Annotated in this window: 47 protein-coding genes (2 of these 47 only partly in view); 22 read left to right on the top strand and 25 right to left on the bottom strand. The window is 64.7% G+C overall.

The genetic code is table 11. The features are described 5' to 3' along the window. On the bottom strand, nucleotides 1–712 hold the beginning of the coding sequence (gene gcl, locus AC6H34_RS10905; RefSeq protein WP_497538832.1) for a glyoxylate carboligase. The gene continues 1064 nt to the left of window position 1, outside the view; the window shows 712 of its 1776 coding nt (coding positions 1–712); its start codon is at nucleotides 710–712; its stop codon lies beyond the left edge, outside the window. A gap of 139 nt (nucleotides 713–851) precedes the next feature. Between gcl and AC6H34_RS10900 the strand changes: the two genes are divergently transcribed. Continuing rightward, a complete protein-coding gene (locus AC6H34_RS10900) occupies nucleotides 852–1745 on the top strand; it encodes a LysR substrate-binding domain-containing protein (protein ID WP_448149972.1) in 894 nt (297 codons plus the stop codon). 10 nt (nucleotides 1746–1755) lie between these two features. Here the strand turns inward: AC6H34_RS10900 and guaD are convergent, their stop codons facing one another. Then, nucleotides 1756–3087: a guanine deaminase gene (guaD, locus tag AC6H34_RS10895; protein WP_497538831.1), complete on the bottom strand. Its 1332-nt coding sequence runs from the start codon at nucleotides 3085–3087 to the stop codon at nucleotides 1756–1758. 465 nt (nucleotides 3088–3552) lie between these two features. On the opposite strand from guaD, the gene xdhA reads away from it, so the two are divergent. The 7 genes from xdhA (at nucleotide 3553) to ku (AC6H34_RS10860) (ending at nucleotide 14443) form a co-directional block, all read left to right on the top strand. Then, on the top strand, nucleotides 3553–5037 hold the full coding sequence (xdhA, locus tag AC6H34_RS10890; protein WP_497538830.1) for a xanthine dehydrogenase small subunit: 1485 nt from the start codon (nucleotides 3553–3555) through the stop codon (nucleotides 5035–5037). Continuing rightward, a complete protein-coding gene (gene xdhB, locus AC6H34_RS10885; protein WP_448149975.1) occupies nucleotides 5030–7372 on the top strand; it encodes a xanthine dehydrogenase molybdopterin binding subunit in 2343 nt (780 codons plus the stop codon). Before xdhA ends, xdhB begins: the two co-directional genes overlap by 8 nt. Nucleotides 7373–7375: 3 nt before the next feature. Then, nucleotides 7376–8269, top strand: a complete 894-nt coding sequence (gene xdhC, locus AC6H34_RS10880; RefSeq protein ID WP_497538829.1) for a xanthine dehydrogenase accessory protein XdhC — start codon at nucleotides 7376–7378, stop codon at nucleotides 8267–8269. Between the two features lie 201 nt (nucleotides 8270–8470). Further along, nucleotides 8471–10432, top strand: coding sequence for a solute carrier family 23 protein (locus AC6H34_RS10875; RefSeq protein WP_448149977.1), 1962 nt, complete (start codon nucleotides 8471–8473; stop codon nucleotides 10430–10432). Between the two features lie 167 nt (nucleotides 10433–10599). Beyond that, the gene (locus tag AC6H34_RS10870) at nucleotides 10600–10929 is read left to right on the top strand and encodes a hypothetical protein (protein ID WP_497538828.1); all 330 of its coding nucleotides are present in this window, start codon (nucleotides 10600–10602) and stop codon (nucleotides 10927–10929) included. A gap of 86 nt (nucleotides 10930–11015) precedes the next feature. After that, nucleotides 11016–13646 (top strand): DNA ligase D, encoded by a 2631-nt coding sequence (gene ligD / locus AC6H34_RS10865; RefSeq protein ID WP_497538827.1) that lies wholly within the window; start codon nucleotides 11016–11018, stop codon nucleotides 13644–13646. Between the two features lie 14 nt (nucleotides 13647–13660). Then, nucleotides 13661–14443 (top strand): non-homologous end joining protein Ku, encoded by a 783-nt coding sequence (gene ku, locus AC6H34_RS10860; protein ID WP_497538826.1) that lies wholly within the window; start codon nucleotides 13661–13663, stop codon nucleotides 14441–14443. Between the two features lie 171 nt (nucleotides 14444–14614). Here ku (AC6H34_RS10860) and AC6H34_RS10855 read toward each other — a convergent pair whose 3' ends face one another. Continuing rightward, nucleotides 14615–16285 carry an amidohydrolase gene (locus AC6H34_RS10855; protein ID WP_497538825.1) on the bottom strand — a complete coding sequence of 557 codons (1671 nt, stop codon included), beginning with the start codon at nucleotides 16283–16285 and terminating at the stop codon, nucleotides 14615–14617. Nucleotides 16286–16776: 491 nt separating this feature from the next. Here AC6H34_RS10855 and AC6H34_RS10850 point away from each other — a divergent pair, with 491 nt between their 5' ends. The 3 genes from AC6H34_RS10850 to AC6H34_RS10840 all read left to right on the top strand — a co-directional run bounded on the left by AC6H34_RS10850 (nucleotide 16777) and on the right by AC6H34_RS10840 (nucleotide 23100). Beyond that, nucleotides 16777–17511, top strand: coding sequence for a helix-turn-helix domain-containing protein (locus tag AC6H34_RS10850; RefSeq protein WP_497538824.1), 735 nt, complete (start codon nucleotides 16777–16779; stop codon nucleotides 17509–17511). A gap of 902 nt (nucleotides 17512–18413) precedes the next feature. Further along, nucleotides 18414–19550: a TIGR03032 family protein gene (locus AC6H34_RS10845; protein ID WP_497538823.1), complete on the top strand. Its 1137-nt coding sequence runs from the start codon at nucleotides 18414–18416 to the stop codon at nucleotides 19548–19550. A 145-nt stretch (nucleotides 19551–19695) separates the two neighbouring features. Continuing rightward, nucleotides 19696–23100, top strand: a complete 3405-nt coding sequence (locus AC6H34_RS10840) for an autotransporter outer membrane beta-barrel domain-containing protein (RefSeq protein WP_497538822.1) — start codon at nucleotides 19696–19698, stop codon at nucleotides 23098–23100. A gap of 84 nt (nucleotides 23101–23184) precedes the next feature. On the opposite strand, the gene ku (AC6H34_RS10835) is transcribed toward AC6H34_RS10840, so the two are convergent. Next, complete coding sequence (gene ku / locus AC6H34_RS10835) at nucleotides 23185–23994, bottom strand: non-homologous end joining protein Ku (RefSeq protein ID WP_497538821.1); 810 nt, start codon at nucleotides 23992–23994, stop codon at nucleotides 23185–23187. A gap of 147 nt (nucleotides 23995–24141) precedes the next feature. Here ku (AC6H34_RS10835) and AC6H34_RS10830 point away from each other — a divergent pair, with 147 nt between their 5' ends. Both AC6H34_RS10830 and AC6H34_RS10825 read left to right on the top strand, forming a co-directional pair. Continuing rightward, on the top strand, nucleotides 24142–25353 hold the full coding sequence (locus AC6H34_RS10830) for a putative DNA modification/repair radical SAM protein (RefSeq protein WP_497538820.1): 1212 nt from the start codon (nucleotides 24142–24144) through the stop codon (nucleotides 25351–25353). Then, nucleotides 25350–26759, top strand: a complete 1410-nt coding sequence (locus AC6H34_RS10825) for a UdgX family uracil-DNA binding protein (protein ID WP_497538819.1) — start codon at nucleotides 25350–25352, stop codon at nucleotides 26757–26759. Before AC6H34_RS10830 ends, AC6H34_RS10825 begins: the two co-directional genes overlap by 4 nt. A 73-nt stretch (nucleotides 26760–26832) precedes the next feature. Here the strand turns inward: AC6H34_RS10825 and ertE are convergent, their stop codons facing one another. The 5 genes from ertE to ertD are packed head-to-tail and all read right to left on the bottom strand — an operon-like array spanning nucleotide 26833 to nucleotide 32905. Then, nucleotides 26833–28077 (bottom strand): N-carbamyl-l-glutamate amidohydrolase ErtE, encoded by a 1245-nt coding sequence (gene ertE / locus AC6H34_RS10820; protein ID WP_497538818.1) that lies wholly within the window; start codon nucleotides 28075–28077, stop codon nucleotides 26833–26835. 3 nt (nucleotides 28078–28080) lie between these two features. Then, a complete protein-coding gene (locus AC6H34_RS10815; protein ID WP_497538817.1) occupies nucleotides 28081–28650 on the bottom strand; it encodes a UbiX family flavin prenyltransferase in 570 nt (189 codons plus the stop codon). Nucleotides 28651–28675: 25 nt separating this feature from the next. Next, entirely contained in the window at nucleotides 28676–30037 is a 1362-nt protein-coding gene (locus AC6H34_RS10810) for a UbiD family decarboxylase (protein WP_497538816.1), read from the bottom strand. Beyond that, complete coding sequence (locus tag AC6H34_RS10805) at nucleotides 30030–31538, bottom strand: aromatic amino acid lyase (protein WP_497538815.1); 1509 nt, start codon at nucleotides 31536–31538, stop codon at nucleotides 30030–30032. Before AC6H34_RS10805 ends, AC6H34_RS10810 begins: the two co-directional genes overlap by 8 nt. A gap of 2 nt (nucleotides 31539–31540) precedes the next feature. Next, on the bottom strand, nucleotides 31541–32905 hold the full coding sequence (gene ertD, locus AC6H34_RS10800) for a hydantoin-5-propionate amidohydrolase (RefSeq protein WP_497538814.1): 1365 nt from the start codon (nucleotides 32903–32905) through the stop codon (nucleotides 31541–31543). 176 nt (nucleotides 32906–33081) lie between these two features. On the opposite strand from ertD, the gene AC6H34_RS10795 reads away from it, so the two are divergent. The 7 genes from AC6H34_RS10795 (at nucleotide 33082) to AC6H34_RS10765 (ending at nucleotide 41180) form a co-directional block, all read left to right on the top strand. Then, entirely contained in the window at nucleotides 33082–34290 is a 1209-nt protein-coding gene (locus tag AC6H34_RS10795; RefSeq protein ID WP_497538813.1) for a LysR family transcriptional regulator, read from the top strand. 116 nt (nucleotides 34291–34406) lie between these two features. Beyond that, a complete protein-coding gene (speB, locus tag AC6H34_RS10790; RefSeq protein WP_448149994.1) occupies nucleotides 34407–35360 on the top strand; it encodes an agmatinase in 954 nt (317 codons plus the stop codon). Nucleotides 35361–36034: 674 nt separating this feature from the next. Continuing rightward, nucleotides 36035–37405 carry a porin gene (locus AC6H34_RS10785; RefSeq protein ID WP_497538812.1) on the top strand — a complete coding sequence of 457 codons (1371 nt, stop codon included), beginning with the start codon at nucleotides 36035–36037 and terminating at the stop codon, nucleotides 37403–37405. Nucleotides 37406–38270: 865 nt separating this feature from the next. Beyond that, nucleotides 38271–38576, top strand: coding sequence for a helix-turn-helix domain-containing protein (locus AC6H34_RS10780; protein ID WP_497538811.1), 306 nt, complete (start codon nucleotides 38271–38273; stop codon nucleotides 38574–38576). Between the two features lie 308 nt (nucleotides 38577–38884). Next, entirely contained in the window at nucleotides 38885–40147 is a 1263-nt protein-coding gene (locus tag AC6H34_RS10775; protein ID WP_497538810.1) for a CynX/NimT family MFS transporter, read from the top strand. Beyond that, on the top strand, nucleotides 40144–40560 hold the full coding sequence (locus AC6H34_RS10770; RefSeq protein ID WP_497538809.1) for an ACT domain-containing protein: 417 nt from the start codon (nucleotides 40144–40146) through the stop codon (nucleotides 40558–40560). The genes AC6H34_RS10775 and AC6H34_RS10770 overlap by 4 nt, the downstream gene beginning before the upstream one ends. Then, nucleotides 40557–41180, top strand: a complete 624-nt coding sequence (locus AC6H34_RS10765; protein ID WP_497538808.1) for a uracil-DNA glycosylase family protein — start codon at nucleotides 40557–40559, stop codon at nucleotides 41178–41180. Before AC6H34_RS10770 ends, AC6H34_RS10765 begins: the two co-directional genes overlap by 4 nt. 17 nt (nucleotides 41181–41197) lie before the next feature. Here AC6H34_RS10765 and AC6H34_RS10760 read toward each other — a convergent pair whose 3' ends face one another. The 7 genes from AC6H34_RS10760 to AC6H34_RS10730 form a co-directional block, all read right to left on the bottom strand. Continuing rightward, nucleotides 41198–41836 carry an alpha/beta hydrolase family protein gene (locus AC6H34_RS10760; RefSeq protein WP_497538807.1) on the bottom strand — a complete coding sequence of 213 codons (639 nt, stop codon included), beginning with the start codon at nucleotides 41834–41836 and terminating at the stop codon, nucleotides 41198–41200. After that, nucleotides 41833–42207, bottom strand: coding sequence for a DUF488 domain-containing protein (locus AC6H34_RS10755; RefSeq protein ID WP_497538806.1), 375 nt, complete (start codon nucleotides 42205–42207; stop codon nucleotides 41833–41835). The genes AC6H34_RS10760 and AC6H34_RS10755 overlap by 4 nt, the downstream gene beginning before the upstream one ends. Beyond that, a complete protein-coding gene (msrA, locus tag AC6H34_RS10750) occupies nucleotides 42204–42728 on the bottom strand; it encodes a peptide-methionine (S)-S-oxide reductase MsrA (protein WP_497538805.1) in 525 nt (174 codons plus the stop codon). The genes AC6H34_RS10755 and msrA overlap by 4 nt, the downstream gene beginning before the upstream one ends. A 212-nt stretch (nucleotides 42729–42940) precedes the next feature. Next, nucleotides 42941–43459, bottom strand: a complete 519-nt coding sequence (locus AC6H34_RS10745; protein ID WP_448150003.1) for a methylated-DNA--[protein]-cysteine S-methyltransferase — start codon at nucleotides 43457–43459, stop codon at nucleotides 42941–42943. Nucleotides 43460–43679: 220 nt separating this feature from the next. After that, nucleotides 43680–44864: an acetyl-CoA C-acetyltransferase gene (locus AC6H34_RS10740; protein ID WP_497538804.1), complete on the bottom strand. Its 1185-nt coding sequence runs from the start codon at nucleotides 44862–44864 to the stop codon at nucleotides 43680–43682. Between the two features lie 27 nt (nucleotides 44865–44891). Continuing rightward, nucleotides 44892–45593 (bottom strand): SDR family NAD(P)-dependent oxidoreductase, encoded by a 702-nt coding sequence (locus AC6H34_RS10735; RefSeq protein WP_497538803.1) that lies wholly within the window; start codon nucleotides 45591–45593, stop codon nucleotides 44892–44894. After that, nucleotides 45590–46210, bottom strand: coding sequence for a TetR/AcrR family transcriptional regulator (locus tag AC6H34_RS10730; protein WP_497538802.1), 621 nt, complete (start codon nucleotides 46208–46210; stop codon nucleotides 45590–45592). The genes AC6H34_RS10735 and AC6H34_RS10730 overlap by 4 nt, the downstream gene beginning before the upstream one ends. 223 nt (nucleotides 46211–46433) lie before the next feature. Between AC6H34_RS10730 and AC6H34_RS10725 the strand changes: the two genes are divergently transcribed. Continuing rightward, entirely contained in the window at nucleotides 46434–46685 is a 252-nt protein-coding gene (locus AC6H34_RS10725; protein WP_497538801.1) for a hypothetical protein, read from the top strand. Nucleotides 46686–46759: 74 nt separating this feature from the next. Here AC6H34_RS10725 and AC6H34_RS10720 read toward each other — a convergent pair whose 3' ends face one another. The 4 genes from AC6H34_RS10720 to AC6H34_RS10705 all read right to left on the bottom strand — a co-directional run bounded on the left by AC6H34_RS10720 (nucleotide 46760) and on the right by AC6H34_RS10705 (nucleotide 51082). Beyond that, the gene (locus tag AC6H34_RS10720; protein ID WP_497538800.1) at nucleotides 46760–47404 is read right to left on the bottom strand and encodes a cysteine hydrolase family protein; all 645 of its coding nucleotides are present in this window, start codon (nucleotides 47402–47404) and stop codon (nucleotides 46760–46762) included. 97 nt (nucleotides 47405–47501) lie between these two features. Beyond that, complete coding sequence (locus AC6H34_RS10715) at nucleotides 47502–49310, bottom strand: cytochrome c biogenesis protein DipZ (RefSeq protein WP_497538799.1); 1809 nt, start codon at nucleotides 49308–49310, stop codon at nucleotides 47502–47504. Between the two features lie 70 nt (nucleotides 49311–49380). Next, complete coding sequence (gene msrB / locus AC6H34_RS10710; RefSeq protein ID WP_497538798.1) at nucleotides 49381–49872, bottom strand: peptide-methionine (R)-S-oxide reductase MsrB; 492 nt, start codon at nucleotides 49870–49872, stop codon at nucleotides 49381–49383. 160 nt (nucleotides 49873–50032) lie between these two features. Next, a complete protein-coding gene (locus AC6H34_RS10705; RefSeq protein WP_497538797.1) occupies nucleotides 50033–51082 on the bottom strand; it encodes an FUSC family protein in 1050 nt (349 codons plus the stop codon). A 455-nt stretch (nucleotides 51083–51537) separates the two neighbouring features. Here AC6H34_RS10705 and AC6H34_RS10700 point away from each other — a divergent pair, with 455 nt between their 5' ends. Continuing rightward, a complete protein-coding gene (locus AC6H34_RS10700; protein WP_497538796.1) occupies nucleotides 51538–51798 on the top strand; it encodes a hypothetical protein in 261 nt (86 codons plus the stop codon). Between the two features lie 248 nt (nucleotides 51799–52046). Here the strand turns inward: AC6H34_RS10700 and AC6H34_RS10695 are convergent, their stop codons facing one another. The 5 genes from AC6H34_RS10695 to AC6H34_RS10675 all read right to left on the bottom strand — a co-directional run. Next, complete coding sequence (locus AC6H34_RS10695; protein ID WP_497538795.1) at nucleotides 52047–53666, bottom strand: GMC family oxidoreductase; 1620 nt, start codon at nucleotides 53664–53666, stop codon at nucleotides 52047–52049. Nucleotides 53667–53678: 12 nt separating this feature from the next. Next, on the bottom strand, nucleotides 53679–54548 hold the full coding sequence (locus tag AC6H34_RS10690; protein ID WP_497538794.1) for an ABC transporter permease: 870 nt from the start codon (nucleotides 54546–54548) through the stop codon (nucleotides 53679–53681). Then, nucleotides 54545–55411, bottom strand: coding sequence for an ABC transporter permease (locus tag AC6H34_RS10685; protein ID WP_497538793.1), 867 nt, complete (start codon nucleotides 55409–55411; stop codon nucleotides 54545–54547). The genes AC6H34_RS10690 and AC6H34_RS10685 overlap by 4 nt, the downstream gene beginning before the upstream one ends. A 9-nt stretch (nucleotides 55412–55420) precedes the next feature. Further along, nucleotides 55421–56521: an ABC transporter ATP-binding protein gene (locus AC6H34_RS10680; RefSeq protein WP_448150016.1), complete on the bottom strand. Its 1101-nt coding sequence runs from the start codon at nucleotides 56519–56521 to the stop codon at nucleotides 55421–55423. Nucleotides 56522–56857: 336 nt separating this feature from the next. Continuing rightward, nucleotides 56858–57671 carry the 3' portion of an extracellular solute-binding protein gene (locus AC6H34_RS10675; protein WP_497539874.1) on the bottom strand. 245 nt of this gene lie beyond the right edge of the window, so the window shows 814 of its 1059 coding nt (coding positions 246–1059); its start codon lies beyond the right edge, outside the window; it ends in the stop codon at nucleotides 56858–56860.

The following is a 57671-nucleotide window of genomic DNA, read 5'->3' as shown; positions in this document are numbered from 1 at the left end:
GCGTCGGCACCACGGGCACGCCCACGAGTTCGGCGAAGGTGACCAGCTTGGCCGAAGCGTCGGCATTGATGATGCCGCCGCCCGCCACGATCAGCGGCCTCTCGGCCTCCTGCAGGAGGCCGATGGCCTTGTCGATCTGGGCACGCGTCGCCTTGGGCTTGTGCACCGCCAGCGGCTCATAGGTCTCGGGATCGAACTCGATCTCGGCCGTCTGCACGTCGAAGGGAAGGTCGATCAGCACTGGGCCGGGGCGGCCGGAACGCATGAGGTGATAGGCCTGCTGGAAGGTGCCGGGCACCTGCGCCGGCTCCATGACGGTGACGGCCCACTTCGCCACGGGCTTGGCGATGGCCGCGATGTCGACGGCCTGGAAGTCCTCCTTGTGCATGCGGGCCCGTGGCGCCTGCCCGGTGATGCACAGGATCGGGATCGAGTCGGCCGAGGCGGAATAGAGGCCGGTGATCATGTCCGTGCCTGCCGGGCCTGACGTACCGATGCACACGCCGATATTACCCGCCTTCGCGCGGGTGAATCCTTCGGCCATGTGGGAGGCGGCCTCTACATGGCGCGCGAGCACATGCTTGATCTGGTTGCGGGGGCGCAGCGCAGCGTAGAGCGGGTTGATGGCCGCACCCGGCACGCCGAAGGCGCAGGTCGCGCCTTCCTTCTCCATGATGTGCACTGCTGCTTCGGCAGCGGTCATGCGCGCCATCGGCGTTCTCCTTGCATCTTTGTTCTGGCCGGGCGGCATGTTCCGCCCTTTTGATGCCCAAGGATTGCGCAGAGCCATCAATTAGTCCAATATATGGTTCGATATAATCAATATGTAAAAGATATCGACAGGCGCAGGCATGGAGCTCCGGCATCTACGCTATTTCATTGCACTTGCAGAGGAATTGAGCTTCACCGCCGCCGCGCAAAAGCTTCATATATCGCAACCGCCTTTGAGCCAGCAGATTCGCGATCTTGAACATGAATTGGGCACACTGCTGTTTTTAAGAACAAGCCGGAAGGTGGTGTTGACCGAGGCGGGCACGGCTTTCCTGGCTCATGCGCGCAGCATCATCGCGAGCGCCGAACTTGCCGCGACGCAGGTGCGGGCGATCGGCCAGGGCATGACGGGCGCCCTCAACGTCGCCGCGACGGGCTCGATGCTGCTCGGTCCGCTCGCCGCCCTGATGGCGGACTACCAGCGCCGCTTCCCCGCCGTCGTGGTCGGCCTGCAGGAGATGGCGCCGGACGCGCAGCTCAACGCACTCCTGACACGCGCCGTGGACGTGAGCTTCCTGCGCCTGCCGCCCGCCGATGCCGAGTTGATGCGCGAGACGGCGTGGCGGGAGCCGGTAGGCGTGTTCCTGCCCGCCGGACATCGCCTTGCCGGCCGCGGCGCCATCGCCCTGTCGGAGCTGAGCGACGACGATCATGTCTTCCTGCGCCTGCGCGATTCGACCTTCGCGGACTATCTGCGCAAGTGCTGCATCGAGGCCGGCTTCATGCCGCGCATCACCCAGCAGGTGATCGAAGCCTATTCGCTGACCAGCCTGGTCGCCGCCGGCTTCGGCGTGGCTCTCGCTCCCCGCAGCGCAAGCGCCCTGTCGCGGCCGGAAGTCGTGTATCGCGACCTCATGCCCCCTGCCCCGGCGGCGGACGTCTCCATGGTCTACCCGCGCGACCAGAGCCCGGTGCTGACACGCTTCCTCTCCTTCGCTCGCCGGTTCCTCGCGGAATGGCGGGCGAAGCAATAGCTGAACTCCCCTATGCGCGCTTGCGCGGCTTCCTGGCCTCGCCCATCACATAGGTCTCTTCCACGGCCCGGTCGTCGCCCATGGTGACCAGCACGAAAAGTTCCTCCGCGAGCGTCGTCACCGTTTCCATGCGATGGGACATGGCGGGCGTCGCGCGAGCGTCGAGCACCACGGCGTCGCATTCATGGCCCGGCTCGAAGCTGCCGATCAGATGGTCCAGGCCGATGGCGACGGCGTTGCCCCGGGTCATGGCATGGAACAGCGCGAAGGCGTCGAGGCGATTCCCGCGCAGCTGCTGTACCTTGTAGGCCTCGTTCATGGTCTGCAGCATGGAATAGGAGGTGCCGCCGCCGATATCGGTGGCGACCCCGATATGGACGGGACGCCTGGAATCGCGCGCCGCCTGCCAGTCGAACAGGCCGGAGCCCAGGAAGAGGTTCGAAGTCGGGCAGTGCACGGCCACCGCGCCAGCGTCCGAGAAGCGCTGCCGCTCGCTCTCGCTGAGGTGGATGGCATGGCCCATCAGCGACTTGCGGCCGAAGAGACCGTATTTCTCATAGATGGCGGTATAATCAGCGCAATCCGGATAGAGGCGCTTGGCGGTGGCGATCTCCTCCAGGTTCTCCGAGACATGCGTCTCGACCAGGCAGTCCGGATGCTCCCGCGAGAGCGTGCCGGCCGCCTCGAGCTGCTCGGGCGTGGAGGTGATGGCGAAGCGCGGGGCAATGGCGTAGAGCTGGCGGCCGCGGCCGTGCCAGCGCCCGATCAGCGCCTTGCTCTCGTCGTAGCCCGTGCGCGGCGTATCCGTGAGGGCGTCGGGTGCGTAACGGTCCATCATCACCTTGCCGGCGGCCATGCGGGTATTGCGGCGTTCGGATTCGGCGAAGAACGCCTCGGCCGATGTCGAATGCACCGAGCAGAAGGCCACGGCGGTGGTGGTGCCATTGGAAAGCAATTCGTCGAAGAAGAAGGCCGCCCCCCGTGCCGCGTGGGCCGGATCGGCATATTTCTGCTCCTCGACGAACGTGTAGGTGTTGAGCCAGTCGAGCAACTGTGCGGCCCAGGAGGCGACGACCTGCGTCTGCGGCAGGTGGATATGGGGATCGATGAAGCCGGGCACGATCAGCTTGCCGGCATGATCGCGCACCTTCGCGGCGGCCGGCAGCAGCGGCTGCAGGGCGTTTGTCTCACCAACCGCGATAATCCGCCCGGCCTTGAGTACGAGAAGACCATCCTCGATGTGGCGGACAGCCGCCGCGCCGTGCTCCTCGGGACTCTCGACGAACCAGAGCAAACGTCCGCGCAGGGCCGTATCCGCTCGAGAAATATCATTCACCGTCAAGATGTTACGTCCTTCTGACTGGAGCGTGGCAAGCTCGGAGAGGCGACCTTCGGGACTATCTCAGCACAAGATACCCCCTATCATGACGCGGAGCATAACCGCTTCACCGTCAGCGGATTGTCACATTTTTTTTGGAAGTCCTTCATATGGCACGCCCCTACCGGCACGGGCGGGAGGGGCAGATTATAGACCCTACAAAGAGGCCAACAACAAAGCCCAACGAGAACAACGACTTCGGGGGAACTTGCCGGCAAGGGAGACCGGGTGCCAAGCCCCCGCTTGAATTTCGATCCCTTGCGATCGGCAGGCCCGCCAAGGTCCCACCCGGCATGTCCGCGCCACGGAACATGCGGCGTTTGCGAGCAGGGCGTGCGACCGCCGCCGGCTCAACCAGTGTCCCCATCGACTACGCCTACGAGGCCCGCGCCGCGATGGCAGCGCCATGCCTTGCCCCAAACCCCATGGATGATCATGCGCCGAACCGTAAAATTCCTCCTGAACGATCGCATGCAGACGCTGGAAGGGCTCGACCCGACCCTGACCCTGCTCGACTGGCTTCGCAACGAGTGCCGGCTGACCGGCACCAAGGAAGGTTGCGCCGAGGGCGATTGCGGTGCCTGTTCCGTGCTGGTGGGACGATTGCGCAACGGCGAACTGCGCTATGAGGCGATCAATGCCTGCATCCGCTTCGTCGCCACGCTGGACGGTTGCCACGTGGTCACCGTCGAGCACCTGAAGAAGGCTGCCGGAGGGCTGCATCCGGTACAGCAGGCCATGGTGGAGCTCCACGGTTCGCAATGCGGCTTCTGCACGCCGGGGATCGTGATGTCGCTCACGGCGCTGTGGCTCGCCCACGACACGCCGCCGTCCCATGAGCGCATCGAGGAAGCCCTCGCGGGCAATCTCTGCCGCTGCACCGGCTATGGCCCGATCGTGGCCGCGCTCGACCGGGCCTACGAGATCGAGGCCTCCGGCGCCGACCGTCTCCTCGTCGAACGCGCCGATATCGTCCGCAAGCTCGGCCTTCTCGCCGACCGGCAGGTCATCGAAATCGGCGACGGCGAGCGCACCCTGTTCGCGCCGGCCACGGCGGACCAACTCGCCGACCTCGTTGCCGCCCATCCCGACGCGACGGTCGTGGCCGGCGCCACCGATGTCGGCCTGTGGATCACCAAGATGCTGATGCGCCCGGCCAAGGTCATCTCTCTCAGCCGGGTCGGTGAACTCGACCGCATCGAGGACAAGGGCGACCGCATCGTCATCGGGGCGCTCGTCTCGGTGCGCGACGCCCGGCAGTCGCTCGGCGCCCTCGATCCCCAGATCGACGAGATGCTGCGCCGCTTCGGCAGCGAGCAGGTACGTAACGCCGGCACCATCGGAGGCAACGTCGCCAATGGTTCGCCGATCGGCGATTCGCCCCCGCTCCTCATCGCGCTCGACGCGAGCGTGACGCTGCGGCGCGGCAGCGAGCGGCGCACCCTGTCGCTGGAGAAGTTCTTCATCGCCTACAAGAAGCAGGATCGTCAGCCGGGCGACTTCGTCGAGGAGATCATCGTCCCCAAGCCGAAGCCCGGTGCGCTGATCCATGTCTCGAAGATCTCGAAGCGTTTCGACGAGGACATCTCGTCGGTCTGCGGCGCGTTCCGCCTCGAACGCGATGCCGGCGGTACGGTAACGGAAGCCATCCTCGCCTTCGGCGGCATGGCGGCAACGCCCAAGCGCGCCGCCGCGGCGGAGGCGGCACTCGTCGGCAGGAGGTTCGACCGCGCCAGCGCCGAAGCCGCGGCCGAGGCGCTCGCCAGTGATTTCGCCCCCCTCGACGACTGGCGGGCCAGCGCGCGCTATCGCGCCACCGTCGCCGCCAATCTGATCCGCCGTTTCCAGGCTGAAGCCGCTGCCGGTGCCCCGCACCGAGTGGCCGGCATCCTGCGGAGTGACGTCCATGCATAAGCCCGTCTTCGCCACCAACCGCAACGTCATCACCGGCGGCGTGTACCAGTCGACCCGCCATGACTCCGGCCACAAGCACGTGGCAGGCGAGGCGCTCTATATCGACGATATGCCAGAACCCGCCGGCCTCCTGCATGCCGCGCTGGGCCTGTCGCATTGCGCCCACGGCGTGATCACCGGGATGGACCTTTCCGCCGTCCTCGCCAGCCCAGGCGTCGAAGCGGTGCTGACGGTGGACGACATTCCCGGCGTCAACGACGTCAGTCCCTCCAACCATCACGACGATCCGATCTTCGCCGAGAAGCGGGTGATGTTCTACGGCCAACCGCTGTTCGCGGTGATCGCCCGCACCCGCAACGAGGCACGCCTCGCCGCCGCCAAGGCCAAGGTGAGCTACCAGGAAGAACCGCCCGTGCTCACCATCGCCGAGGCGCGCAGGAGCGGCATGGATTATGTGGCCGAGCCGATGTCGCTCAACCGCGGCGACGTCGAGGCCGCGATGGCAGCCTCGCCCCATCGCATCAAGCGCTCGATGAACCTCGGCGGCCAGGAGCATTTCTACCTGGAAAGCCACATCGCCCTGGCCATCCCGGGCGAGGACGGCGACATCACGCTCTATTCCTCCACCCAGCACCCCAGCGAGATCCAGCATTCGGTGGCACATGTGCTGGGCGTGCCCTCCAACGCCGTCACCGTCGAGATCCGCCGCATGGGCGGCGCGTTCGGCGGCAAGGAAACCCAAGGCAACATCTTCGCTGCCATCGCCGCGCTCGGCGCCCGCAAGACCGGCCGGGCCATCAAGCTCCGGCCCGACCGTGACGAAGACATGGTCGCCACTGGCAAGCGCCATGACTTCGTGATCGATTACGAGGTCGGCTTCGACGATGAGGGCCATATCCTGGCCGTCGATGCCGTCTTCGCGGCGCGGTGCGGCTTCTCGGCCGATCTCTCGGGTCCCGTGACCGACCGTGCCCTCTTCCATGCCGACAATGCCTATTTCTACCCGGCGGTCCGGCTGAACGCGCAGCCCTGGCGCACCCATACAGTCTCCAACACCGCCTTCCGCGGCTTTGGCGGCCCGCAGGGGGTGATCGGCGCCGAGCGGATGATCGAGGAGATCGCCTACGCCCTCGGCAAGGATCCCCTGGAGATCCGCAAGCGCAACTTCTACGGCGAAAAGGGCAATGTGACGCCCTATCACCAGACGGTGGAGGCCGACCTCTCCGCCGAGATCATCGGCAAGCTCGAGGCTTCCTGCGACTACCAGGCCCGGCGCGCCGCCATCCGCGAGGAGAATGCGCGTGAGAACGCGAACGGCGGCATCTTCCGGCGCGGCATCGCGCTGACGCCGGTGAAGTTCGGCATCTCCTTCACGAACTCCTGGCAGAACCAGGCCGGCGCCCTCGTCAACGTCTACAGCGACGGCTCGGTGAGCGTGAACCACGGCGGCACCGAAATGGGCCAGGGTCTCTACATCAAGGTCGCCCAGGTGGTGGCCGAGGCCTTCCAGATCGACCTCGACATGGTGAAGATCACGCCGACCACCACGGCGAAGATCCCCAACACGTCCCCGACCGCCGCCTCCTCCGGCACCGACCTCAACGGCATGGCGGCGCTGAATGCCTGCAACAACATCAAGGAGCGCCTGATCGCCTTCGCCCGCGACAAGTTCCAGGTGCCGGAAGACCAGGTCATCTTCCTGCCGGGCCGGGTGCGGGTGGGCAATCGGGAAATCGAATGGCCGGACTTCGTGAAGGAGGCCTATGGCAACCGCATCCACCTCTCCTCGTCCGGCTTCTATCGCACGCCGGACATCTACTGGGACCGCAAGGCGGGCCGCGGGCGCGCCTTCTACTACTACTCCTACGGTGCCGCCGCCTCCGAGGTGGTGGTCGATACGTTCACCGGCGAATATCGGGTGGAACGGGTCGACATCCTGCATGACGTCGGGGCCTCGCTGAACCCCGCGATCGACATCGGCCAGATCGAAGGCGGCTTCGTGCAGGGCATGGGCTGGCTGACGACCGAGGAACTGTGGTGGGACGCCAAGGGGCGCCTGCGTACCCATGCGCCCTCCACCTACAAGATTCCGGTCGCCTCCGACCGCCCGCGCATCTTCAACATCGAACTCCTCAACAAGCCGAACCACATGCCTTCGATCCACCGCTCGAAGGCCGTGGGCGAGCCGCCGCTCGTCCTGCCGATTTCGGTCCTGCACGCCCTGTCTGATGCCGTGGCGAGCGTCGCCGACTACCGGATCTTCCCCAATCTCGATGCGCCGGCCACGCCCGAACGCGTGCTCTTCGCCATCGAGGCGTTGCGCGCGAAAGGATAGGCCATGGTCGACCTCGAGATCGGCGCCCTTCTCTCCCGGACCGAGGCGGATGGCCGCCATGCCGTCCTGGTCCAGATCACGTCGACGCTGGGCTCGACCCCGCGCGGCAGCGATGCCCTGATGCTGGTGACGGAGGCCGAGATGGCCGGCACCATCGGCGGGGGCCATCTCGAGTTCCATGCCATCGACGTGGCGCGCTCCATGCTGGTCGAAGGGCGGGAGACCAGGAGCGGGATCGTGGCCCAGAGCATGGACCTGCCGCTCGGCCCGATGATGGGGCAATGCTGCGGCGGCCATGTCACCCTGCGCTTCGAGCCGGTGACGACGCGTATCGCCGCCTGGCTCGGCGATCGTGAAGCGGCGCTCATGGAAGCGCGGCCGCCGATCCTGGTGTTCGGCCTCGGCCATACCGGCCGGGCGCTCGCCGCCATGCTCGCCATGCTGCCCTACGCAGTCACCCTGGTGGACGACCGGGCGGAGCTGCTGACGGGGTTGCCGGACAATTGCCGCGTTCGCCACCTGGAAGACCCCGCCGACGCGATCGCCGATGCCCCGGCCGGGGCCGCCTATGTGATCCTCACCCACAGCCACGCGCTCGACTACCGCCTCACGGAAGCTGCTCTCGAGCGGCGCGATGCCGCCTATGTCGGCATGATCGGCTCACGCACGAAGCGAAAGCGCTTCGAAGCGCAGTTCCTGCGCAATGCCGGCACCACGGCCATGCTGACCGAACTCACCTCCCCGATCGGCGGCTCCGATGTCGACGACAAGCGTCCGGAGATCATTGCGAGCCTCACTGCCGCCGAGTTGATCCGTTGCTTCGCCCAGCACGCCGCACGGCTGCAACGGCAGGACCAGCCGCATCTCGCCGACCCCGCCACAGCCAGAGCGGGGTGACGCACACAGCCATTCAAGACGACGGAGGAAACCCAACCGAAGCGTTCGGAGACACATGCCAGACCTCTTCCGCGGCGTCCTTGCGGAGGCATCGCGACACGTGAATCCCGCGGCTTCCAAGATCTACAGCCCATCAAACCGATCCATCAGCCCCAAGAAGAAACCGGGCGATGCGAGATCCACCGACAAGGGGGACGTTAGATGACTACGCTTGCAGATACCAACAAGGCCGCCAGTGCGGCGACGGGGCGACCAGCCAAGGTCCATCCCGTCGACGAAATCCTGCCGGTCGCCAAACTCGCAACCTACGGGTTCCAGCACGTGCTGGCGTTCTATGCCGGTGCGGTTCTGGTGCCGATCATCGTGGCGGGTGCGCTAAAGCTCTCGCCGGAGCAACTGATCCACCTGATCAACGCCGACCTGTTCACCTGCGGCATCGCCTCGATCATCCAGGCTGTGGGCTTCGGCAATGTCGGCGTGCGCCTGCCGCTGCTGCAGGGCGTCACCTTCACCGCGGTCTCGCCGATGATCGCCATCGGCCTCGCCGCCACCGGCGGCGCCGGCGGCACCCCGGGCCTGCTCGCCATCTACGGCTCGGTCATCGTGGCCGGCGTCTTCACCTTCCTCGCCGCCTCCTACTTCGCCAGGCTGACGCGCTTCTTCCCGCCCGTGGTCACCGGCTCGGTGATCCTGATCATCGGCGTGGCGCTGCTGCCGGTCGCCGCCAACGACATCGTGCTGGGCCAGAGCCCGATGGCGATCCAGAACCCGGTGATGCTCAAGAACCTGGCCTATGCCTTCGGCACGCTCGGGCTGATCGTCATGATCCAGCGCGTCTTCACCGGCTTCATGCAGACGGTGGCGGTGCTGATCGGCCTGGTCGCCGGCACCGTGGTCGCCTGGCTGCTGGGCGATGCCCATTTCGGCGAGGTCGCCACCGCAAACTGGGTGGGCTACACCTCCCCCTTCTACTTCGGCTGGCCGACCTTCTCCTTCACCGCCATCCTGTCGATGATCGTGGTGATGGTCATCACCATGGTGGAGACCACCGGCGACGTCTACGCCACCGGCGAGATCGTCAAGAAGCGCATCCGGCCCGAGGATATCGGCCGGGCCATCCGGGCCGACGGCATCGCCACCTTCATCGGCGGCGTGCTGAACTCCTTCCCCTATACCTGCTTTGCCGAGAATGTCGGGCTGGTGCGCCTCACCCAGGTCAAGAGCCGCTGGGTGATCGTGGCCGCCGGCATCATCATGATCGTCCTGGGCTCGCTGCCCAAGGCGGCGGCCATCGTCGCCGGCATTCCGCTGCCGGTCCTGGGCGGGGCGGCGCTCGCCATGTTCGCGGCGGTGGCCGTGGTCGGCATCCAGACGCTGAGCAAGGTCGACTTCAACAACCATGCCAACATCGTCATCGTCTCCACCAGCGTGGGCCTGGGCATGCTGGTGACGGCCCAGCCCTATGTCGCCAATGCCTTCCCGGACTGGGTCCAGATCATCTTCGGCTCGGGCATCACCCTGGGTGCCCTCGCCGCCATCCTCCTCAACATCCTCTTCAACCATGTCGGAACGGCACATAGCCCCGCGGTGGCCGGGAGACCCGGAGGAACCCTGGTCACACTCGCGGACGTGAACGAGATGTCGCCGGCTGAATTCGCGAAGACCTTTGGCGGCCTGGTCGAGAACACGCCCTGGGTGCTGGAGCGGGCCTATGCGCTGCGGCCCTTCGCCGACACCACCGCCCTGCGCTCGGCCTTCCACGATGCCCTGCTCACCGGCTCCGCCGAGGAGCAGCTCCAGCTCCTCAACTCCTTCGACGATCTCGGCAGCGAGAGCGGCGCGCCCAACGCCTACCTCGCCGACCACGCGAGCGCCGGCATCGACGGTCTCGACAGCGAAGATCTCGGCAAGGTTCACGAGCTGGCGGTCGCCTACCGCAAGCATTTCGGCTTCCCGCTCATCGTGTGCGCCCGTGAGGTGGAGCGTTATGAGCGGGTGCTGGCCAATGGCTGGTCGCGCATGGCCAACTCGCCGGGCGTGGAGCGTGCGTCCGGGCTGATCGAGATCGCCAAGATCGCCAATCATCGCTTCGACCGACTGGTGGCCAACGCCAACCCGATCGCTTCGGCTCAGGTGCCACAGTTCATCGAGCAGCCGGCCTGATCAGTAACGGCAAGCAAAACGTCCGGCGCATCCCCTGCGCCGGACGTTTTATGACACTTTTATGACAATCAACCGGTATCATACGTCGGATAGAGGTGTTGTTTGTGACAAAGCCATGACGCATGGTCTGCCCGATTCTTGCCAGAGCGCATATGAAGGACAGACTCGTGGGCGATACGAAGAAGAAGATTTACGAACATTTGATTGAAGGCGCCACCTCCGGGCTGACTGACGACGCCCTCTATACTTTCATCGTCAAGAAAGTTCCCAAGGCCAACAGCAAGCGTATTGTCCGTGCGGGTTTCCTTGCCCTCAGCGACCCTGCCTTGACGGACAGGAATATCCTCAACGTCATCTATGCCCTGGCCATCAAGCATCGTCTTGCGGCAGATACCCTTGAGGAAGACGCGGACGACATCGACAGCTCCACGAAAGCGGCCGACACGACTTCGAAGGCCGGCGACTCCACCCCCTCGGAGAAGAAGCGGAAGAAATAGACGACGCTCGCCGGCGCGGGTGCCGGCACTGGCCGGGAACTACCGTCTGCCGTAAAAGTTCTCCCTTTCCGGGAGGCAACAGGCCTATGGCGACTGAAACCCTGCGCAGATATCGGGAGAAACGCGATTTCTCCAAGACCCGCGAGCCATCCGGCGAAGCTGCCGTGGCAGCCTCCAACCAGCGCCGTTTCGTCATCCAGAAGCATGATGCGACACGGCTCCATTATGATCTGCGCCTGGAACTGGACGGCGTCTTCAAATCCTGGGCGGTGACAAAAGGGCCTTCACTGGATCCGGCCGACAAGCGGCTGGCGGTGGAGGTCGAGGATCACCCGCTCGACTATGGCGACTTCGAAGGAACAATCCCCAAGGGCCAATATGGCGGCGGCACGGTGCTGCTCTGGGATCGTGGCTCCTGGACGCCGGAGGGCTCAAAATCACCCGAGGAAGCATTGGCCGAGGGCGATCTCAAGTTCCGGCTGGATGGCGAGAAGCTGCACGGCAGCTGGGTTCTGGTGCGGATGAAGCACGATCGGACAGGGGGCAAGCGCACCAACTGGCTGCTGATCAAGCATCATGACGACGACGCGGTCCCCAAGCGGGGCGATGCCATCCTTGGCGAGGACCGCTCCGTCGCATCGGGCCGTACTATGGCGGCTATCGCCGCTGGCAAGGGCAAGGCGCCCACGCCGTTCATGATGCGGGGCAAGGGAACCATACCTGATGCCGTCTGGGATTCCCGAAACGGCATGGCGGCCAAGCAGAGGAAGGCGGCAGGCAGGCGCCGGACGGCGGCCACGCCCATCCAGACGATTCCCGGTTTCGTGCCGCCGCAGCTCTGCCAGGTGGTGGAACGTCCCCCCTCGGGCGAAGGGTGGGTCCATGAGATCAAGTTCGACGGCTATCGCATGCAGCTTCGCAAGGCCGGTGACGATGCCCGGCTGCGAACCCGGAAGGGGCTTGACTGGACGAAGCGCTTCATCGCCATCGCCGAAGCTGCCGACGTGTTGCCGGATTGCCTCCTCGATGGGGAGGTCGTGGCGCTCGACGCGGAGGGTGCCCCCAGCTTCGCGGCTCTCCAGGCGGCCTTGTCCGAAGGGCATAGCGAGGATCTCGTCTTCTTCGTCTTCGACCTTCTTTTCGAGGGCGGCGAGGACCTGAGGGAACTGCCGCTGGAAGAACGCAAGGACCGCCTTCGATCGCTCCTTGCCGGCAGTGAGGCAGGCTCCGTCATCCGCTTCGTGGAGCACTTCGGGACGGGCGGCGACGCTATCCTGAACTCGGCCTGCCGCCTCTCCCTCGAGGGCATCGTCTCCAAGCGCCTGGATGCGCCCTATCGCTCGGGACGCAGCGGGGATTGGACCAAGGCGAAATGCCGCGCGGGCCACGAAGTGGTGATCGGCGGCTGGTCGACCACCGAGGGCAAGTTCCGTTCGCTCCTGGTCGGCATCCACAGCGGACAGCACTTCGTCTATATCGGCCGTGTCGGTACCGGCTACGGCCGCGAGGCCGTCGCCCGGCTGATGCCGAAGCTGAAGCCCCTGGAGGCGAAGAAGTCGCCCTTCACCGGCGTGGGAGCTCCGCGTCATGCTCCGGGCGTGCACTGGACAAAACCGGAGCTGGTTGCTGAAATCGTATTCGCGGGGTGGACGGGCGATGGCATGGTACGCCAGGCGGCCTTCAAGGGACTGCGGGAGGACAAGCCCGCGGCGGAAGTAGAGGCCGAAAAGCCTGTGCCACCCAGAGAAGCGGATCTAGCCGAGGCGGATGCTGCAGTGACGTCGAAGTCAGCAGGAAGCAAGGGCAAGCCGGTGGTCGCCGGCGTGGCCATCTCGCACCCCGACAAGGCGCTCTGGCCGGACGCCGGGGACGGCAAGCCGGTCACCAAGGAGGAGCTCGCCCATTATTTCGAGGCGGTCGGCGGCTGGATGATGCCCCATCTCCAGGGCCGCCCCTGCTCGATCGTGCGGGCGCCTGACGGTATCGGCGGCGAGACGTTCTTCCAGCGCCACGCGATGCCGGGCACCTCGAACCTGCTCGAACTGGTCAAAGTGGAGGGCGACAAGAAGCCTTATCTTCAGGTTGACCGTCCCGAGGGGCTGATCGCGCTTGCCCAGATCGGCGCCCTGGAACTGCATCCCTGGAACTGCCGCCCGGGCGAACCGGACGTTCCCGGGCGATTGGTCTTCGATCTCGATCCCGGCCCCGACGTACCCTTCCCAGCCGTGGTCGATGCCGCCCGCGACCTCCGCGAGAGGCTGGAGGCACTGGGACTGGTGAGCTTCTGCAAGACGACGGGTGGAAAGGGCCTGCATGTGGTGACGCCGCTGGCGAAACCTGCCCGCGACGCGCTCGGCTGGGACGAGGCCAAGGCCTTTGCCCGGCAGGTCTGCGCCGAACTGGCCGCGGACAGCCCGGAACGCTATGTCATCAAGATGGCCAAGGACGTTCGCGGCGGCCACATCTTCCTCGACTATCTGCGTAATGACCATACAGCGACTGCGGTGGCGCCTTTGTCGCCCCGTGCCCGTCCCGGAGCCACCATATCGATGCCGCTGACGTGGAACGAAGTGCGCAGCGACCTCGATCCCAAGGCCTTCACGCTTCGCACGGTGCCGGCCCTGATCGCCAGATCCAAGGCCTGGGCCGACTATGCCGAAAGCGAGAAGCCGCTCGCGGACGCCACCAGGAAGCTGGGAACGGTCTGCGGAAAATAGCTCGGAGAACGCCGATGGCCGTGCGAACTTTCTGGAAGGGCTATCTCAAGCTTTCACTGGTGACTTGTGCGGTGGCGATGTCGCCGGCGACGTCGCAATCCGAGAAGCTGCGTTTCCATACCCTCAACCGCAAGACCGGCAACCGCGTGCAGAGCCGTTATGTCGATGCCGTCACCGGCAAACCCGTCGCCGAAGAGGATGAGGTGAAGGGCTATCCGCGCGGCGAGGACGATTATGTCTTGCTGGAGGACGAGGAGATCGAGGCGGTGGCGCTCGACTCCACCCGTACGATCGACATCGAGACCTTCGTGCCGCAGGATTCCATCGACTGGATTTGGTACGACACGCCTCACTACCTCGTTCCCGACGACGAAGTGGGCAAGGAAGCCTTCACCGTCATCCGCGAAGCCATGCGCGCATCGAAGGTCGCCGGCATTGCACGACTGGTGCTCTATCGCCGCGAGCGGGCCGTGATGCTGGTGTCGCGCGGCAAGGGCATCGTGGTCTGGACCCTCCGCTATGGCGACGAGGTCCGGCGGGAGGACGACTATTTCGCCGATATTCCCGCGGAGAAGCCCGACCCCGACGCAAGGAAACTCATCGACAAACTCATCGAAACCCGCAGCCTCGACTGGTCGCCGTCGCTGATCCGGGATCCGGTCGAGGACCGGCTGAAGGAGATCATCGCGGAGAAGAAGAAAGGCCGCAAACGTGCCAAGCCCGCACCGCCCGAGACGACGCAGGGCAACGTGATCAACCTGATGGACGCGCTGCGCAACAGCCTGAAGGCGAAGTAGGGGAATCCGGTCGCGCGGGCATCCTGCCTATGGCGGGCTCCGTGGGAAAAGCCGCAGAAAGGGAGTGTCGGGCACCGATCGACATCCCGGAAGCGATGCCCCTTGCCGGAGAGTAGAAGCGATCGGTGATCGCCCCTCCGTGTCTGGCGCGCTTATTCCCCGGCGTCTCCACTACTCCCGATGCGTGACCACCCCGTCGCAGATCGTCACCAGCGGACGCAGCGCGGCGATCTCCTCATGCGGCGTCGCCTCGACGTCGCCGGAGAGAACGACGATGTCCGCAAGGTAGCCGGCCTTCAGCACGCCCTTGCGGTCTTCCATGAACTCCACCCAGGCGCCTTCGCTCGTATAGGCGGCAAGGGTCTCCTGCAGGGTGAGCCGCTGGTCGGGCATGTCGGCCCGCCAGGGCTTTCGCGTCATCGCATCGTGGATGCAGCTCAGGGGAGAGAGCGGGGAGACGGGCCAGTCGGTGGCGAAGACGATGCGGGCGCCCGCATCCTTCAGAGTGCGCCAGGCGAAGGCATAGGGCCAGCGAGCCGGCCCGATTCGGGTGAGATAGGGCTCCCGCGGCAGGCCGGCCGAGCCGGGCGGATGGGTCGGCTGCATGGAAGCGACGGTGCCGAGCTCGACGAAGCGTCCGATATCGTCGGGATTGACCACCTCGATATGTTCGATTCGGTGGCGGCTGTCGCGCGGGCCGTTGGTTCCACGGGCCGCTTCGTAGCCGTCGAGCACCAGCCGCACCGCACCGTCGCCGATCGCATGCACGGCAACCTGCAGGCCGTGCCTGTCGGCCTCCACCGCCACGCGCGCGAAATGCTCCTGCGTGAACAGGGGCTCGCCCTTCCAGCCGGGCTGGTCGGCGTAATCGTCGACCATGACGGCGGTGCCGGATTCGGTCACCCCGTCGGCGAAGACCTTGACGAAATCGCTGCGCAGGCGATCGCCGGCAAAGCGCTCGCGCCAGGCCACGGCCTTCTCCTCGATCATGGAGAGCGGCATGAAATTCTTCATATGGAAGGGCATGCGCACGCGCACCGGCAGGCCGTGCTCGCGCTCGATCTCCTCGAGGATCTCGAGCTGGTAGAGATTGCCGTCCATCGCCTGCACGCTGGTGATGCCGAGTTCGGCGCAATAAGCGAGCCCCCTGCGGATGAGGGCGAGGTCGGATGCGCGCTCCTCGGCAGTGACATGGTCGGGGTCGCCGCCGGTGCCGATGCCGAGATGGTCGCGGCCGGCCGTGATGCCCATCTCGGCCACGGGATCGATGGCATTGGCCTCCTTGAGTTCGCCCGTCGCCAGCCCATCCTCGCCCATGACGATCTCGTTGCCGACCCCGACGTCGCGCCCCTGCAGGATTCCGGCCGCCCTCAGCGCCGCCGTATTGGCCCAGGCGGTGTGGCGGTCGGGCGAATACATCACGAAAGGCCGGTCCGGCAGGATGGCGTCGAGATGATGGCGGGTAACCTTCTCGGTCTCGGACAGGATGGTATAGTCCGCGGAGAGGCCCACCAGCAGGCTCAGATCCGGGTTCTGCGCCGCATAGGCGCCGACTGCCGATTTCAACGCCTCGAAGCCCTTGACGCCGAACAGCGAGAGCTGCGTGAGGCTGACGGAACCACCGAAGATATGCATATGCGCTTCGTTGAAGCCGGGCAGTACCGAGCATCCGCCGGCATCGACATGCCTGGTGCCGGGTCCCGCCAGCGACAGGATCTCGGCTTTGCCGCCGACCGCCACCAGCCTGTTGCCGGCCACGGCAAGCGCCTCGGCCCTGGGATGAGCCTCATCCATGGTCAGTATGCGGGCATTATGGATGATGAGATCGACGCGGTCCGACATGATGTCCCCTTCCATGGCGATGCCAGTCATAGGGCAAGAGCGCGAGGCTTCAAGCGATTCCTGCCGGGACAGACAGGGAGTTCCGATCGAGCGGGCCCCGGCCCTCGATGTCCCCGGAAAGAGCAGATTCCCCATCGTTTCGAGATCCGGCTATCGGCGGCTTGAGATGTTCCGGGGCCGCCCCAACGCGCTTCATATCGGTCACGATTCGCGATCGCCTCCTCATCCGCCGCAGGAAGGCATCTGCGCGCTCGCATTGTTGCACCGACATCGGAAATGATCGTTTCGCATAACAAATTGATCATTGCATGGGAGATAGCTCGCCAACATGCGTATATACCCTAACGTTAATCGTTGAAAATCTCGATATTTCATGCAAATAGATACGAATAGAAATATAACAGAAATATAGTTTGTGTCATATCGAAGTACTTATGAGATTTTAGTGAGAGTTAACCTGCAAGCGTTCATCGACAAGGGCAGCTTAACTCTTGAAACGCACAAACGATAAAGCCTCTCTTAGCACTCGTAGTGAAGAAAAAGTAGCCACGGCTACGCCTCACTTTGTCTCTGAGTATGGCAAATCCCTGGACGATGACACTCGAAGGAAGATTGCCAGCATCTTCGCGGGCTCCAGAAGAGCTGTCCAGAGCCTGATGATGCGCAAAGGCATCCGCGGCCGCACCGAATCCAGGCCTTTCTTTTCAGGGTCGCAGGATGAGCTCGTTGGCTTGATGGAAGGGTTGTTGCGGCTCACGGGCCCATCATCCGATCCGATGAGCGAATTCTACCTGAGAAGTCTCGCCAACTTGTATTGGCTGCTCGCCACAAGCCGGAATCCAGTCGCCGCCACATCTCAGAAGCAGGCTCGCTACGTGGGTTTGTCGGCTCCCATCCGCCAGAAAGTGGAGCGCTTCATGCGCCTCAATCTGGCAAGCCGGATCGAACTGCACGACATGGCCTCCGTCGTGAACATGTCGCAGAGCCATTTTCGGCGAGCGTTTCAAATAAGCGTAGGCATTCCCCCGCATCAGTTTCTTCTGAAGTTGCGTATTGAGGCCGCCGAGCGTCTGCTGCTCGATACCGACCTGCCGGTCGCCACGATCGCACTGAACTGCGGCTTCGCAAGTCAGAGCCACGTAACCAAGGTGATGCAGCAATTTCGAGGCGTCACGCCCGGCGCCCTTCGGAGGAGCCGGCGAGTACGTGCCGAGGCGGCGGATTGACGGCAGACGCCGAGGCTCTTCCCATGCGGCTTGCGGATCGTCCTCTGACGTCCGCATCGTCGTGTCCGCCGGACGATGGCATTTCTCCACGATCTCGCACCGAAGATTCGGACCTCCACAGGCTTCATCGTGGGCCTTCGCACAACCTGCGTATCGAGACCGGATCTGACGGGTTCTGCGATCCGGCGTCCTCGCAGGAAGCAAATAAACGCGTCTGATCTCCTAAAACCACAACCGATTGGCCGCCCTGTGCAGCCCAGGCAGCGGCATCGACGCAGCCATGAATGTCAGCGAGGCGGGGATCGGAGGAAGGACTCGGCCCGGATCGCCGGACTCCCGGGCGCAAGCAGCCCGATGCTCCCAGCAAGCCATCATGTCGTAGAGTCATTCTCAGCATACCGCCTGAGAAACTGAAATTTCCGAAACTCTAACAGTGTTGCACATCTACAATATGATCATTGTATTTATATTATTTGCTAAAATTAATGGTCACATTATTATAAAAATGGATCATTTTATATAAAATGTGGTTTGACTTGTACGTAATACGATAGCTACCCTGAGTTGTAGTCGCATGGCTTTGGATACTCCGGCATGCGCTTCGAGCATTATAGTAGAGGAAACCAGGGGCCAGGCTTAACATTCTCATATTGAGTTCTCTTCTTCACAGACCCTTACGTCATGATGTCGTGGCTACCTGACGCAGGGCCATCGGACGAACTTCACCGACGAAAAATCCGACACGTCTGCAGCAGCCGGATCTGGTGAGTTCCGGAAGGATCGGGGCGGCTGGATTAGCTGAAGCCCCTGTCAGCAGAGCTTGAGCGTCTGCGACGGGCAACGGCTCGCTTGGTCCTGGCAAGAACGAGAGCGAGCCTGGAAAACATCGAAAGCCGGAGCAAATGTCCCTTTCAGATTCCACTGCCGTCCTGGAGCAGGACACCGGCAGCGACCAGACCACGGCGAGTCCCCTGCGGCAGGCCGAGCCAGCCGCCGTGGAAGGCGTCAGCTACTCGGTCTCGCCCGGGTTCGTTGCGACCCTGGCGCGGCTGAATCTCTCGGTCGCCATCTCCTCCTACCAGTCGGGCAAGTTCTACCTGCTGGGCCGCAATCCCGCGGGCGGCCTGATGGTGGACGAGCGCCTGTTCCACAAGGCCATGGGCATCGCCGTGGAAGGCAACGCGCTCATCCTGGCCACGCTCTTCCAGATACACCGCTTCGAGAACGTGCTCGAGGAAGGCCAGTTCATCAACCACACCTTCGATGCCTGCTACGTGCCGCGCATCAGCTTCACCACCGGCGTCCTCGATGCCCATGATGTCGGGCTGACGGCCGAGGGCGAGGTCGTCTTCGTCAACACCCGCTTCAACTGCCTGGCGAGCCTCGCGCGCGCTAGGAGCTTCACGCCGATATGGAAGCCCCCCTTCATCTCGCACATCGTCGATGAAGACCGCTGCCATCTCAACGGCATGGCGATGCAGGAGGGCCGGCCGGCCTATGTCACCGCCGTGAGCCGCTCCAACACCATCGACGGCTGGCGCGACCGGCGCACCGGCGGCGGGGTCGTCATCGACGTCGCCACCGGCGATATCGTCTGCGAGGGGCTGTCCATGCCCCATTCGCCCCGCCTCCACCAGGGGCGGCTGTGGATCCTGAACTCCGGCGCCGGCGAGCTTGGCTGGGTCGACCGCGACAGCCGGACCTTCCATCCCGTCGCCTTCTGCCCCGGCTTCCTGCGCGGCCTGGCCTTCGCCGGGCGCTACGCCCTCGTCGGCCTCTCCAAGCCGCGCTACGAGCGCTTCGAGGGCCTCCCGCTCGACCGCAAGCTGAAGGACGCCGACTCCGAGCCATGGTGCGGCCTCCAGGTCATCGACCTCGACACCGGCACCTGCATCGACTGGTTCCGCATCGATGGCGCCGTCGCAGAGATCTACGACGTCGCCGCACTGCCCGGCGTCGCATGCCCGATGTCGCTCGGCTTCGCCTCAAACGAGATCCAGACCCTCATCACACATGAGGAGCTCAAATCCGGGGACTGAAAACCGCTGAACGGATAGCGGGGTCGCAAGCCAGCGAACTCAGAAGATCGGCACGAGTCGGCCCCGCAGGAACAAATAAGGGCTCTGGTATCCCGCCGATGGGAGTGTCCGGACCCAAGAAAGACGAGAGGAAGGACATCTCAAAATGGCACTCAATTCAGACTTGAAAGGCAAGCTGGCGCTGACGACCGCCGTCCTGGCCTTCTTCGCCGGCTATGGACGACGTTCATACGCTGGCAGTTGCACGCCATCGAGCGGGGCCACGATCGTATGTTCCGGTCCCGCCAACAGCGCGACCGATCTGACCCAGACAGTGACCATCACCGGCAATGGCACGCTGACGACGAACAGCGGGTTCGGCATCGATACGAGCACGCAAAGCGGAATCGCCCTTTACTCAAGGGGATCCGGCACCATAGACCTTGTCGCGTCCTCGACCATCGTCGGCAAATACAACGGCTTTTATGCCCGCAACAACGGGACTGGAGCGCTCACCATAACCGCTGCCGGAGAAGTGAAGGCAGTTGGTACCAGCGGCGTCGCCCTGATGGCCACGAATCTGGCAACTGCGACCAATCTGACTCTCACGACCGCCGTCGGCAGCACCATCACTGGAAACCTTCACGGTATCCGAGCGGCGAACTATGGTGCAGGTATTACGACGGTGACGCTCAACGGTGACGTGGCAAGCACCCAGACCAACGGAACCGCCGTTATCGTTCAAAATAGCGCGCCGTCGTCGGACATCATCATTACGACGGGTTCCGACTCCAGCATTACAGGCGTCGGTTCGGGCATCGGCGCATCGAACGGCGGTATTGGCTCGATGAGCATTACCGCCAACGGCTACGTCAAAGGCACAAACGGCAATGGTATCTCCGCTATCGGCGCTCCCACGGCAAAGGGCCTGACTGTCACGACGGGCGCCGACAGCAGTGTGACGGGCGGGCGATATGGGATCTTTCTCAAGAGCTACGGCACGGATGACGCCACTATCACCACCAATGGCGATGTGACGGGCACGGGAACGACCAGCGCAGGCATCTGGGCTGCCGTCAGTTCTTTTACTCCTGGCACTGACACGGATCTGACCATTACGACCAATGCCGGCAGCGTCGTCACCGGCGGCCGGTTCGGAATATCGGCTAACAACCTTGCGGAGGGAAGCATCGCGGTTACGGTCAATGACGATGTGAGCGCCACGGCCTCCGATGGCATCGGCATCATGGCCGGCAACGGGACGCTGGGGCGGGACATCAAGGTTACCACCAGCGCCGGCACCGCTGTCACGGGTGTCTCTCAGGGGATCTTCGCAGCAAATGCCGGTCTCGGTGCAACAGACGTCGTGGCTGACGGAGATGTCTCCGCCACCGGCGCCTATGGGATTGGCATTCGGGTTTTTGCCGGCCCGACCGCAGCGGACGTCAATGTTGCAACAGGCATCGATAGCACGGTTTCCGGCAATAACGCAGCCATTTCCACTAGCAATCTTGGCACGGGTGCGACCAACATCAATGTCGATGGCACGGTAAATAGCGCAAGAGGCGACGGAATCGTGGCGCTAAACTTGGGCTCAGGTGTCAAAGAAATCCTCATTACGACGGGCAAGGACAGCTCAGTAAACGCTAATGTAAATGGGATTCTCGCTGTTAACTACGGAACTTCCACAACGTCCATCGATGTTAGCGGTGATGTTGCCGGGATGACCGGGCACGGCATCGGTATTTCCAGCATGGGGCAGGCAGGGCCGGTGAACGTATCCGTGCAGTCCGGTGGGCTTGTCGAAGGGGGCATGGACGGCATCTATGCTTTTTCCAGCAAAGCATCGCAGACGATTTCGATCACCAATGCCGGGACCATCCGTAACGTGTCGAACGCTTCGGATGATCTTGCGATCAAGACGACGGGTGGACCGACGGATATCGCCAATTCCGGCCTCGTCACCGGCACGGTCATCCTGAGCGCTCTCGACGACTCCTTCAGCAACACGGGGACGTGGAACACGGCGAACGGGGCGAACGATTTCGGGGCCGGGACGGACCATGTCGACAATCGCGGCACGGTGATCGCGGCGGCCTCGGCGGGCACGGCGGAGACCACCTCCTTCGACGGCCTGGAGACCTTCACCAATGGCGGCCTCCTCACCATGCGCGACGGTGGCACCGGGGATGTGACGCGCACCTCGGGCGACTATGTCGGCGATGGCGGCGTGATGGCGATGGACACCTATCTCGGCACCGACGGCTCGCCCACCGACCTTTGGGTGATCAACGGCAACGCCTCGGGCTCGACCACGCTGTCGGTCGCCAATGCCGGCGGCCCCGGCGCCCTGACCACCAAGGACGGCATCAAGGTGGTGCAGGTCGACGGGAACTCCACCTCGGACGCCTTCCGCCTCGCCCGGACCCTGACGGCCGGCGCCTACGACTACAACCTGTTCTATGGCGGCGTCACCGACCCGGGCGACCAGGACTGGTACCTGCGCTCGGTCGGCGCGTCCGCCTCGACGCAGACTGCGCTGCCCTATGCGGACACGCTGGTGAACTATGCCGAGGCGACGCTGGGCACGCTGCAGCAGAGGACCGGCAACCGCGTCTGGCCGAACGGCACGCCGCCCGAGGCGATCTGGTGCAAGGACCCGTCCCGCAACTTCCGCTGCACCCCGACCGGCGAGCAGAACGCCTCCTATGCCGACGGCAAGCCGGTGCTCTACGGCCAGGGCGCCTGGGGGCGCATCGGCGGCCAGTATGCCTCCTACGATCCCAGGACAGGCTCGGCCTACACCCAGTCCCTCGGCTTCCTGCAGGCCGGCTATGAGGGCGTGGCCCATGAGAACGGCTCGGGCGAACTGACGCTCGGCGCCTTCGCCACCATCGGCACCTCGCGCGCCGAGATCGACGTCTCGCCCGACCCGGTGACCAAGGCGGCGCGCAGCGGCAAGATCACCTCGACCGGCTACGGGCTCGGCGGCAACCTGACCTGGCTCGGCCAGGACGGCTTCTATGCCGATGCGGTCGGCCAGTTCACCTGGTATGAGTCGGACCTGTCCAACAAGGCGGGCGGCGGCAATTCGGGCTGGTCCTCGGTGCTGAGCCTGGAGGCGGGCAGGCGCTTCGAGCTCGGCTCGGGCTGGGCGCTGGTGCCCCAGGCCCAGCTCGCCTGGGCCCATGTCGACTTCGACAGCTTCACCGACCTCAACGGCGCCCGCGTCGCCCTCGGCGACGGCGACAGCCTGAAGGGCCGGCTCGGCCTGCGGGTCGAGAACCTGGCCAGCTGGAAGAACCAGCAGGGCAGGACCGACCGCCTGCAGCTCTACGCCGTCGCCAATCTGAGCTACCAGTTCCTGGACGGCACCTCGGTCGAGGTGGCCGGCTCCTCCTTCACCCAGCAGAACAAGCGCCTGTGGGGCGAGGTCGGCCTGGGCGGCAGCTATGCCTGGAACGACGAGTGGAGCCTCTATGGCGAGGCCGACTATGCCGCCGCCCTCTCCTCCGGCTCCGGCGACAACTATGCCGTCAAGGGTACCGCAGGCCTCAGATACAGGTGGTGAGAACCCTGAGAGCTTCAACCTTCCGCTCGGTGCCCGCCCCCTCCGGGGCGGGCATAGCAGCGGGAGCAGGGACAGCCTGTTCTCCTACGCCCGCTTCCTTGCCGGCTTGCTCTCTCTGCCGGCCTTCGCGCTCTCTCGCAGGGCTTCCAGCAGACTCACGACCTTGGCTTCGCGCCTGTGTGGCCGGGGCTTGATCCTACGGCCCTCGATCTTCGCCTTCACCAGCTCGGCAAGCGCCGCCTCATAGCGGTCGTCGAAGCCGGAGGGATCGAAGCGGCCGCTCTTGGTCCCGATGATGTGGCCGGCGAGATCGAGCATCTCCTTGTCCAGCTTGAGCCTGGGAATATCGGCAAAAGCCTCCTCTTCGGAACGCACCTCATAGTCGAAATTGAGGGTCGTCGCGATCATTCCCTTGTCCTGGGGGCGTATCAGCACGCTGCGCAGCCGCCTGAACAGCACGGTCTGCGCCAACGCGGCCACCTTCGCGCCGCGCATGCCGTCACACAGGAGATCGAAGGCCTCTGCCGATGCATCATCGCTCGGCGCGAGATAATAGGGCCGGTCGAAATAGACGGTGTCGATGGCCTCCAGCGGCACGAAACCCTCGATCGACAGCGTCTTGTCGCTCTCGGGAACCGCCTCCGCGATCTCCTCCGGCTCCAACATGACGACCTCGCCCTGCGGCGTCTCATACCCCTTCACCTGGTCCTCGCGCTCGACGGGCTTGCCGGTCTCGGAGTCCACGAACTGCCGATGCACGCGATGGCCCGTCTTGCGATTGAGCGTATGAAAGGCGACCCGCTCTGACGTGCTTGCCGCCGTATAGAGCGCCACGCCTGCGACAAGCTCGCCAACCTTGAGAACGCCCTTCCAGTTGGCTCTCGGCCTCGCCATGACGCATCCTGCTCCGGGTAACGAGGATCAACGCTCCGGAGAATAGCTGGTTCCCGGGTGCGCGGACAGGGTGTCGCGCTCGCGGGGTTGCAAAGACGACAATAAGAACATAACATGAACATCTGCGATCTTGCCGGAGACTCCTTCATGGATGAAAAACTCGCCGCCAAGCTGCGCATCCTCGCCGATGCCGCCAAATACGATGTCTCCTGTGCCTCCGCAGGCGCGCCGAAGCGCGTGGCGGGGAAGGACGGGCTCGCCTCCAGCACGGGCGGCGGCATCTGCCACGCCTACACCCCGGATGGGCGCTGCATCTCGCTCCTGAAGATACTGCTTACCAATTACTGCCTGTTCGACTGCGCCTATTGCATCAACCGGCGCTCCTCCAACGTAGCGCGCGCCCGCTTCGGGATGGACGAGGTGGTGACGCTGACGCTCGAATTCTACAAGCGCAATTATATCGAGGGCCTGTTCCTCTCTTCCGGAATCATCCGTTCGCCCGACCACACGATGGAACTGCTGATGCTCGTGGCAAAGCGCCTGCGCCGGGACCACGGCTTCGCCGGCTATATCCATCTCAAGGCAATCCCGGAAGCGAGCCCCTGGCTGGTCGAACAGGCGGGCCTTTGGGCGGACCGCCTTTCCATCAATGTGGAACTGCCCTCACGGGCTAGCCTGAAACGGCTGGCGCCGGAGAAAGATGACGCCACCATCACTGCCGCCATGGGGCAAATGCACGAACGCATCGCCGAGGCCCGCGAGGAGAAACGCCATTTCGCCCCGGCCGGCCAGAGCACGCAGATGATCGTCGGCGCCGACGAGACGACGGACGAAGCCGTGCTGGCCACCACCGCGACGCTCTACAAACGGTATGAAATGCGCCGGGTCTACTATTCGGCCTTCAGCCCCATTTCAGAGGCAAGTTCCATTTTGCCGGCTAAGCCTCCACCTCTCCAAAGAGAGAACCGGCTTTACCAGGCCGACTGGCTGCTGCGCTTCTACGGTTTCACCGTGGAGGAGATCGCCGAAGGCGGCGAAGGAGGCATGTTGCCGCTCGACATCGATCCCAAGCTGGCCTGGGCGCTGAAGCATCGCGAACGCTTCCCGGTGGACGTCAATCTGGCCGAGCGCGAGATGCTGCTGCGCGTGCCGGGTCTGGGAGCTCAGGCCGTCGACCGCATCATCGCCGCGCGGCGCCACACCCGCCTGCGGCTCGCCGACGTCGGCCGGCTCACGGCCGGACTGAAGCGGCTGCGGCCCTTCCTGATCGCGGAAGACTACCGCCCCCTGCGGCTGGCGGACCAGCTCGACCTCCGTCCCATCGTCGCACCGCCCCGCCAGTTGAGCCTGTTCGGATGAAGGGCCGGCTCGTCGTTCTGAGGGAAGGTGCGGATCTCGACGGCTTTCGCCGCGCAGTGCGCGGTCTGGTAGCGGGCGATGTCGCGCCCCAGCAGGTGAGCTGGACCACCGGCACGGCCGGCGACCTCTTCGGAACCACCGAAAGCGCAGAGGCCCCGGCGGTCGCGCTGCCGCGGGCATTGGGCGAGTGGATCGATATGGTCCTGTGCCATCGCGATCCCGAACGCCACGCGCTGCTCTACACGCTGATCTGGCGGGTGCTGCATGGCGAGCGCATGCTCATGGACCTGCCCAGCGATCCGCTCGTCCATCGTCTCGCGCGCATGCGCAAGGCAGTGGGGCGCGACGTCCACAAGATGCACGCCTTCCTGCGCTTCCGGCGTATCGAGGAGGATGGGGCGGGTGAGCGCTTCGCCGCCTGGTTCGAGCCGGACCATTTCATTCTCGAAGCGGTGGCGGGTTTCTTCGTGGATCGCTTTCGCTCCCTGGTGTGGTCGATCCTGACGCCCGTCGGATCGCTGCACTGGAACCGGGAGATCTTGACGATCGGGCCGCCCGGCAGGCGGGAAGACGTTCCTGCCGCCGACTCCTTCGAAATGGGCTGGCGGAGCTATTACAAGAGCACCTTCAATCCGGCTCGGGTCAATCCCGGCCTGATGCGCTCGGAGATGCCGAAGAAATACTGGCACAACCTGCCGGAGACCAGCGCGATCCCGGAATTGATCCGTCTGGCCCCCACGCGCGTTAGGGAGATGCTGGAGAAGGAGGCTGCCATGCCCTTGAAGCGCAATCCGAGCAAGGCCGTCGCCGCCATGGCGGACCAGGAGCCGCATTCGCTCGAGGAGCTCAATCGCATCATCACGGCATCCGAGCCGCTCGTGCCGGGCGCGACGCAGGCCGTATTGGGCGAGGGGCCGGCCGGCGCTTCCATCGCCTTCGTCGGCGAGCAGCCGGGCGACCAGGAAGATCTGCAGGGCCGCCCCTTCGTCGGCCCGGCGGGGCAGTTGCTCGACCGTGCGCTGAAGGAAGCCGGCATCGACCGCCGGAAGACCTATCTCACCAACGCCGTGAAACATTTCAAATATGAGCTTCTCGGCAAGAAGCGCCTGCATCGATCGCCGACGACAGGCGAGATCAAGCACTATCGCTGGTGGCTCGAAAGGGAACTGGACTTCGTGCATCCGCGCCTCACCGTCGCCCTCGGCGCGACCGCCCTGCAGGCGCTGGCCGGCAAGGCAATGCCCATCGGGCGCAATCGCGGGCCTATCCAATTCGGCGAGAGGGCGGGTTTCGTCACCGTCCATCCATCCTATCTGCTGCGCCTTCCGGACGAGCAGGCACGCGAAGCAGCCTATGGCGATTTCGTCAGGGACCTGAAGGCCGTGAAGGAACTGGCGGCAGGCTAACGCGTCCGATGCTCACTCGGTTCGACCGGAATCGCAGTATTCTTTTATTTTCAATAGTTTGATCTTGAATCTGTCACCCGAAGGCCGGGTCTACGTCGATCCGCTGTACCGCCGCGCGGAGCACGCGGGCGCCCGCCGCGCATTGCGGCGGGTCGGTCCACTCCTCGGGGCAGTGGCTCTTTCCTTCCCGACTGGGCACGAAGATCATCGCCATCGGCGCGATCCGGCCCATGAAGCCGGCATCATGGCCTGCGCCGCTCGCAAGGGAGACGGTCTTCAGCGACAGGCTCGTCGCAGCTTCAGCGAGGTGCGCGCGCAGGCGCTCGCTGCAGGGCGACGGCTCGGAGCGCGAAATCCCCTTGAAGGCGGTTCGCTCCACCCTCGCCCCGGAGGCAGCGGCAAGGCTGGCCCCGGAGAGTGCGTCGAGAAAGGCGTCGAGATGCGCGGCGTGTTCGGCCCGGGCCTCCACCACGAGCCGCGCCGATCCCGGCACGACGTTGGAGGCATTGGGGTGCACCTCGATACGGCCGACCGTGGCGATGAAATAGCCGTTGCGCGTACGCGCGAACTGCTCGCCCAGCCGCCGGACCCGCATCACCAGGTCGGCCGCCGCCACCAGGGCATCACGGCGGAGGTGGAACGGCGTGGTGCCTGCGTGGTCGGCCGAGCCGGTGAACTCGATTTCCACCCGTGCAATTCCGACGATACCGGTGACGAGCCCGATATCGACACCACCCTGTTCGAGAACGAGTGCCTGCTCGATGTGAAGTTCCAGGAACGCAGCGATATCGTAGCGAAGCGGTGCCGTCAGCCGTTCGGGTCGTGCGCCCATGCGCACCATCGCCGCCGCAAGCGGTTCTCCGGAGGGATTGCGAAGCTCCAGCATGCCGGCATCGAGGAAACCGGTCATGGCGCGGCTGCCGATGCAGGAAGGCCCATAGTCGCTCGGCTCCTCCGACAGGAAGTCGATGATCTCCAGGGGATGGCGCAACGCGATTGCGTCGTCGCGCAGGAGGCGAACCACTTCCAGGCCGGCCAGAACGCCGAGCGGCCCGTCGAAGCGTCCGCCCGAAGGCACCGTATCGGAATGCGAGCCGATCACCAGCGCCTTCAGCCCGGGCTCGCGGCCTTCCAGGCGCCCGATGAGATTACCGCCCTCGTCCAGCCGCGTCGCCAGGCCCGCTTGCGTGAACCTCTGCTCCAGCCAGCGGCGGCCTTCGAGAAAGCGATCAGTGAAACAGCGCCGCGTATAAGGCCGCGCCGGATCGGTAATTTCGGCCAGGGCCATGAGGTCCTGCCAGAGGCGGTCTTCATGCATGGCTCAGCCTCCCTTCCAGCGCCCGTCCATGGGGATTTCCAGGTCGAAGAGGTCGAGCACCCTGGCGGCGGTGTGGGTCACCATCTCGTCGAGGGTTTTCGGCCTGGGGTAGAAGGCGGGCACAGGCGGCATGACGATGCCACCCATCTCGGTCAGGCGCAGCATGTTGTGGCAGTGGCCCAGATGCAGCGGGGTCTCGCGAAACAGCACCACCAGGCGGCGGCGCTCCTTCAGCACGACATCGGCGGCGCGGGCGATCAGGGTACCGCCGGTACCCATCGCGACCTCCGCGAGGCTCTTGGCCGAACAGGGCGCAATGATCATTCCACCGGTGCGGAAGGAACCGCTGGCGATGGGAGCGGCAATATCGCGGTTGTCATAGGCATGATCGGCGAGAGCCTTCATGCCGGCCAGCGTCATGTCGCTCTCATGCGTCATCGCCGTCATGGCCGCCCGCGAGACGACGAGATGCGTCTCGATGCCCTCGCCTCGCAGCATTTCGAGGATGCGCACCCCGTAGTCGAACCCCGAGGCCCCGCTGACGCCGACGATCAGGCGGTTAGGCCGGCTCATGACGCTCTCCCGGCGATGCCATCTTTCAATACTCCGCCAATGCGCCGCGCACGCGGGCCATCACATCGGCCGGCGCGCGCGCGAATTCCGAGCGGCCTTCCCGCTCGCCGTCACCGGGCCGCGTGGTGGCGATCATGCCGATCTTGGTCACGGTGAGGTTTTCATGCACGGGATCGCAGCGATCCGCCTTCATACCCGGCAGCACGACGAGATCCTCGTCGCCCCGGAACCGGGCTGCCAGCGACCACTCGACCTGTACGGGATCTTCCGGGTCCACGTCGTCCTCGACGACGGTCACCAGCTTGAAGAGGTTGATCTGCCCCATGGCGAGAATCGCCGCGCGCTTGCCCTCCCCGAGCCGCGGGCGATGCATGGCGATGACTGCATGCAGGCGTCCCATGCCGCCATCGGTGACGACGACGCGCCGTACGGCCGGAATGACCCGCTTCAGCGCCTCGCAGCATACCGCTTCGATGGCGATGGCCCCGAGCAGGCAATGCTCCGGGGCATAGCCGGGCAGGATGGCCTGGTAGATAGCATCCCGCCGATGGGTGACGCAGCCGATGCTGCCGCCGGTGCCCGGCCCATAGCCGACATAGAAGCCGTGGAACTCGGATACCGCCCCCTCGGGCACGAAGTCGCCGGCATCGATGAAGCCCTCCAGCACGATTTCGGCTCCGGCCGGCACTTCCAGCGGCACGGTGAGACAGCGCGCGAGCTGCAACGGCTCCCCCAGAAGGCCGCCCACGACATCATACTCGTCGTCGCCCAGGCCGAGATACATCTGCGAGCCGATGAGAACGGCGGGATGATTGCCGATGGCGACGGCGATCGGCAGGCGCTGGCCAAGGCTTCGGGCCTTCTCGGCCAACATGTTGAGATGATGGTTCTTGGCGATCCCCACCATCACTCGCCCGCCACCGTCAAGCCGCAACCGGGCTATCGAGACGTTCCGCCGGCCGGTCTCGGGGTCACGGGCGACGATGACGCCGGCGGTTATGTAGGGCCCGGTCTCGTGCTCGAACCATGTCGGGACCGGCAACAGCTCTCCGAGATCGAGGGGTTCGTGGCGTACGACCTCCCGCACCGGCGAATTGGTCGCCAGCACAGGCGGGATCTGCCGCTTCAGGGCGTCCAGAATGCGGCCGGGCAGGCCCTGCCGGTCCGTATCGAGGAGACGCGCGATACGCTCGCGCGAATTCATCAGGTTCCCGGCTACCTTCATGGAGTGCCCCGCCACATTGGCGAAGAGCAGGGGGCTGTCATGCCGGCGCAGGCTCATAACCGCGCCGAGTTCGAAGCGGGCATCGACCTCGCGCCCGACGGTATGCAAGTCGCCCCAGCCCGCAAGGCGCTCCAGGGTGCCGCGAAAGCTCTGGTCAGCCATGATGCTTCTCCCCGCGCGGAACGCCGGCGGCCGCCTTCACCGCCTCGACCAGAGGTCCAAGATCGAAGATCGTCTCGCCCTCCCGGCCGATGGGCAGCAGCGCCAGGATTTCACTGGCGAGCGGTTGCAAGCCCCGTCCGAGGCCACCTGTCGGCACCTCGCGGCGATGGATGGCCCAGACGGCGCAGGCGATTTCGAGGGTAACGACGTTCCAGGCCGGCACGAGGCAGCGCACCGTCTCGGCCACCGATTGCGGCGCGTTTCCCGCGACATCCTCGACGCCGTCGTCGAGCTGGCCGGAATAATTGAGCAGGGCCGGAAAGGCTGCCTGCCGCACGGCGCCGACATTCGCTCCGGCAAGATGGCCGAGGTTCAGGAACTGCACACCGCCGATGGCGCCGGGCTCGACCGCGAGACTCGTCGGCAGGCCGGTGAAGCCGGGCCACTGGATCTTGTGAATGCGCTGCCCGGAGGCCTCGATCACCTTGGCGAGACCCTGGCGCAGCGTATCCATGCCGAGGCAGCAGGCGCTGGTCTCCATGTTGCCGTGAGAAAGGAAGACGCCCGTGGCGGCCTCGATCATGGGATTGTCGCAAGCGGCCGACAACTCCGCCTCGAAAAGGCCATGGGCGAAATCAAAGGCTGCCTCCGCCGCGCCATGGATCTGCGGAACGCAGCGGAAGCTGAGGGGATCCTGGAGAAAGCGGGCCTCGCCCGCCTGCCAGAGCCTGCTTCCGGCAAGTGCATCCCGCAATGCCCGGCCGACGCGGATCTGTCCGGGCTGGCCGCGCGCGAGATCGACCTCCTCGCGCCATGAATTGAGATTGCCGCGAAATCCCTCCATCGAAAGCGCCGCGGCCAATGTCGCCGCGTCGAGGAGCGAGCGGATCTCCGCAAGTGCCAGAGCGGCCTCCGCGAGCATGAGGCTGTTGGAGTTGAGGAGGGATATGGCTTCCTTCGCCGCGAGCGCGCCGACAGGCGTCGGACCGGAGCCGCCGGGTGCGACGCCGGGCCTGCCGAGAAGGGGCACGGCGAGTTGACTCATCGCCACGATGTCGGATGCGCCGACCGATGAGCCGAGCCTTGCGGCAGGCAGGTCATCCGCCTGCAGGCGGGCAAGCAGGGCCTCGACCAGTTCGAGCCGTACGCCGGAGCGCCCCCTGGCGAAAAGCGCGAGCTGGATCGCGAGAGCTGCACGCACCACCTCGGGCGGGGCATTCGTCCCCGGCGCCAGGGTGGCGTGCGCCGTGATCATCATGTTGTTGTAGCGGGCGATGGCCTCGCGGCTCACGCCGAAGTCCTTCTGGCTGCCGACTCCGGTGGTGATGCCATAGGCTGGAATGGCCTGCTCCACGAGGCGGTCCACCACCGCGCGGGCGCGAAGGACAGCCTCGCGGCCTGCGGGCGAAAGCGCGACGCCGGCCTCGCGGCGGGCGATGGCGGCAACGTCGTCCAGGCTTAGCGGCGCCTCGCCAAGGGAAATGATGGGGCGGGAGAGCATGGTCATTCCTTGGTCTGGAGCGGACGGACGAAGCGGCCGCTGCCGGGTTCGGCCAGAACGTCGGTGCCGTCGAAGACGAGCCGGCCTCGTTGATAGGTTCCGCTGATCCGCCAGGGGAGTTCAAGGCCGTTATAGGGACTCCACCCCACGACATTATGCCCGCTTGCGGCGGCATCATAGACACGGGGCTCGGGCGTCAGGACGGTGATGTCGGCGTCGCGCCCGAGAGCCAGCGCTCCCTTCGTGGCGGCAACGCGGAAATGCCGTGCCGGGTTTTCTGCCATCAGGCGAGCGGCCGCCGTCAGCGGAATGCCCCGCTTCAGCGCGCCGGCGACGAAGAGGGGCACCATGACCTCCAGCCCCGGCACGCCCGAGGCATTGGCGAGCATGTCGGGATCGGTCTTGCGATCCTCCGACCAGCTCACATGATCGGTGGAGACCAGGGTGACATTGCCCGCTGCCACATGCCGCCAGAGCCCCTCCACTTCGGCACGCGAGCGGACAGGCGGGTTGATCTTCGCCTTGCCACCGAGGCGGCGGACGTCGTTCTCCTCATCCAGCACCAGGTAATGGATGCAGGCCTCGATGGTAGCGGCGAAGCCCTGCGCGCGGTAGGATGCGGCGATGTCGTAGCCGCGGGCGAGGGAGCAATGCACGACATGAGCCGGGCAGCCCGTCGCGACGCCGATCTCGTAGATGGCGTGCATGGCCAGGAGTTCGGCGATAGGCGGACGTGACAGGCCATGGGCGCGCCAGTCGCTGATACCGGCCGCTCTCGTGCGTGCCATATAGGTGTCGACGGTCTCATGGTCCTCATTGTGGACCCCGGCTGTAAGGCCCAGGGGTGCAATTGCGGCAAAGCAATCCATCAGCGCCGCAGGCGGGATGCGGGGAAAGCGGGTGGGGTGGGTCCCGAAGGTCGAGAACTTGAAGGCGGCGACACCGGCCTCTGCCATTTCGCCGATGCGCAGCGCGCCCTCGGCCGGATCAACGGTGCCATAAAGGGCGAAATCCACGCGCGCCGTGGCTTCGCCATGCGCCGCCTTCTCACGCACCGCCTGGCCCGACGAGACCACATGACCTTCGTCATAGGGCATGTCGACGATGGTGGTCACGCCGCCGGCGGCAGCCGAGCGCGTGGACCAGTGAAAATCCTCCTGGTCTCGCTGGGAAAGCGAGTGCACCTGCGCATCGATGGCTCCCGGCAGGATCAGCGCCTTGGGCAGGCGATGGCTCTCGCGCGCGTCAGGTGGCGAACCTTCGCCCACTGCCGCGACCTTGCCGTCCGCCACGGCGACGAAGCCGGTGTCGATGACGCGGTCCGGCAGGACCACCGTACCGGCGAGCACAAGATCGAAATCCGCCATCGACAGAACCTCCTGGCCTGATGGGTGCGGCAGCTCCAAATTCGGACAACGGCCAACGCCGATACAACCGGCTCCGGAGGCCAGTCTCCTTCTGGGAGCGTATTGCCTGCAGCCGGTCACGGGGATATGCCAAATACCGGACAATATATGCCTATTTCCAGTCGAGCCGTCTTCTCATGGATACCGCCACCCTCGTCATCGCGCTGACGGTCCTGCGGGAAGGCTCCATCAGGGGTGCCTCCCGTCTGCTCAGCCGGCCGCCCGCAAGTGTCGCCGAGGGCTTCGAGCGTTTCGAGCGCGCCCTCGCCATGCCGCTGGCCCAGCACGCCAAGGGTTCCTTCGGCGTGACCCTGGCCGGCGAAACCCTTGCGCGCAATTCGTCAGGGCTCCTCGATAGCGTCGACGCGCTGGCCACGCTCGCGCGGGTACCGCCCGAGGGGACTCGAAGCTGGGCCGCAGGACATGCCATCCCGATCGCCTCGCTTGCTCACTTCAATGTCGTCGTGAGCAGCGGCAGCATCCGCCGGGCCGCTGGGACGCTTGGCCTCGGTCAGCCGCACCTGTCCCGCCGGATGGCCCGGCTCGAAACCCAGATGGGCTGCCGCCTTCTGGAGCGGACAGGCAGCGGTTGTGAGGCAACGGCGGAAGGTCGCAGGCTCAACGAAATCGCACTCGAGCTTGTCGACGGGGTGGCCGGTCTTACGGTCCCTGCCAAGCGGCGCTTCGCCAGGACCATGCGCACCGTAAGGCTCGGCACCATCATCCCCATCGGCCACGAAAGCCGTCTCGCCAGCCGTCTCGCGCGATTGGTGGCGGAGTGGCGGCGTGAGGCAGTCGCCTACGACCTGCTCGTCAGCGCGACAACCGCCGAAGACCTCATGGCCGGACTTCGGGCCGGGCGCTTCGACATTGCCTTGATGGATACCGCCATGCGGCACCGGCGCTTCGAGAGCCGGGAACTCTTCTCCTCCGAACTCGTGCTTGCCGGCCCGAAGGCGGCATTCACCAACCCGGCGGTACTCCTGTCGCTGCTGGACCTGCACTTCATCGCCGTGCCGAGCCTGCGCAGCGGCCTGCGCCAGCGCATCCGCGAAGTGCTCGACCCCCTGCTGGCGCAGACCGGGCAAGGCGGCCGCCAGCAGGTGGAGGTCGATGCGCTGCCGATCATTCTCAACCTCGTGATGGAGCACGGCTATCTGACCGTGCTGCCGCGCGACGCGATCGCCTCGCTCGAAACTGAGCTCGGCATCCTGCCGTTGCCCGACGCACCGACATTGAGCTTTCACCTGGCCTGGCCGAAAGCCGGCGCGATGCAGCGCGTAGCCGCCCTGGTGGAGGCAGGACTGGCCATGGGGATAGCCGGATCCGCGCACCGGATCGGATGAACGCCGATCCCGCACACCCGCCTTCCTCGCTCGGGAACTTCGGCTGCAATGGTGATCCGCGATTGGACCTCGCGTCATTCCGATCTAGGCTTGCGCCGCATCAGTGGGAGAGCGACATGGCCAGGACCTTCAACCAACCGCTCGGCGGCAATGAGATGCCGCGTTTCGGCGGACCGGCGACGATGATGCGGCTGCCCACCCAAGCCAGCACGGAAGGGCTCGACGCCTGTTTCGTCGGCATTCCCATGGATATCGGCACCTCGAATCGGCCCGGAACGCGATTCGGACCGCGCCAGATCCGCACCGAATCCTGCATGATCCGCCCCTACAACATGGCGACGCGCGCCGCGCCCTTCGACAGCCTGCAGGTGGCGGATATCGGCGACATCGCCATCGACACCTTCAACCTGCCCAAATGCGTGGACATCATCACCGATGCCTATCGCCGGATCGTCGCCGACGGCTGCCGTCCGCTCACTCTCGGCGGCGACCACACACTCTCCTTCCCCATCCTGCGGGCCATGGCCGAGAAATACGGTCCCGTCGGCCTCATCCATGTCGACGCCCATGCCGACATCAACGAGCATATGTTCGGGGAACCGATCGCGCACGGCACGCCCTTTCGCCGCGCCGTGGAGGCAGGCGTGCTCGACACCCGCCGCTGCGTCCAGATCGGCCTGCGTGGCACGGGCTATGCGGCCGACGACTTCGACTGGCCACGCCGGCAAGGCTTTCGCGTCGTGCAGGCGGAGGAGTGCTGGCACAGGTCCCTGACGCCGCTGATGGAGGAGGTGCGGGCCCAGGTTGGCGGCGGCCCGGTCTACCTCTCCTATGACATCGACAGCCTCGATCCCTCGATCGCCCCGGGCACGGGCACGCCCGAGATCGGCGGCCTCACGACCATCCAGGCGCTGGAGATCATCCGGGGCTGCTGGGGCCTCGATCTGGTGGGCTGCGATCTCGTGGAGGTTTCGCCTCCCTACGACCCGGCCGGCAATACGGCCATCACCGCCGCCAACCTCCTTTTCGAGATGCTCTGCGTGCTGCCGGGCGTCCAGCGCCGCACTTGACGCGCCACGACGACATCCCCGCCAGCGCCGTAGGAGCTCTCCGGGCCTGGATACGCCTCGTCCGCGCGTCCGCACCAGGAGCCTCAGGCGCGCACGAGGCGTAACCAGGCTCGAAGCCCTCACAGTCATGCCGGCCAGGGGCGTCTCCGCGCGTGCCGCGCGGGACTTCCCGGACCAGCCGCCACCGATTCCCGTAGCCGTTGGGGGTTCGTCAATGGGATTCGCCCCTGGCGATTCCTCCATTTCCTGGCTCAGGGTCGATCCCATTGTGCCAAATCCGGTCGAAAGCTCCTCCCGGAGCGCCTCGCGCACCCGGGACAGCCGATGCTCCACATCGGCGTCCGATCAAAGCAACCGATATCGCCGCGAACGTCCTTGGATATGGCTTGACAGCATCCAATATGGGTCGCGCCGAGCTGGGTTTTTTATGGCCACTATTGACGATCATGTCTACTATTTTCCCGCATGACAGAATTTTTAAATGTATTAATTGATACAGATAAAAGTATATGTGTTTTATTAGGTACAGAATATATGAGTCACATCAAGATTTTATACGAAATTATATTTTCTACTATTTCACATATTGGGTGTGTCTTTTCGGTGACATGCCTTTTATAAAACAATTATACATACACTTGACTCATCAAAACCCTGTTGTGCAACCAGGGGGAGTGCACCAAGATCACGACAACGATCCCTTCCGGGTCGTGTCCGGATTGCAATTTTTGCGTGTGATCGGGGTCTCGCAAATCGGTCGAAGCACCACCAAGCGGCGCTCTCGATCAAAAAATAACTGTCTTGGAGGTCATCTAATGACGATGAAGTCTCTTCTTCTCGGCGCCGCTGCCGGTATCGCCGCCATCGGCGCTGCCCAGGCCGCCGATCTGCCCATGACCAAGGGTGAAGCCGTTGAGTATGTGAAGGTCTGCTCGACCTTCGGCCCCGGCTTCTTCTACATCCCCGGCAGCGATACCTGCCTCAAGATCGGTGGCGAAGTCCGTGCGAAGTACTACGCTTTCGGCGGAACGGGTTACACTCGTAATGACAACCGCTCGGCCTTCGACACCCAGGGCCGCATCTGGTTCGATGCCCGCACGCAGACCGATTACGGCCTGCTGCGCTCTTATTTCCAGATCAATGCCGACTCGAACAAGCTCAAGGGCCGCGGCGGCGGTGACGGCTCCCGGAATTCCTTCTCGATCGATAAGGCGTTCATCCAATTCGGTGGCCTGACGGCTGGTTACGCGCATTCGTTCTTCGGCTTCTACGATAACGACTACGGCGACACGCTTGAGGCTGCCTACTATGCCGAAGGCAACACCGTTAACCTGCTCGCCTACACCGCCCAGTTCGGCGGTGGCTTCAGCGCCACGCTGTCGATCGAAGACGGTCGCGATCATAGGGTCTATGACGATAGCTGGTCTCGTGCCGTTGCTCCAGGTGGCCAGCAGGTCCCCGATATCGTCGGTCAACTCCGTTATGATGCCGACTGGGGTGCGGTGGCTGTTCAAGCTGCGGGCCATCAGTTCCGCACTGGCGAAGGCTTCCTGCCGAGGAAGAATACCTATGGTTGGGCGGCCGGCGGTTCGGCTGCGATCAAGATCCCGGCAATCGACGGCTGGTTCGCTGTTGAAGGTCAGTATGCCGATGGCGCCCTGGACTATCTCGGCGCTGGCAACACCTTCATCGCGCAGAGCGATTATTTCAGCAACAATGTCAACCATATCGATGGTGGCAAGGGCTGGTCGATCGTCGGTGAATTGGGCGGGCATATCACGCCGCAGTTGCAGGCCGTGTTGGTCGGTAGCTACATCGATACCAAGTATGACGGACTCTTCGGCAATGGCGGCGATTTCGGCCTCAAGGAATACACCATCAGCGCCAACCTGACCTATACGATCGTCAAGGGCTTGAAGATCGCGGGCGAAGTTGCTTATACGCACGGAAAGCTTGATAACGGTGTCTGGTATGATGATAAGGACAAGCCTCGCGATAATTACAGCAACTGGCTTGCTGGCATGCGTATTACGCGCAGCTTCTGATCCAATCTGGAACGCCAAAGCGGTATAGCTTACGAGGGGCTCGGCGATGCCGAGCCCCTCATTTTTCTGATAGTCGCCCGTGCATTTGCTGTCGATTTGCTTCAGGAGATCGTGACGAAGAGCCCGTTCCCTCAGCAAACACCTACCTGCGCTCAGGTCATCCTAGAGGTGACCCGCAAGCGCTGGCCCTGGTTGAAGCGTCTATTTGCCCACAGCGCCTACGATAGGCCCAAGCTCATGGATAATACCGCCCATCTCGACTTCGCTCGGGATCATTTACCGTTGCGACGATCAGAAGGGCTTTCCGGTTCTGGGCCCGCCGCAAGGTCGCCTAGCGAACCCTTGGCCGGATGATGCGACGGCACAGCCCTGTACGCGACTGAGAACGGCGTATCGATACCTCACACGCCATTATCCTCGTGGCTATTGACAAGAATCTCTTGCTGCGCAGAAGCGCCCATCCACGATTCTCAAAATGGGTTCTTACACGCTTAATGCGTGTGTGCGACTTTCACACCTAAAGTCCCGCAAATTATGGCATGGGGTACCGAGGTTTCCAAGAGCAAACATATTTTTACATAAGTTAATAATATCTGTGTATATTTCAAATACACTACTCAGATATTTTTCTGTGAGCATTTTATGTAAAACAAAACATTTAATGTAAACTCTTTTCTTTCTATATATGAAATATAAATTTATTTATGTAAAAGAAAATATATATTGCAAACGTATTTCTCATTTAGGTAATGTATGAGATAGTTTTTGACGTATTTGATTCCTTTCCTAAAAATCTACCGTCAGAAATTTATTATGCTCCTATGAAATCACCATGGGGTGGTGGGTGAACGGCTCGAGCATTCCAATGAAACGCAATCTGGCGGGGCGCCGGACGCGTTCCGTGCAAAAGAACATCACTCTCATGCAGGTGCACTGGCAGGCCTTCGGCGAGGATCTGCGCGCCGAGAGGACACGGCGTGGTCTTACCTACCGTCAGTTCGCGCAGCTTACCGGCGTGAACTTCAGCACGCTGGCACGGCTGGAGAGCTTCTACACGCCCTGCAACACCGAGACATTCATGACGCTTGTCATCGAAATCGGAAAGGATCCCCGCGACTATATCTCGCGGCGCTCGGTAGGTTTCGCCGACTGGGTCAAGCAGGCCGATTGAGAGCGTCCCTGGCGATAGGACTCCGGGAGAGACCGTCTCTTCGAGGATCACATGACGTCGGACCCTCGTGCCCGTCATTCCGGCTGGAGCGTGGCGGAACACCGGAATCCACGGACACCCGCCCGCATTGAAAGGGCGACGAGCGAGCCGTACATCTTGCGAGACCGCGTTCACGGGTTCCGGCGCTTCTGCCGGAATGACGGTTGGTGGCAACGTCGCGCCAAGATCGCGGTTGAGTGGCGGGCATCGTCGGCCTATTGGATAGTGTGAATGATCGTTTTCACACCGTTCCTTTCGAAACGAAGATCTTGACCGACAAGGTTTTTGATACCGCGCCGCGTTCGCCAGCCGAAGCGCCCGCCGAGATGCCTGCCGCGCCGCTCCTGCACGGCCCGATCACGGCCGGCCGCATCCTGCTCGGCGCGAGCTTGGTCCTGATCGCCTTCAACCTGCGCGCCGTCTTCTCCAGCCTGTCGACGGTGCTGCCCGAGATCGTCCATGACACCGGCCTCGGCACCGTCTGGGCGAGCGTGCTCACCACCCTGCCTGTGGTCTGCCTCGGCATCTTCTCCTTTCCGGCGCCCGGTCTCGCCAGACGTTTCGGGGCGGAGCGCGTCATTTTCGCCTGCATGCTGCTCATCGCCTTCGGCACCGCGCTGCGCGGCCTCGGACAGCCGCCTTCGCTCTTCGCCGGCTCCTTCCTGGCCGGCGCCGGCATAGCGGTGATCAATGTTCTACTGCCGGGCCTGGTCAAGCGCGACTTCCCCAGGAGCGTCGCGCTGATGACCGGGCTTTACACGATGGCCCTGTGCGGCAGCGCGGCAGCGGCCGCTGCTTTCACGGTCCCGCTGGAAAAGGCACTGCCCGGCGGCTGGCCGGCAGCTCTTGCGGTCTGGGGCCTGCCGGCCCTGGCGGCGGCCCTGATCTGGACGCCGCAGGCCCTCGGCGGCGGGCCAGGCAAGGCGGCGGCGAGGCCAGCCGCGCGAGGCCTGTTCCGCAGCCGCCTCGCCTGGAAGGTCACGCTCTTCATGGGGCTGCAATCGGCGATGGCCTATATGGTGTTCGGCTGGATGGCACCGATGCTGCGCGACCGCGGCATGGAAAGCGCCACGGCGGGTTTCATTCTCTCGCTCTGCGTGGTCTTCCAGATGCTGGCCTGCCTTGCGGCACCGGCGCTCGCCATGCGCGGCCGCGACCAGCGCGGCGTCTGCCTCCTGATGCTCGCCCTCGGCGCGCTCGGCTTTGCGGGCTGCTACTGGCTGCCGCTATCGCTGGCCTGGATCGGCGGTGTGCTCAACGGCATCGGGCAGGGCGGCCTCATCGCCCTCGCGATGACGCTGATCATCCTGCGCTCGCCCGATGCCCATGTCGCGGCCCGTCTCTCCAGCATGGCGCAGGGCGTGGGATATATTCTCGCCGGCTTCGGCCCCCTTCTCGCCGGGGTACTCCGCGGCGCCACCGGCAGCTTCGCCGCGCCGACGCTCCTGTTCATCTGCATCGCGCTGGTCGGCTCCTGGGCCGCCCTCGAGGCCGGCCGCCGCGAGACGGTCAGGACACAGGATCCACCATGACGGGCGAGACCGATCTGGGACGCCTCCTCGCCACCATGAGGCCGGTGCTCCGGCCGGGACGCTTCGTGTTCACGACCGTGCCCGGAGACACGCCTCTTCCGGCCGGCGTCGAGCCGGTCATGTCGTTCCGGGAGACGGAAGGGCTGACGCTGATCCTGGCGGAGGAAGCGGCTGCGGCAGCGAGCCTGCGGGGTATCTATCCATGCCGCATGATCACGCTGGAGGTACATTCCTCCCTCGAGGCAGTGGGATTCCTGGCCGCGATCACAAGCCATCTCGCGCAGGCCGGCATGGGCGTGAACCCGGTATCGGCCTTCCACCACGACCACCTCTTCATCGCCGCCGCCAGGGCGGAGGAAGCCATGCACCTCCTGGCCGACCTCTCGGAGCGCCACCGGGCCGAACAGGCTTGAGCGCGGAGCTCGAAGCCCTGCTCTCGGAGTTGCGCGCATGCCGCATCTGCCGCGACAGCCCCCGATATGGGCCCGCCCTGCCGCATGAGCCGCGCCCAGTCATACAGGCCTCCACCCAAGCGCGGCTCTGCATCGTCGGCCAGGCGCCCGGTATCCGCGTCCACAATACCGGGCGTCCATTCAACGATCCCTCGGGCGTAAGGCTGCGCGGATGGCTCGGGATCGGGGAAGATCTGTTCTATGACGCCGCCAAGGTGGCGATCGTGCCCATGGGCTTCTGCTTTCCCGGCTTCGACGCCAAGGGCGGCGATCTGCCGCCACGCCGCGAATGCGCCGATGCCTGGCGAAGGCGCCTCTTCGAGCTCATGCCGAACATCGAACTGATGCTGCTGATCGGCCATCACGCGCAAAAATGGCATTTGCGATCACGGGCTCTTGCCGGCGGGATGACGGGAACCGTGGCCCGCTGGCGGACTATCCTAGGGGACGAGGCGCACCCCCGCATGCTGGTGCTTCCTCACCCTTCCTGGCGCAACTCAGGTTGGCTGAAGCGCAATGCCTGGTTCGAACAGGATCTCCTGCCGGTGCTCCGAGCGGAAGTGACGCGGTTGCTGGGGTGATCAGGGCCGTGTTGCGCTCAGGGTGCCACTCTCGCCACCCAGGCGGCGACCGCCTTCGCCATGTTCGCCATGTGATCGGCAGGGTTGAATCCCGAAACCGCCTTGCGCGGCCTGAGGTCGTGGTCGCCATCCTCCAGCCAGAGCAGTTCGATGGCGGGCGACAGCGTGTAGGCGGCAACTTCCTCGCGCGTGCCGAACGGATCGCGCGTGCCCTGCACGATCAGGGCCGGCGTCGCCAGGGCCTGGAGATGAGCGGTTCGCAATTGCTCGGGCCGCCCCGGCGGGTGGAAGGGATAGCCGAGGCAGAGCAGGCCGGCGACCCGGCCGGCAGCGTGAAGTTCGTCCGCCACCATGCTGGCGACACGCCCGCCCATCGACTTGCCGCCGATGATCAGCGGACCCGACGCGGCCAGCGCATCGACCGCCGCGCGATATTCCGGCATCACCTTCTCGGCCTTTGGCGGGGGCTTGACTCCGGCTCCGGTCCGGCGTCCCGCCATGTAGGCGAATTCGAAGCGGGCGACACGGAAACCTGCGCCCGCCAGAGCCGTCGCATTCGCGGTCATCGCCGCCGAATCCATCGGCGCACCGGCGCCATGTGCCAGGAGTATGGTGCAACGGGCGTGCTGGGGGCCGTCGAAAAGAAAGCTGGTCATTGCCCCCGCTCGTCCGCCCCGGTCTCGCGAAGATAATCGGCGAGGGCTACGGCATTGTTGTGAAGGGTATCGCTGGCACCATACAGGAGCGTCACGGGTCCTGACCCTGCAAGCCCTCGCAGCCTCGCGACGGTCTCTTCATTGCCGGCGAGTTCGATCCTGTAGCGCCGACGAAACTCGTCCCAACGGGACGCATCGTGCCCGAACCACTTGCGCAGATCGGCGCTTGGCGCAACCTCCTTGAGCCAGAGGCTCAGGGAGGCCGTGTGCTTGCTGATCCCGCGCGGCCATATCCTGTCCACGAGCACGCGTTGCCCGTCTCCGGAGGAGACGGGTTCGTAGACGCGCTTGACGCGGAATCGCCCGCTCACTCTGCCGCCGTGGCCTGGCTACGTACCGGCAATTTCCAGTTCGGGCGCACGAAATGACAGGTATAGCCGTTGGGATAGCGCAGCAGGTAATCCTGATGCTCGGGCTCCGCCTCCCAGAAGGAACCGACCGGCGCGACTTCCGTCACCACCTTGCCGGGCCACAGGCCCGAGGCGTCGACGTCCGCGATGGTATCTTCTGCGATGCGCTTCTGCTCCTCGCTCGTGTAGTAGATCGCCGAGCGATAGCTGGCGCCGATATCGTTGCCCTGCCGGTTGCGCGTCGTCGGATCGTGAATCTGGAAGAAGAATTCCAGCAAGGCGCGATAGCTGGTCTTGGCGGGATCAAAGACGATCTCGATCGCTTCCGCATGGGTGCCGTGATTTCGATAGGTCGCATTCGGCACGTCACCCCCGCTGTAGCCAACCCGGGTGGAAATCACACCGGGCTGGCGCCGCACCAGGTCCTGCACGCCCCAGAAGCATCCACCGGCCAGGACAGCCCGTTCAGTCGAGGCAGTCATAGTCAAACTCCTTTGAGCTCAATCTTGCAGAGCCGAATATAGGAAGTGTAGCGCTGGCTTGCGAGCCGCCACAACTTTTGTTGAACGAAGGGGAGCCCAGGCTCGAAAAGTCGAGATGTGCTCTCCCGGCGGGGCGCCTCCTACTCAGGGGAAGGGGGCGAGGCCGGGGTTGCGAGACCTGGATCAGCAATCCGCGACCCACACGTGCCGGCTCAGGCGGCCCGCTGCGCCACCGCCCGCCGCTCACGCTCCAGCAATGCACGCTTGCGGCGGACGCCCCACCGGTAGCCGGAAATCGAGCCATCCTTCTTGAGAACGCGGTGGCAGGGCACCAGGATCGCAATCATGTTGGCGGCTATCGCCTTCGTGACATCGCGCGCATCGCGCGTGCCGAGCTTCGCCGCCAGCGCGCCATAGGAGGTGGTCTCGCCCATCGGGGTCTCGCGCAGCAATCGCCAGACCTTCAACTCGTAGCCACTCCCGCGCGGATCGAGCGCAAGCCCCGGATCGCCCTCGGGACTTTCGACAAGGCGGGCCAGCTTCGCCACCGTGTCGGCCAGGCCGGCTTCGTCCGGCTCGATCACGGCCTGCGGCAGACGTTCACGCAGGGCGTCGAGCAGACCCTCCCACTCCGTGCCGAACTCGAAGGCCACCAGTCCCTGGTCGGAAACGGCGACCAGAAAATTGCCGAGGGAACTGCTCCCCCACGCATAGCGAATGGAATCGGACATCGCACTCTCCTCCTGGGTTATCCATCTCGGATCGTGGATAGCGCGGAGGGAAGCGGTCGGGCGACCCGGTTCCTGCTTTGCGGCAGACAGCGAGCCCACTCGAGGAGGGCACGATCACGCTGGCACTGGTCGTGACAGCGGCAATGCCGATGCGCAAACGGTTATCGCGGCGATGACCGGGCCCGGCGCCGCACGGGGACGGGCACGAAACGGGAGGGCCTCACACGATCTCCAACGCCAGGGCGATGCCCTGGCCGCCGCCGATGCACAGGCTGACGATGCCCCGCTTCAGGCCGTCGCGCCTCATGGAATGCAGCAGCCGGGTCGTCAGCACCGCGCCTGTGGCTCCGATCGGATGGCCATGGGCGATGGCACCGCCCTCGACATTGACGATATCCCTGGGGATGCCAAGTTCCTTGATGGCGGCCAGGGGAACGGCGGCAAAGGCCTCGTTGATCTCCACCCGTTCGACATCGGCGAGCTCCCACCCCGCCCGCTCCAGGGCAATGCGGATCGCGGGCACCGGGCCGAGGCCGAACAGGCCGGGTTCGACGGCGGCGACGCCGTAGGCGACCAGGCGGGCGGCGGGCGAGAGCCCCTCCTTGTCCGCAAACGTCCTCGAGGAAACGACCATGGCAGCGGCGCCGCTATTGAGGCCGGGTGCATTGCCGGCCGTGATGGTGCCGTCCTTTCGGAAGGCGGGCTTCAGCCTGGCAAGGATCTCGATGGTCGTGTCCGGGCGAGGAGCCTCGTCGCTGGCGAAGAGTTCGGAACCCTTCCTGCCCCTCACCTCCACCGGCACGATTTCAGCCTCGAACCTGCCGGCCTTCTGGGCGTCAGCGAAATTCTGCTGGGAGCGGGCGGCGAATAGGTCCTGGGCCTCGCGCGTGAGCTGCAATTCCCTGACCAGATCCTCGGTGTGCCAGCCCGAATGCTCCCCCGAGAAGGCATCGTTGAGGCCGTCGGTGAGCATGCTGTCGAGGAGTTGCGCAGGCCCCATGCGATATCCCCAGCGCCCGCCTTCCATGAGATAGGGTGCGCGATCCATGTTCTCCATGCCGCCCGCCACGGCGGCCTCGACCTCGCCGGCGAGGATCTGCTGCGCCGCCGTGACGACCGCCTGAGCGCCGGAGCCGCAGACGCGGTTGACGCTGAGCGCCGGCACGAAAACCGGCACGCCGCCGCCGACCGAAGCCTGCCTCGCCGGATTCATGCGGTTGCCCGCCTGGATCACATTGCCCATCACCACGGAACCCACCTTGCCGGCGTCGAGGCCGGCCCGCCGCAGCGTCTCGCGTATCGCGATGGCGCCGAGTTCGGTCGCAGGCGTGCCCTTGAGCGTGCCATTGTAGGCACCGATCGGCGTGCGAACGGGGTGGCTGAGGACGATCTCGGTGGAGGCCATGGTGAAACTCCTGCGGGGGGAAGAGGGTCAAAAATGCTCGACCCAGGGCCGTAATTCGACCTCCAGCGACCAGGCGTCCCGCGGCTGGCGAAGAAGGTCGAGATAGGTTTGGGCGATGCCTTCGGGAGAAAGGGTGGAATCCGGCTGATCGGCCGGGTCCGGGCGCTGCGCGCTGCGCACCCTGCCGTCCACGACGATATGGGCCACGTGGATGCCCTTCGGGCCCAACTCGCGGGCGCTGCTCTGGGCGAGGCCGCGCAGGGCGAACTTGCCCATGGCGAAGGCGGCCGAGTGGGCGAAGCCCTTGACGCTGGCCGTGGCGCCGGTGAGCAGGATGGCGCCGCGTCCGAGCGGCAGCATTCGGCGCGCCGCCTCGCGGGTGACCAGGAACCCGCCATAGGCGCTTACCGCGATGGCGGCGCGCACCGCCTCCGGGTCGAGTTCCGCGATCGGTCCGTGCGCGCGGGCGGAGGCGTTGTAGACGACGACGTCCGGCGCACCGAAGCGGCGGCTGACCTGCTCGAACACATCGCTCACGGCCGCGGGTTCGGTTGCGTCGGCCGGCACGGCGAGGGCACCGATCTCGCCGGCGAGAGCCGCGAGCTTGTCGGCGTTGCGGGCGACCAGCGCGACCTTCAGTCCGGCTGCCGCGAAGCTGCGTGCCACCGCGGCGCTGATGCCCTGGCCTGCGCCGACGATCAGCGCGGTAGAATAGGGTGTCGTCATCATGCTTGTCCTTCGGCCGGTTGCCCGCGGCCATCATCTCGCGTTGAGGGATTCGAGGGCCTTGCCAGGACCGAACGGCGGGCCGCTGCCAGGATCTCCTCCGAGAGATGGGCATCGTCCACGGCCCGCGCCAGCACGAGCGCGCCGACCATTCCGGCGAGCGCGGCGATCGCCTCGTCCCGTCGGCGGATGGCGCCGCCCGGCATGAGGCGCGCGAGCTTGCCGATCGCGGCCTCGATCCCTTCCCGGAAGATCCCCTTGACCGGGCTCGGCCGCCGGCTCGCCTCCGCCGCCAGGCCCGCATAAGGGCATCCGCTGGCCAGGTTGTCGCGATGCAGGCCGGAGAGATAGGACTCGACCAGTTCCCGCAGCGGATCCTCCCCCCGACCAAGCAATCCGTCCCAGGTTTCATGCGAGCGCTCAACGGTCTGGCAGCACGCGGCCTCGATAAGCGCCTCCTTGGAAGGGAAACTCTTGTAGAAGCCGCCGCGCGTCAGTCCGGCCGCACCCATGAGGTCGTCGATGCCCACGCCGTCGAAGCCGCGCTCCCTGAAAAGGTGGCCGGCCGTCTCGACGACACGATCCCGATTCCGGGCAGCCTGTTCGCGGGAAACACGCAAGGGGCGACTCCTTGATTGCGATGCGAGAGTTTTTAGATGATAAATGACATCTAATTCAAGTGCGAATCTCGCCGCGCGGCTCGCTCGAAAGTGGCGATGAGGTCGGACGACCCTTGCCTCGGCGTTTTTACATGGCCGTGCCGCGCAGATTCCCGCTTGCCGTCGCCGCCCACTGGATTATGGTGCGCGTCGCAAGCGAAGAGTCCTCTGGCCGGAGCAGAGCATGGACGCAGACGCTTTGAACGGGCCCACGCAGCAAGGTCTGGCGGAGGTCGCCGATATTGCACGAGCCAATGTCAGGTCAGCCATTTTCGCGAACGCGGCCATCGTGGACGATCGATACGCGCTGACCTTTCGGGTCCCGTCCGCCAACGTCGCCGACCGGGAGAAGGTACTCGACGAGATGGAGCGGGCACTGAACCGCTACCGTCCCGATCCGGCAGACCCGACGAGCATCGAGCTGCAGTTCGACTGAGACGCCCAGCCGCGGCCGGACGCCCGCTCACGGAAAATGCTGAAACACGCTCTGCGCGCGTTGCCCGGGAAAACTCAGGCTGCTTCGTATCCGCGCGACTTCGTCTGGGCGCTGCCCGCGCCCTTCAGCTCGCCGAGAAATTCCTGATGCGTCATCGGCCGGGAGAACATCGGATAGTTCTTCTCGACGGCCAAGCGCTGCTCCTCCTCGCTGAGAGTCGCCGTGCAGTCCTTGAGCGTCACGACATCATAGCCCTTTTCATACCCCGTGCGCATGGTCGACTCCACGCAGCAATTGGTCAGGAAGCCGCCCAGGGCGATCGTCTGGATGCCGCGGCTGCGCAGAATGAAATCGAGATTGGTGGTGGCGAAACCGCACAGGCCGCGCTTGCCCTCGATGACGATGTCTCCGGGCTCGGGCTTCAGCACATCGACGATCTCGGCACCCCAGGACCCCTTGCGGAAGGACTTGCTGTCGACAACGCCCTTGAGGATGCCATAGGGGCTCGGCCGCAGCTCGTGATAGTCCTCGGTGAAGGTGATCGGCGCAAACACGATGGTGGCTCCGGCGGCCCGGGCCTGCTTCACGGTCTCCACCGTGTTGGCCAGCATGTTGGTCTGGTCCATCACCCCCTTGACGGCGCCGTGCAGCGTGCCGCCCTCGGTGGTGAAGTCGTTCTGGTATTCGATGAGAACCACGGCTGTCGATTTCGGATCCATTGATCGTCTCCCGGGCTTGACGAAGTTTGCGCTATGTATGGACCAATATGGCGCGAAAGGCGAGGGCGGACTCCCGCCGTTGCGGCCATGGCGCAGCTCATCCGAAGGTGAATGCGAAAGCCTCGGCGCCGGGGTCCTGGAAGTCGATCTCGAAAGTGTGGTCCTCTACCGGTTTGCCCTGGCGAATGAGCTGGTAGAGCCGCTGATTGGTGACGGTGCCGTTTCCGTCGCCATCGACGTCGACGCCATGGGCGTCACCCGGCGCCTTGCCGTCGACCAGTACGTGGAAGCGCACCGGCTTGCCGTCCGGCCCCGGCCCGAGCACGAGGTGCAGGTCGCGGGCGTGGAAGCGATAGACAATGCCGCCTCCACCGGCATTGAGGGTCGCCTTCTCCTTGTCGACCGTCCAGTCGCCCGTGAGGGTCCATTGGTTGAGGTCCAGCGGCCCCGCCTTGGCGTAGACCTGCGACTTGTCGACCACCATGCCGGAGGGAGCGATGAAGTTGTCGGCGCGCTCATAGCCGATATAGGTCTCCGGCGAGATCACATCGTTCATGTCGGCCGCAGCTTCCGCCCCCTTGGCATCGACTGCGACGGTGCCCTGCGCGACATCGGTCCGGCCCGCCTCCTTCAGCAATTGCTGGATGATCTGTTCGGACTTGTCGTAGTCGCCCTCGCCGAAATGGTGGCCCCGGATGCGGCCCTGTGCATCGATGAAGTAGTGCGCCGGCCAGTACTGGTTGTTGAAGCCCTGCCAGATGGCATAGTTGTTGTCGACGGCGACGGGATAGCCGACCCTGAGGTCCTTGATCGCCTGCCTGACATTGGCGACATTCTTCTCGAAGGCGAACTCCGGGGAATGGACGCCGATCACCACCAAACCCTGGTTCGCATACTTCTCGGCCCAGGCGCGGACATAGGGTATCGAGCGCAGGCAATTGATGCAGGAGTAGGTCCAGAAGTCGACCACGACCACTTTTCCGCGCAGGCCTTCCGCAGTCAGCGGCGGGGTATTGAGCCATTCGACCGCCCCTGAGAGGGAGGGCAGGCGCCCTTCCACCGGTAGCGCATCACCGGCGGCCGGCTTGGCCTTCATCATCATGGCCGGGTTGGCACTCATCATCGCGTTCTGGTCGCCCTGGGCGATCACCGATGACGACGGCTGGGCGTCGGAAGGAGGGGGCTTCACCTTGTCGACCAGAGCCTGCTCGACGCCCGAGGGGCTCGCCAGCGAGACCTGGGTCAGGAAGCCCGTATCGAGGCCGAGCGCGATGGCGCCGACTCCCGCGATCACCAGGACTCCGAGGCCGCGGCGAACCCACTCGCCGACCCCGAGCGATTTCTTCATCGCCGTGAAGACCCGCCCGCCGATCAGCAGGGCCAGGGCGAGCGAGGTGGCGGCCCCGAGCGCATATGCCAACAGCAGGAAAGTAGTCTGTACATTGGCGCCCTGCAGGGCCGCGCCCGAGAGAACGAGGCCGAGGATCGGGCCGGCGCAAGGCGCCCAGAGCAGTCCAGTGGCGACGCCAAGCAGGAATGACGGCCCAACCGAGGAACCTGAGCCGTCCTGGCTCGCCGCGGCCTGCGAGAGGCGCGCGCCGGCGGAGACCAACGGGCGTGTCACCCAGTCGGACAGATGCGGGAAAAGCAATGTCAGGCCGAAGACTGCCAGCAGCCCCATGGCGACCCAACGGCCATATTCGTTGGCCTGGACCGCCCAGCCGCCACCCACCGCGGCGAGCGTGGCGACGGCGGCGAAGGTGACGGCCATGCCCAGCAACAGCGGCAGGCCACTCCTCACGAAGGGCTTGTCTGCCCTGGCGAAGACGAACGGCAGGACCGGCAGGATGCAGGGGCTGAGTATGGTCAGCACGCCACCGAGATAGGACACGATAAAGAGCAGCATCGTCTTCCCTTGGAACCAGATTGGGCGCGCCCGAACCGTCCCGCGGGAAACACCCCGGGAACTGAAAAATTCAGGCAGCCGCCGCGACGAATTTGAGCGCCACGCCATTCATGCAGTAGCGCAGGCCGGTCGGCTTCGGGCCGTCGTCGAAGACATGGCCCAGATGGCCGTCGCACCGCCGGCACGCTACCGCGTTACGGATCATCCCGAAGGAGCGGTCCTCCTTGGTGGTGACGGCATCCTCGAGCGGTGCCCAGAAACTCGGCCAGCCGGTACCACTGTCAAACTTGGTCTTCGAGGAGAACAGTGCGAGATCACACCCCGCGCAGGTGAACCGGCCCGTGCGCTCCTCATGCAGCAATGGACTGGTGAAGGGGCGTTCGGTCGCCTCCTGGCGCAGGACGGCGTACTGGTCCGCGGTGAGACGCTGGCGCCACTCGGTATCGGAAAGCTTGACGTGTTCCTCCGCGGCAAAGGCTGCGAATTGGCCGAGCGCGCGGCCTGCCGCGAGTGCGGCGGCGCCACAGATGCCGGACTTCAAGATCGTGCGGCGATTCAGCATGGTGCTTCTCGATGTTTGATCCGTGGCGACACCGCCACCTGCGATCGACTACGAAGCAATACGCTATTTCGTTACGGGAATAACGCCCGTCACAGCGAGTTGATCCCCCGTGAAGACGCCGAATTTCGCCTTCCGTGCCCGTCGACGCCGCAGGGGCCTCTCAGGAGTCGGCGGACGACTTTCGATGCCTTGCAAACACGGGCCGCAGGAGCAGGGCTGCGATCATGCCAAGCGCTCCGCCGATGATGGTCTCCCAGGCTCGCGCCACGAGTTCGAAGAAATCGTTCTCGCCGGAAACGGCTAGCGTGAGGATCAGCGCAAAGGCATAGGCGCCGCAGGCGATGTCATAGCGCTCGGGCAGGGCCATGGCATAGACGATCATGGCGAGCGCGGCGGCGAGCCAGACCACGAGCGGAGCCTCGACGGCGAGGGGCAGGCAGGCGATGGCGATGGGAACGCCGATCATCGTTCCCAGGATGCGGCTGCGAACCCGGGCGATCGTCGCCGCCGTGGAGTTGGTGATGACATAGGTACAGGCCGCGATCGCCCAGGAGGACTTTTCAAGCCCGAACTCACCATTCAGCGCGACGATCACCAGAGCGGCGGCGGCGGCCTGCAGGCCCATGATGAACTCGACCGGGATCCAATCGTCGAACTCGGTGGCAGCGGCCGGCACCGTGATCGGATGCTCGGCCGGGCCGCTGAGCAGGCGCGGCACCACCGCCGCAAGAACGGCGATCGGCGTCGCGATCAGGATCACGGAGATGTCGTCGAGCCGCAATCCGGCGGTGTAGGCGAGAAGCTGGCCGATGAAGATCTGAGAACCGATGCCCGCGCTGAACGGCGTGAAGCGCTTGAAATATCCGACGCAGAAAGCGCCCGTCACCAGCGGCAGTTCCAATTCGGCGGGACCGCCGATGTGCAGCAGGCGGACGAGCAGGATATAGCTCACGGCTCCCAGGCCGGCGCTGATGCAGAAAAGGGTGAGATCGCGGGAACTTTCCCAGCGCGTGGCGCGATTCTCCGACACGCTGGCCCACAGCGCAAAACTGGCCGCGATCACGCTCAGGGAGACATTTCGGCCGGCATGCTGTTCGATCTGGGGCATGAGGCCCAGCATCGCGGCAAGGCCATAGGCGGTGACGAGCCGCAATCCCCTTACGCGCCGATGTGCGCCCGGATCGACCTGCTCGAGCCGGGCAAGAGCCATGGCCGCGGGGCCAGGACGAGGTTGCGGGGCAGGCATCGCTCAAACCGCTGAATGGCGGCCGAAGAAACCGGCAGCGATTTCGGCCGACATGGCACGGGCCTCGGTCAGGTATCGGATCCGGAGAAATCAGCACTGCAGGGCCGCATACGGCCCAGCCTTTGCAGTAGGCGCCGTTTTCCAATGTAATATCAAGCGTTATCCACGAACGGGACAGGCTATCGAAGGCAGAGGCCGCAGACTGTCCCACCAATCGACAAGCGCAGGATCGTTTCAGCTGCCAGGTCTGTCGCAGTGTCCGAACATCCCAGCATCGCAATGTGCGGACTGTCGTGGAAGGCAGGGAAGTAATCCAACAGAGCGTTGCAGAACCTTAGAATTATCTCGCTTACGCCACAATATGGCCGCAGCTTTTCTTCGAAGTTCAGGCGGGGCTGGACGCAACAAGGAAAGTGCCGATGAAAAAGCTCACTGCCGCCATTGCAAGCTCCGTCTTTGCCGTCTCCCTGCTGGGAGCCGCACCGGCCTTTGCCCAGAGCGCACCGGGGCCGGCGCAGCCGGACGCCAGCACGTCGACACCGGCAACTCCCGCACCCGCGCATGCGAAGAAGGTGGTCAAGCATCCAAAGCACAAGGCAAAGGCTACTAAGAAGATGGCACCCAAGAAGTCGACGGACCAGCCATCCGGTGACGACAGCATGCAGCAGCCGGCACAATAGACACCATCACTCCAGGTAATCTCCCTTACCTGCTGCTTTCGCTTCGACGATCGTCTCCCTGGCATCGGCCTGAAGCTCATATCAACGCCCGCCGAGCGGACTAACGTCCGCGCGGCGGGCTGATTTGGTACGGCTCGCGATCGCGCGACCGAGTCTCAGCGCAGTCTGAGACGCCAACACCATGGTGTGGCAGGGCTTCTGCGCGATCGGCTCTCGTAACCATGTCGCCGCGACTCCACGCGGAGCGCCTACGCGGCGTCCTCGAGCACGAATTCGGCGCCGCGTTCCGCCACCATGATGGCGGGAGCGTTGGTGTTGCCGGACGTTATCGCCGGGAATATCGAGGCATCGATCACCCGTAGTCCCCCGAGCCCATGCACGCGCAGCCGGGAATCGACCACCGCCTCCCCGGCGCCCGGGCCCATGGCGCAGCTTCCGCAGGGGTGGAACACCGAATAGGCACGCGCCCGGATATCGGAAATCATCTCCGCGTCGCCCTGCACCGCCGTGCCGGGTTTCTTCTCCTCGACGATGAGGCTGCGGAAGGAAGGCGTCCTCGCGAGATCCCGAAGTATCCTTGCACCCGACAGCATGTCGGCGACGTCATGCTCGGTCGCGAGGTAGTTCGGCCGGATCAGCGGCGCTGCGCCGGGATCGGCGGAGCGTATGGCGACCTGCCCCCGGCTGGTGGGATGGCAGGGCGATATGCTGGTCGAGAATCCCGGAAAGAGATCCGGCCTGGTGAGCGCGCGCACGCCCGGCACCGCTCGCTCGTAGCTCAGCGGGGAGAAATAGAGCTGCATGTCCGGAGCCGGCAGCTCTGCCCGCGTGCGCATGAAGCCGCCACCCTGGTTGACGCTGAGCGCAAGCGGACCGGTGGAATACATCACATATTGCAGGCCCGCGCGAAGGCGCGCCATCAGTGGCCCGAGCACCTGGTTGAGCGTCGGCAGGCGCGAGCGGTAGACATGGTCGTAGCAAAGGTGATCCTGCAGGTTGGCGCCCACTGCCGGCAGTTCATGCAGCGGTTCGACCCCGGCCGCGCGCAGCATGCCTGCCGGGCCGATACCGGAAAGCTGCAGCAGTTGCGGCGAGTTGATCGCGCCGCCGCTGACGATCACCTCCCGTCCCGCCCGCACCTCGACCAGACGGTCCTTCTGGCGATAGGCGACACCGACGCAGCGCCTCCCTTCGAACAGAAGGCGGGTTGCCAGAGCCTCCGTCTCGACGCGCAGATTCTCGCGACCTCGCGCCGGCCACAGATAGGCCCGCGCCGTCGAAGCCCGGTAGCCGGTGGTGGTGGTGTTGATCTGGTAGTAGCCGACGCCCTCGATGCTCTCGCCATTGAGATCGGCCGAGAAGGGCAACCCGATCTCCTGCGCTGCTTTGATGAAGATCGAAGTCAATGGATGCGCGGTGCCGGCAATCATGCTGACGTGGAGCGGCCCGCCCGCCCCGTGCCAGGGTCCCGCACCCAGGGCGTGGTCCTCCAGACGGCGATAGGCCGGCAGCACGTCGCGCCAGCCCCAGCCCGGATTGCCCATGGCCTCCCAGCCGTCGAAGTCGCCGGCACTGCCACGCGAATACACCATGGCGTTGATCGAGCTCGAACCGCCCAGCACCTTGCCCCGCGGCTGGTAGACCTTGCGTCCGTTGAGCTCGGGCTCCGCTTCGGTCATGTACATCCAGTTGACTTCGGGATCGTAGAAGGTCTTGCCGTAGCCGATCGGCGTCTGGATCCAGAAGCGTCGGTCGGAAGGGCCTGCTTCGAGAAGCAGCACCTTGTAGCGTCCGCTCTCGCTGAGCCGGGCGGCGACCACGCAGCCCGCGGAACCGGCGCCGACGACGATGTAATCATACTCGCTCATGACAGACAAAACTCACTGCGGGGCGGCATTGCGGTCGCGCTGGGCCAGGATGCTGATCAGCCCGAGCGCGGCCGAAGCGAGCATGAGGAAGAGGGAGACGGCGTTGAGCAGCGGCGTCGAGCCTTCCCTCATGCGGTCGAACATCGCGATGGTCAGCGGCGGATCAGAGCCGACCAGCATGAGCGTGGTGTTGAAGTTCTCGAAGGACATCAGGAAGGAAATGATGCCCGAGCCGATCAGGGCGGGCCTGAGATAGGGCAGCGTGACGGTGGCGAGCACCTCCCACGGCGTGGCGCCGAGGTCGTAGGCGGCCTCCTCGAGCGAGCGGTCGAATTTGCGCAGGCGGGCCGAGATGACGAGCGTCGCGACGGTGGCGATGAACGAGAACTGGCCGAGCACCACGAGGAAAAGGCCGGGACGCAGCCAGTCCACCTCCACGTTGAAGGCATCGTCGACGCGATTGGCGATGCCGCTGGAGAAGGCGAGGATGGAGATGCCGATGATGACGCCGGGTATGACGAGCGGCGCCAGCATCAGGAGATGGCAGAATTTCTTGAGCGGGAACTCGTAGCGCTCGAACAGGAACGAGGTGGTAGTGCCCACGAAGAGCGCCAGCGCCGTTGTGCATACTGCCACGAGGAGCGAATTGCCCATCCCGCGCCAGACATTGGGATCGTTGAACAGTCCAAGCATCGGGTCCTTTGTCCCGACGAACCAATTCAGCGTAAAGCCCTTCCACGGCAGGGAGGGATACATGGAATCGTTGAAGGCGAAGAAGGCGACCACCACGAGAGGCAGGGCGAGGTAGAGGATGAACAAGGCGACATAGGCCTTGTGCACGCCGCGGACGAAGGGGCTGCGCGGAAGGGATGCGAGCATCATTGCCTCCCCAGGGTCGACGACAACGACTGCCCGGTCAGCTTCAGGGCGAGCCAGACGACCAGGCTGGAGCAGACGAGCAGGATGAAGCCGAAGGCAGAACCGACCTCCCAGTTAAAGCGGGTGATGAACTGGGTGTAGATGTGCGCGGTGAACCAAAGGCCGCTCTTGCCGCCCATCAGCGTGGGCGTGAGATAGTTGCCCAGGCTCAGCATGAACACGATCACCGAACCGGCGACGATGCCCGGCATGGCGTGCGGAATGACGATCTCGCGCAGCACCGTCCAGCCATTGCCGCCGAGATCGTAGCCCGCCTCGATATAGGAATTGTCGAGGCTGTCGATGGCGGAGATCAGAGGCACCACCATGAACAGCATCGAGGTGTAGACGAGGCCGATTATCATGGCGGCCTCGTTGTAGAGGAACTCGACCGGCCCACTGGTGATGCCGAGATATTGCAGGAGCCCGGAGAGCAGGCCCGTCTCGCGCAGGATCAGCATCCAGCCGAACACGCGCACGATCTCGCTCACCCAGAAGGGCAGCAGGCAGGTGAGGAACAGCACGGTGCGCGCCCGTCCATGCGCGATCTTGGCGATGTAGTAGGCCACCGGAAAGGCGATGACCAGGGTGAGGATCGTGGCGAGTACCGACATCACGATGGTGCGGACCAGCGTCCAGACATAGGCCCATTCACCGAAGAAGTCCTGGTAGTTGGCGAGGCTGGTGCGATAGACGCGCGGCGAGACCTTCTCCTGCAGCGACAGGAAGAGGAGATCGATGTGCGGGATGACGATCAGCAGCCCGATCCACAGCGCGAACGGCGTCAGCAGCAGGAAGAAGGTGAGACGGCCGGGAGAACTTGTCATGCCCGCCCCTCAGCCCTTACCGAAGCAGCGGCATTTGGCCGGTGCGAAGCGCAGCGAGACAGGCTGGCCCACGGCAAAATTGCCGATGCCGCTGTCATGGGCGAAGGCGACCGAGATCGGCGCGCCCGTGCCGCATTTCACCAGCACGCGGCTCATGGCGCCGTTGAAGAGGAAGCTCTCCACCTCGCCCTGCAGCTGGTTGGTGCCGTCGCCGGCCGGTTGGGTCGCGCCAGCCGGCTCGATGCCTATCTCCTCCGGCCGCACGAAGATCTCGACGGGCTCGCCCGCCGCAAGGATGCGGCCCTGATCGCAGATGCCGTTGAGCGCGACGCCGTCGGCCCGCTCGAGGCGCAGGCCCTGCCTATCCGAGGAAGCGACCTTGCCGGCCCAGCGATTGGAATCGCCGACGAAGCCCGCGACGAAAGCGCTCCTGGGATTGAAATAGAGTTCCTGCGGCGTGCCGACCTGCTCGAAGCGGCCTTGGTTCATCACCGCTACCTTGTCGGACATCACCAGCGCTTCGGACTGGTCATGCGTGATGTAGATGAAGGTGGTGCCGAACTGATGCTGGAGCTGCTTGAGTTCCACCTTCATATGCTCGCGCAGTTTGAGGTCGAGGGCGCCGAGCGGTTCGTCGAGCAGCAGTACGGCGGGATCGAGCACCATGCAGCGGGCGATGGCGATGCGCTGCTTCTGGCCACCCGAAAGCTGGTCGATGCGCTTATCTCCCGCATTCGGCAGGTCGACGCGCGCCAGGATGTCCGCCACGCGCTTGCGGATATCCTCGCGCGCCATGCCGCGGCGCCGCAGGCCGTATCCGATGTTCTCGGCCACGCTCATCATCGGAAAGAGCGCGAGGTGCTGGAACACCATGTTGACGGGGCGTTTGTTGGGCGGCGTCTTCAGGACGGAGCGGCCCTTGATCAGGATATCGCCCGAAGTCGGCTCGCCGAAGCCCGCGACCAGGCGCAGCGCCGTGGTCTTGCCGCAACCCGAGGGCCCGAGGATCGAGAAGAAGCTGCCTTGCGGTATACCGACCGAGATGCCGTCGACGGCCTTGAAGGTGCCGTAGGCCTTGACCAGATCACGGCATTCGAGATCGAAATTCATGGACACCGCCGGGGGAAGAAGGAGCCTGAGGGGCTTGAGACGTGGGTTGAAAGGAGTTCGTAGCCACCGGCCGGATGAAGTAGGCCGCGACGCTTGAGCGCCCTCCCCCCGTTGGGAAAGAGAAGGGATCTGGGTCGTGACGGATAAGGCGTACCCCTTCGCCCTGGAACCCTCACCCTTCTATTCTCCGCCCGCAGGGGGAGAGAAGACGTTGATGGCGCCGCGATTTTCAGCTGCTGAACCAGGCCCGAAGGCTACCTTGTCGATACAGCATCAGCCCCGAGAGAAGAAAAAGCGGGACACATGATCCCGCTCTCAAGGCCGCAACGCAGGGGCTTACTGAGCGGCGATCCGGTCCAGAACCTTGCCTTCCATGTCCTCGATGCCGGCAGGAATGGCCGGGAACCACTTGATCTTGGCGATCACTTCCGGCGGGAAGAACTCCTTGTAGGCCTTGCGGAGGGCGGGGTTGACGAGTTCGTCCGCACCCTTCGAAGCGGAGAAGCTGCCCGAGGCCTCGGTGATCGCGGCGGCGTTCTCCGGCTTCATCACGAAGTTGATCCACTTGTAGGCCGCATCATCGGCCTTGCCCTTGGCGGGCAGCGCGAAGGTGTCGATCCAGCCGAGCGCACCGGTCTCGGGCGCCACGAAGGCGAAGTCGGGGTTCTCGGCATTGAGCTTGAAGCCCGTGGAATCCCAGGATTCGGAGGCGACCACCTCGCCGGAGCGCAGCATGTTGAGGAGGTCGTCCGAACCGGACCAGTAGGCCTTCACATTGGCCTTGCAGTCGGCGAGCTTCTTGCCGGCCTTGTCGATGATCTCCTGGTACTTGGCCTTGTCGCCATAGGCGGCGAAGGGATCGTCGCCCGCAGCGAAGGCCATGCCCAGCAGGGGGATGCGCTTCAGGCGCATCGAGACCTTGCCCTTGTGCGCGTCGGTGCACAGGTCGCCCCAGCCCCTCACATCGGGTGCCTGCTTGGTGTTCACGACGATGCCCGCCGTGCCCCAGAGATGGGCGACGCCATAGACCTGACCATCGATGGTGGTGACCTTCTTGGAGGCCGCCAGCAGGTCCGGGATGAAGAGACTGGTGTCGATCTTGCCGAGGTCGAGCGGCTTGTAGATACCGTATTCCTCCTGCGGACCGGCA

The sequence above is a fragment of the Labrys sp. ALF-8 genome (genome assembly GCF_059699065.1).
The sequence above is the reverse complement of the archived record's forward strand: the minus strand, read 5'-3'. Positions and strand labels throughout refer to the sequence as shown.

Bases quoted from the DNA above. Each gene is read 5' to 3' on its own strand.
- AC6H34_RS10900 (WP_448149972.1), top strand. From the start codon at position 852: ATGGAGCTCCGGCATCTACGCTATTTCATTGCACTTGCAGAGGAATTG.
- xdhA (WP_497538830.1), top strand. From the start codon at position 3,553: ATGATCATGCGCCGAACCGTAAAATTCCTCCTGAACGATCGCATGCAG.
- xdhB (WP_448149975.1), top strand. From the start codon at position 5,030: ATGCATAAGCCCGTCTTCGCCACCAACCGCAACGTCATCACCGGCGGC.
- xdhC (WP_497538829.1), top strand. From the start codon at position 7,376: ATGGTCGACCTCGAGATCGGCGCCCTTCTCTCCCGGACCGAGGCGGAT.
- AC6H34_RS10875 (WP_448149977.1), top strand. From the start codon at position 8,471: ATGACTACGCTTGCAGATACCAACAAGGCCGCCAGTGCGGCGACGGGG.
- ligD (WP_497538827.1), top strand. From the start codon at position 11,016: ATGGCGACTGAAACCCTGCGCAGATATCGGGAGAAACGCGATTTCTCC.
- ku (WP_497538826.1), top strand. From the start codon at position 13,661: ATGGCCGTGCGAACTTTCTGGAAGGGCTATCTCAAGCTTTCACTGGTG.
- AC6H34_RS10855 (WP_497538825.1), bottom strand. From the start codon at position 16,285: ATGTCGGACCGCGTCGATCTCATCATCCATAATGCCCGCATACTGACC.
- AC6H34_RS10845 (WP_497538823.1), top strand. From the start codon at position 18,414: ATGTCCCTTTCAGATTCCACTGCCGTCCTGGAGCAGGACACCGGCAGC.
- AC6H34_RS10840 (WP_497538822.1), top strand. From the start codon at position 19,696: ATGGCACTCAATTCAGACTTGAAAGGCAAGCTGGCGCTGACGACCGCC.
- ku (WP_497538821.1), bottom strand. From the start codon at position 23,994: ATGGCGAGGCCGAGAGCCAACTGGAAGGGCGTTCTCAAGGTTGGCGAG.
- AC6H34_RS10830 (WP_497538820.1), top strand. From the start codon at position 24,142: ATGGATGAAAAACTCGCCGCCAAGCTGCGCATCCTCGCCGATGCCGCC.
- AC6H34_RS10825 (WP_497538819.1), top strand. From the start codon at position 25,350: ATGAAGGGCCGGCTCGTCGTTCTGAGGGAAGGTGCGGATCTCGACGGC.
- ertE (WP_497538818.1), bottom strand. From the start codon at position 28,077: ATGCATGAAGACCGCCTCTGGCAGGACCTCATGGCCCTGGCCGAAATT.
- AC6H34_RS10815 (WP_497538817.1), bottom strand. From the start codon at position 28,650: ATGAGCCGGCCTAACCGCCTGATCGTCGGCGTCAGCGGGGCCTCGGGG.
- AC6H34_RS10810 (WP_497538816.1), bottom strand. From the start codon at position 30,037: ATGGCTGACCAGAGCTTTCGCGGCACCCTGGAGCGCCTTGCGGGCTGG.
- AC6H34_RS10805 (WP_497538815.1), bottom strand. From the start codon at position 31,538: ATGCTCTCCCGCCCCATCATTTCCCTTGGCGAGGCGCCGCTAAGCCTG.
- ertD (WP_497538814.1), bottom strand. From the start codon at position 32,905: ATGGCGGATTTCGATCTTGTGCTCGCCGGTACGGTGGTCCTGCCGGAC.
- AC6H34_RS10795 (WP_497538813.1), top strand. From the start codon at position 33,082: ATGGATACCGCCACCCTCGTCATCGCGCTGACGGTCCTGCGGGAAGGC.
- speB (WP_448149994.1), top strand. From the start codon at position 34,407: ATGGCCAGGACCTTCAACCAACCGCTCGGCGGCAATGAGATGCCGCGT.
- AC6H34_RS10780 (WP_497538811.1), top strand. From the start codon at position 38,271: ATGAAACGCAATCTGGCGGGGCGCCGGACGCGTTCCGTGCAAAAGAAC.
- AC6H34_RS10770 (WP_497538809.1), top strand. From the start codon at position 40,144: ATGACGGGCGAGACCGATCTGGGACGCCTCCTCGCCACCATGAGGCCG.
- AC6H34_RS10760 (WP_497538807.1), bottom strand. From the start codon at position 41,836: ATGACCAGCTTTCTTTTCGACGGCCCCCAGCACGCCCGTTGCACCATA.
- msrA (WP_497538805.1), bottom strand. From the start codon at position 42,728: ATGACTGCCTCGACTGAACGGGCTGTCCTGGCCGGTGGATGCTTCTGG.
- AC6H34_RS10745 (WP_448150003.1), bottom strand. From the start codon at position 43,459: ATGTCCGATTCCATTCGCTATGCGTGGGGGAGCAGTTCCCTCGGCAAT.
- AC6H34_RS10740 (WP_497538804.1), bottom strand. From the start codon at position 44,864: ATGGCCTCCACCGAGATCGTCCTCAGCCACCCCGTTCGCACGCCGATC.
- AC6H34_RS10735 (WP_497538803.1), bottom strand. From the start codon at position 45,593: ATGATGACGACACCCTATTCTACCGCGCTGATCGTCGGCGCAGGCCAG.
- AC6H34_RS10725 (WP_497538801.1), top strand. From the start codon at position 46,434: ATGGACGCAGACGCTTTGAACGGGCCCACGCAGCAAGGTCTGGCGGAG.
- AC6H34_RS10720 (WP_497538800.1), bottom strand. From the start codon at position 47,404: ATGGATCCGAAATCGACAGCCGTGGTTCTCATCGAATACCAGAACGAC.
- AC6H34_RS10715 (WP_497538799.1), bottom strand. From the start codon at position 49,310: ATGCTGCTCTTTATCGTGTCCTATCTCGGTGGCGTGCTGACCATACTC.
- msrB (WP_497538798.1), bottom strand. From the start codon at position 49,872: ATGCTGAATCGCCGCACGATCTTGAAGTCCGGCATCTGTGGCGCCGCC.
- AC6H34_RS10705 (WP_497538797.1), bottom strand. From the start codon at position 51,082: ATGGCTCTTGCCCGGCTCGAGCAGGTCGATCCGGGCGCACATCGGCGC.
- AC6H34_RS10700 (WP_497538796.1), top strand. From the start codon at position 51,538: ATGAAAAAGCTCACTGCCGCCATTGCAAGCTCCGTCTTTGCCGTCTCC.
- AC6H34_RS10695 (WP_497538795.1), bottom strand. From the start codon at position 53,666: ATGAGCGAGTATGATTACATCGTCGTCGGCGCCGGTTCCGCGGGCTGC.
- AC6H34_RS10690 (WP_497538794.1), bottom strand. From the start codon at position 54,548: ATGATGCTCGCATCCCTTCCGCGCAGCCCCTTCGTCCGCGGCGTGCAC.
- AC6H34_RS10685 (WP_497538793.1), bottom strand. From the start codon at position 55,411: ATGACAAGTTCTCCCGGCCGTCTCACCTTCTTCCTGCTGCTGACGCCG.
- AC6H34_RS10680 (WP_448150016.1), bottom strand. From the start codon at position 56,521: ATGAATTTCGATCTCGAATGCCGTGATCTGGTCAAGGCCTACGGCACC.